The following is a 57671-nucleotide window of genomic DNA, read 5'->3' as shown; positions in this document are numbered from 1 at the left end:
ACTTTGGTATTCCTGAGGAGGATGTAATAATTGAAAATAAAGCAAGAAACACGTTTGAAAATGGCAAATACACTCGCGAGTTGATAGGCGATACGGCCATCACACTTGTTACAAGTTCTTTACACATGAAAAGAAGTTTGTGGGTGTTTAAAAAATTCTTTAGTAAAATCTATTATTCAAGTGCTGATGTGCCAATAGATTTTAGAAATTCCTACCTCGATTACTTGCCATCGTTTGAAGCGTTCTCCACTACTTGCTATTTTTTTCGCGAGGTTATTGGAATTTTACAGTATTGGTTAGTCTATGGTGGTTGACATTTTTTGTTCAGGAGGGGGCATAAATGTTTCCTTTATATGATACAATCCCAAGTTTAAAAAGACCTTTTGTTAACGTAGCGATAATAACTGCCAACATCTTAGTTTTTATCTACGAAATAATCATTTCTGGAATGGACTTCTCAGGTACCGCACTTGAGGAATTTTTCTATACATATGGTTTCGTTCCGGAGCAGATGTATTATGTCTTTCCTTTTGTGGCACTTTTTACTCACATGTTCGTCCATGGAGGATGGTCACATATAATAGGTAACATGTGGTTTCTGAAGATATTTGGTGATAACGTAGAAGACGCTTTTGGTCATTTCAAATACTTATTATTTTACGTAACTGGCGGAATATTTGCTCTCTTTTTTCATATTATATTCAACCCATTTTCTCCGTACCCTCTTGTTGGGGCTTCAGGTGCTATTTCGGCTGTGATGGGCGCTTACTTTGTATTATTTTATTATTCTCGTATAGTTTCGCTTGTTTTTCTTATACTACCGTTTATCGTTGAAATTCCCGCTTTCATATACCTTCCATATTGGTTTATAATTCAAGTTGCTAACGGTCTACTTGCTGACATCACCGGTACAGGAGTAGCCTACTGGGCACATGCTGGCGGTTTCATATACGGTGTACTCGTAGGTATGAGAGTAAGAAAGAAAAGATATTGGTACTGATACTTGTATTATCGATTTGAAAGGAGTCGGAGAAAATGGGGAAAAAGATAGTAATCGTTAGTACTGGCGGTACTATAGCGATGGTAAAAAAGGGCAGAACGGTTGTACCTTTTGATAAAGGTAACGCGCTTGTTACGGATATTCCAGAACTTTACGATATAGCTGATGTTGAGTTATACGAATTTTCCAACGTACCAAGTCCTTATATGACACCTTCAAGTATGTGGAATCTTGCTAAAACTATAGATGAATTACTCGAGGAAAAAAATTACGATGGTGTTGTTGTAACACACGGTACAGATACATTGGAAGAAACTGCATATTTTCTTGATCTTGTTCTGAAGACAGAAAAACCTGTTGTCTTAACTGCATCCATGAGAAATATTAGCGAACTGAGTACAGACGGACCAAGAAACGTACTATCATCAGTTATGGTAGCTACATGTGATGAATCATACGGTATGGGAGTAGTTGTATGTCTAAACGATGAAATACATGCTGCAAGGGAAGTTACAAAGACGTATACGAGTAACGTTGCGACCTTCGATTCACCAGGTTACGGTCCACTTGGTGTTGTGGATGAGAACAACGTTATTTATTTCAGAAAATCGCTAACAAGAGAGAAGATATATACAGATAAAATAGAAGAAAAAGTAGCCATCGTTAAAACATTCACAGGTGATGATGGTTCAATTCTCAAAGCGGTGTATCAACTTGGTTACAAAGGGATCGTACTCGAAGGTTTTGGTAGAGGGAATGTTCCGCCCCAGCTTTCCATTGTTGTGGAAGAGGTAATCAAAAATGGTATACCTGTTGTAATAACTTCAAGATGCTTTAAAGGTAGAGTTTTCCCTATCTATGGATACAACGGTGGTGGAGCGGACTTGCGAAGAAGAGGAGCAATATTAAGTGAACATCCATTAGCCCAAAAGGCACGGGTAAAGTTAATGATAGTGCTTGGAAAAACAAACAACATTGAAGAGATAAGAGAATATTTTGAAAGACATATAGGAGGAGCGATAAATGAAATTGAGCGTTAGGCAACAGGCTTTGTTGGTAGTCTTATCATACGCCGCTTTAATGCTTATAGCATTTGCTCTATTCAAAACACTTCTTTATGTTTTTGTATTTTCCTTAGTCTCTATTCTTATAGTCAACTTTATATTGAAAAATCTACTGCGCTTGAAAATTCCGTATCCACTCGCTGTGACGATATCGTTATTATTTTACTTTTTCGTGTTAATCTACGCCTTCATAAACATAATTCCCCCCGTTTTCAAGCAGGTGTCATCTTTTTACGATTTTATGAAAAAAATACTTGATTCGAAATATTGGGAAAATTATTTGGTAGATAATCCTGACCTTTCCGAAACAATTGGTAATATCGTTGCTTGGGCAAGTCCAAAGATAAGTGAATTATTCAGTACTTTGGCAATAACAATGGCAAAAAGCGTTCCTAATACTCTTACTGTAATGTTTTATAGTATATTGTTTACCGTTTACATAACCATTTATACAAGCTGGACAACAAAAGCTTTACCTGGACTGTTTCCTAAGAAAGTTAGACCACTGATAGAAGATTTTTTGAAAAAACTTGGTATAGCACTTTCCAGCTATGTTGACGTTATGCTTCTTGGGGCTTTCGTGGTGGCTATATCTTTTTATGTGCTGTTCAGTTTCTACTTACCAGAATACAAAGTCTTGTTGTCTTTCTGGGGATTTGTCACCAATTTCATCCCGATCGTCGGTGTTGTGATAGAATGGATACCGATCCTTATAGTAAGTCTTGGTTTGGGGTTGAAAAACTTTATAATAGTCAACACCATCGTCATGTTAATTCACCTGGGGGCATTCTTATTCTTTATTTTTATAATGAAAAAAAGGGCTGACATCAACCCTGTGCTCATGCTTATATTTATATTCCTCATAGGCTTGTTCTACGGACTTGTTGGAACATTTTTTGCAGTACCGGTAGCAATATTTTTTGTAACACTATGGAACGAGTTTATCAAAAGTGAACTTGACAAAGAGATGTGAAATTTTATTCAAAAACGTGTTCATGAGATGGGAACGTTCTATTTTTTACTTCATTTTTGTACTCTTTCACTGCGTTTAGCATTACATTGTACGCATCAGCGTATCTTTTAACAAATTTCAAGTTTAAATTAGTCAATCCTACGACATCATGAAAAACTAACACTTGTCCATCACAATACCTACCGGCACCTATTCCAATGGTAGGTATTTTTAAGCTCTCTGTTACCTCTTTTGCAACACCTTCAACCACAAGTTCTAACACAATGGCAAAACATCCAAGCTCTTCAAGTATTTTTGAATCTTTGAGAATTTTTGCTCTACTTTCAGGTGTTTTACCCTGCACGCGATGACCTCCGAGCAAATTCACTGATTGAGGAGTGAAACCAAGATGTCCCATCACAGGAATACCTGCGGCTATTATTCTTTGAATTGCTTCTGCGTGTTCCTCGCCACCTTCTAATTTTATTGCGTTTGCCCCCGCTTTCATCATTAAGCCCGCATTTTCTACAGCCTTCTCAACACTTACTTCGTAAGACAAAAACGGCATGTCACCTATTATGAAAGCATCTGGAACTGCTCTTCTAACAGCCTTTATATGAATCAACATATCTTCCATAGTAACTGGAATGGTACTGTCGTATCCGAGTAACACGTTTCCCAAGGAGTCTCCAACAAGTAGTAATTCTATACCGGCTTCGTATGCTATCTTAGCTGTAGGATAGTCGTATGCTGTAATCATAGTTATAGGTTCTTTTCCCTTCATATCTATTATTTTTTTTGTCGTTATCATGCTGAATACCTCCTATTTGAAATTCCAAATAGCTCAATTAAATTATAACACTTTGTGATATAATTTTGTATGCGAACTAATATTTGAATCTTTTATTGGAGGTGTCAGCTATGAGATGGGACTTAACAAACATTTACAGTTCATTTGACTCGGAAGAATTTCTCTCAGATCTGAAAAATCTAGAAAACGATCTAAAAGAATTTACATTGTGGTGCAATGAAAATCTACAAGTGAACCAGAACAAGCATCAAGTAGAAGATAAACTCGAGTATGTGATAAACAAGTTCAACGATCTTTCGTTAAAAGCAAGTAAATTGTACAATTTTGCAAGTCTAACATTAAGTGCTGATTCGAACAATGAAACTGCATCAAAATACCTTGATATTATCAGAAGCAAGCTTGTTGATCTATCGATGATTCGAACAAAGTTAAGAAAATTTTTGAAAGAGTCTGAGATAGATTTTGAAAAATTGAATTCACCTACATTACAGTCCCATTCATATGTTCTAAAAGAACAAAAGTTACTATCAAAATATATGCTCTCGGAAAACGAAGAAAAGATTATAAGTCTTATGAGATTAACAGGTGGCAACGCCTGGAATAATCTTTATGAAAAGACAACGTCAAATTTAATGTGTGAGTTGGAGATTAACGGTGAAGTTAAAAAGCTTCCATTAATGAAAGTAAGAAACATGGCTTATGAACGCTCAGAAGAATTGAGAAAAAAGGCATATGAATCAGAATTAAAAGCTTGTGAAAAAGTTTCTGACGTGATCGCACAATGTTTAAACAACATAAAAGGGGAATTTATCACAGAAGTCAAATTGAGAGGCTACACTTCCCCACTTGAACCTATGCTTTTTGAAAATAGAATAACAGAAGAAACGTTTAATGCGATGATGGAAGCTGTTAAAGAATCAATGCCCACGTTAAGAAAGTATTTAATAAAGAAAGCACAGTTATTAGGTTATGAGAATGGACTTCCATGGTACAATCTGTTTGCCCCAATCGGTGGATACGATAAGAAATGGACATTTGACGAAGCAAGAAAATTTATTGTAGAAAAACTTTCCACATTCTCTGAAGAGCTTGGTGCCTTTATAGATCAAGCCTTTGAGAAAAGATGGATAGATGCCGAAACACGTCCAGGAAAACGTGGAGGTGCTTTTTGCTCGTCTGTTAAAGCCTTAAAAGAGTCCAGAATACTTATGAGTTTCGATGGTACACTTGACAATGTTCTGACGCTCGCACACGAATTGGGACATGCATTTCATAACTATTGTCTCAAAGATGAAACACCTTTGAACAGTACAACTCCTGCGACACTTGCAGAAACAGCTTCAATATTTAACGAGACTCTTTTGCTCAGTACAATCAAACAAGAAGTAAAAACCGACGAGGAGAAATTGGCATTACTCGATAAAGAACTTTCGGATGCCGTGCAGATAATTATTGATATCTACAGCAGGTTCTTATTCGAAAGTGCAGTTTTTGAAAAAAGAAAGAATGGTCCATTAAGTGTTAACGAATTTAAACAGTTAATGTTGGATGCCCAAAAACAAGCTTATGCCGATGGATTGGACCATAACTTTTTGCATCCATACATGTGGATTGTGAAACCACACTATTATTCGCCAACATTTCACTTTTATAACTTCCCGTACACATTTGGAATGTTGTTTGGACTTGGCGTGTATTCAATGAAAAACGAAGACGGATTTTTTGAAAAATACAAAAAGCTTTTGTCATCAACTGGCAAAGGCACAGCCGAAGAAGTTGCAAAAAGTGTAGGAATAGATATAACTAAGAAAGACTTCTGGAAGGCTTCGCTGAACATTTTAGAGAGTGCAGTCGAAGAATTTCTGAAAATACAGGGGGCAGAGAGACATGAAATCAGAATGCAAAAGTAGATATTTTGGTAACACTAAGGAAGGGATAGCTGTAGATGAATATACCTTAATTAACGAAAAAAGAACGACTGCTAAAATACTCACCTACGGTGGTATTATTAGAGAGCTTTGGGTACCATCGAAACAAGGGAAATTTATCGATGTTGTACTTGGATACGATACACTTGAAGAATACGAGAAAAATCCTGGTTTCCTTGGTACGATCGTGGGAAGATTTGCCAACCGAATAGCTTATGGAAAATTTGAAATCGATGGTGTAAGTTATCAACTGGCCTTAAATGATAGAGGTAGACCAAATTCGTTACATGGTGGATACAAAGGTTTCCATACGAAGGTTTGGAAAGCATCTTCAAGTGTAACACCAGAAGGTGTAAAGCTTACATTAAGATACCTTAGTCACGACGGAGATGAAGGATATCCGGGTAACCTCGATGTAACAGTCATCTATACACTTACTAATGATAACGAACTGAAGATTGAATATTTCGCCACAACGGACAAACCTACAATAGTTAATTTGACTCAACACAGCTATTTTAATCTTGCTGGTGGTGGAAAGATTTATGATCATTACGTAATGATAAATGCAGATAAATATACACCGGTAAATGAGTACCTCATACCTACCGGTGAAATAGCCCAAGTTGAAAATACACCTTTTGATTTAAGAAAACTCACAAAAGTTGGTCAAGCTATACAAAAGTTAATGGACTCACCAGCAAGAGGCTTTGACTTTAACTTTGTACTGAACGGTAACTTAGCAGCAATAGTGCAAGAGCCTGTAACAGGGATAAGAATGGAGGTTTATACAACAAAGCCCGGACTGCAATTTTATACGGGGAATTATTTGGCTGGATTAAAAGGCAAATATGGTCAAATATACGATCAGCATACTGGTTTTTGCCTTGAGACGCAATATTTTCCTGACTCTCCAAATCATAAGAATTTTCCAAACACCGTACTAAGACCAGGTGAAGTTTACAAACATAACACAACTTTCAAATTCACAATCACAGAATAAAAAAAAGAAGGCATGGTTTTCCATGCCTTCTTTACTAATAATGCTAATTTATTGGTGAAACAGCTAACTTAACAGGTTTCAAGTCAAGCAAAACATTGAGCGCTCCGTATGTTTCAACCTCATTTATCTTTCCCCATAATCATTTTGGTTTGTTATCAATTCAAACCTAAAAGGTTATTGCTTTAAAACCTCAAATATTTTTTATTATCACTCTTGACAAATGAGTGCTAACAATGTAAAATATAATTGATGATTGCGAGAAAAATATTTTGGAGGTGGAGATATATGGCAAAAAAGGAGTATGTTGTAGGTATCGACCTTGGAACAACGAACTCTGTGATTGCGTGGATGAAACCAGATGGTTCCATAGAAGTTATTCCTAACGCCGAAGGTAACAGAACCACACCATCTATAGTTTCATTCACAAAATCTGGAGAGATACTTGTTGGTGAACCTGCTAAAAGGCAACTTATACTGAACTCAGATAGAACCATAAAATCTATAAAAAGAAAAATGGGTTCAGATTACAGGGTGAGGATCGATGACAAAGAATATACCCCACAAGAAATCAGTGCATACGTACTCAAAAAACTTAAGAAAGACGCAGAAGAGTATCTTGGTGGTGAAATTAAAAAGGCAGTTATTACTTGTCCAGCTTACTTCAACGACGCACAACGACAAGCTACAAAAGAAGCTGGTATCATAGCTGGTCTTGAGGTGCTTAGAATAATCAACGAACCAACCGCCGCTGCTCTCGCTTACGGTCTTGATAAAATGGAAGGTGAAAGAAAGGTCCTTGTATACGATCTTGGTGGTGGTACTTTCGATGTATCTATTCTCGAAATAGGTGGCGGAGTTATTCAGGTGATTGCCACAAGTGGAAATAATCATCTTGGAGGAGATGATTTTGACCAAAGGATTATTGATTATCTTGCAGACGAGTTTAAAAAACAATACGGTGTTGATTTGAGGAGTGATAAGCAAGCACTTCAGAGATTAAGAGATGCAGCCGAGAAGGCAAAGATTGAACTTTCATCAAAGCTTGAAACAGACATCAGCTTACCTTACATTACGGCAACGGCTGAGGGTCCACTGCACTTAGAGATGAAATTGACAAGGGCAATGTTTGAATCACTTACAAGAGATCTTGTTGAAAAGACAAGAGAACCTGTCGAGAGGGCTTTAAGTGATGCAAAACTTTCGCCAAGAGATATAAATGAAATAATACTCGTTGGCGGTATGACACGAGTACCTATGGTTCAAAAGTTCATAAAGGATATATTTGGTAAAGAGCCAAACAAAAGTGTTAATCCTGATGAGGCAGTTGCTATAGGTGCAGCTATTCAAGCAGCTATACTCGCTGGTACAGAAGGTGCAAAGGATAAAGATGTTGTACTTGTAGATGTAACACCTTTGACACTTGGTGTGGAAGTTAAAGGAGGATTGCTTGAACCAATCATCCCAAGGAATACGACGATACCAATTAAGAAAAGTAAAGTCTTTACAACTGCTGAAGATGGCCAGACAAGTGTTGAAGTTAGGGTGTATCAAGGTGAACGTGCAATGGCAAGGGACAACATATTCCTTGGTAGCTTCCAACTTGTTGGAATTCCACCTGCCCCAAGAGGTGTACCACAAATTGAAGTTACTTTCGACATAGACAGCGATGGTATAGTGCATGTATCTGCTAAGGATCTTGGAACTGGTAAAGAACAATCAATGGTTGTAACAGGAAGACACCAATTGAGCAGTGACGATATAGAAAGAATGATTAAAGAAGCCCAAATGTATGAAGAGCAAGACAAAAGAAAACGTGAGGAAGTTGAACTTAAAAACAAAGCAGACGATATGGCTTATCATATCGAAAAGATCCTAAAAGAAAACGAAGGTAAGGTACCTGTTGAAACGAAAAATAGACTCGAAGAGATAATAAAAGATCTTAGAGATGCTATCAACAAAGACGATATCGCTAAAGTCAAGATGCTTTACGATGACTTGCAAAGAGAAAGTATAAAGATTGGCGAGTATATTTACAAACAACAGGCACAAGGAGGTACTGGTTCTGCCTCAACCGGTAGCTATGAAAGTTAGTTGCAAGAGTCAATCTTCAAACCTGATATAAATTGATTGTAAACTGGACACCGCTTAGTAGGGTGTCCAGTTTTTGTTTTATTGGAAATGTCAAATGCTTATTATTCTCTGTACTTTATGATATAATAAGCATACCTAAACAAAAATATTACTATGGAGGAGGGGGGTTATTGATGGGAAACATCTTAAAAAACTTTCTTTTTTGGATTGCTGGAATATTTTTAATCGTTATTATTATACTTTTGATGTCTGTTTATAGATCTTCTTTTGATGTGACGGAGTTCAAGGATGTAAAGCTTTCAGTTGATGGCAAAGATTCAAGTTTCCCTGCGTTTCTGATATTTAAGGACAATGAGGAACACAAAATTACCATGGAGATAGATGGAGAAAAATATGAAGGGAAAACACTCGCTGCAGCATTCACGGCCAACAGGTACATTAAGATTTTTAAAAACAATGAGTTGATTTTTGAACTTTCTGATATAAATGGTAATTTAAATAGTTGGCATCGATACATACCTATATTGCTTGAAGGAAAGATTAGAATAGAGTTATGCTTTGTCAGTAACGGTGGTATAGAGAAAAAATTTTTCATAGGCGAAAACAAAGAAATTATGAGGTTTATAGAACGCGCGAATCTTATTGAATCGAGTATGTTCTACCTTGGTACAGGATTCATGTTGGCGTTTTTTGTGGTTGGTGTGCTCTTATTCTACGGTCTAAAAGAAAAAGCGTTCTTATTTGGTAGTTTGGCTATTACGTTCCCCGTTTTAACAGCTATCGATGAAATGAATTTGTTTTTGATCCCTGTTCTTCTTTGGAAAAAAATAGCTATTGTCGGTGCTGCAGCTGCTATGTTCATGGCCTTTTTGTTCGTTAAAGAGATTTTTAAATCAAAAATTAAATTATATGAAAAGGTTTATCTTTTTGTCTATTGGATATTGTTCCTTCCAGTTTTATTTTCACCAAGTTTGGCATCATTAAGAGCCAACTATTCAAATTTTTACCTCTTTTCTCTTATACTAATATTGTATCTTTCTTACTTGTCGATTGTTGAACCAAAAAAACTGAATGAAAGATTAGTTACTATGGGATTTGCCGCTGTACTTGGTGCTACAATATTGTCCATTTTAGCCGTCGTTAAAGTTATCACTCTTGACTTTATGTTTTTCAACATTGGTCAATTGGCATTTGGTATAACTGTGGCTATTTATATAACGTCGAAAGCTATAGACTCTTTCAACGAAACTAAACGAATGAACGAAGCAATAACTAACTTAATGGAAGAACAGACCAGAGTTATACACAAATTGGTTGATTCCAAAAACAAGATAAACGAACTATCAGAAGCAACTGTTAAAGAATTAGAGGTCTTCGGCAATTTGGAGTCAGATATCAAAGAAACATTCAAGATATCACGAAACAGCCTGACAAATTTGATGGAAAGTGTGGAAAATTTCATCGGATTTCTTGACAATTTGTTCGAAACCAGTGCAAGATTTGAAAAGATAATAAACACTTCCGAGTCTTTAAATAAAGAGATTCTTGAACTTTCAAATTCAAGCAAAACTGAAAACAGCGAAACTGAGAAATTACTTATAGAATTTGAAACTAAAAGTCAGTTCTTAAGAGAAAGTTTTATAAGATTGAGTAACGATTTTGAAAAGATAAAAGATGTCACAAAAATGATAAAGGACATCGCCGTTCAAACAAATTTACTTTCTTTGAACGCTTCTATAGAAGCGGCGAGGGCAGGGGAAGCTGGAAAAAGTTTTTCAGTAGTAGCAGGTGAAATAAGACAGTTGTCAATCGAGACGGCGAAATTCGCTCAAAACATAGAAGAAAACACAGGAAATATACTTGTTCAATTTCAAAGCTTTAGCAAAGAGCTTTTGAGCTTGATAGAAAATTTGGGAATCATTATTGAAAGAAATAGAAAATTTTCCAAGTCTCTCGACAAATTTATCGTAAACGTTGATTTTATGACAAATAATTTTGAAAACATGGTTATAACATATGAAAAGCAAAAAGAGGACATAAACAGGGTTAAGGAAAATATAAAGAATATAACCAACATAGTTGAAGAGCTTGAAAGATCTTTCAAACTTATGTTAGATGCTCAAAAAAAGACATTCGAGTCTATGTATGTCATAAGTACTAAGGTGGAAGAAATTCAAAAATTTCTGTAGTTTAAAAAATCAAGAATTACGTAACTCTGGATCTTTAGGAAAATAAACTAAAAAAGTAAGGTTACCATTTAAGGTAACCTTACTTTTTATTAATTATCACTTTTAATCTCTACTTCGTGTTATTAAAATCATCCTGAGAAGTTGCAAAATTGCCATAAGTGTGGCAGCAACATAAGTCATAGCAGCCGACGAGAGCACAGCTCTTACACCTTTTAATTCATCTTTTGGCATCATTAGATTTCTCTCAAGAATCTTCATAGCACGTCTACTTGCATCAAACTCAACGGGAAGTGTTATTACCGAGAATAAGACAACAGCCAAGAAGAGTAGTATTCCAAATCGTGCAAGTCCGATTGCACCAGTTACCAGACCAATTATGAAGAATATCCAGGCTAAGTTTGACGAAAAGCTTGCAACAGGTGCTATGGCGTTTCTTATAACTATAGGAACGTAATTACTCGCATGTTGGATAGCATGACCGATTTCATGGGCTACGACACCAAGAGCAGCTATAGAATCACTTCCATACGTAGCCTGTGATAATCTTACCACCTTTTCTCTTGGATCGTAATGATCAGTCAAAGAACCAGGTATAGCCTCGACTCTTACATGGTAGAGTCCTGCCGAATCAAGAATGAATCTTGCAAGTTCTGCTCCCGTCATACCAATACGAGATTTAGCTTGAGAATATCTTGAGAAATTAGACTGCACCATGAGCTGTGCCCACAACGCCAAGAGTAATGCTGGAATCAAGATAATAAAGGTTGGATCGTAAAAAAGCATGTTTCCACCTCCTCAACTCTCTGAACTTTATAATTCTGTTTTCAACCTCCAATATTCTTCGGCAAGTATACTCATATGAATCACATCCCAATAATGTCCTTTGTAGTATCTACCTTGTCTTTCTCTTCCTTCCTGTATGAAACCACATTTTTCATAGACCCTTATAGCACGGGGATTATTTTCAAATACCTTTAGCCATATACGATTCAAATTCAGATATTCAAATCCATATCTGAGCATTAATTTTGTAGTTTCAGTACCTATACCTTTGTTCCAATACGTATGATCATATATAGCTATCCCGTATTCGGTACTCCTTGTTATCCAATCTATGTTCTTAAACCCAGCTGTGCCTACAAGTTTACCATCAACTTCTATACCCAAGGTTAAATTGTTGTGAGATATTGCATTTCGTTTTATCCATTCTTCCTCAAGAAAATTGTTTACGGGAAAGAATAAACTTACGAATTCTTTTATTTCCTCATTGTTTAAATAATCAACAAGAGCTTTTGAATCTGAAATCTCCAACGGCCTCAGCTTAACCATATCACCTTTCATTATCAATGCGATCATCTCCTCTCATAGTTCTCAACAATGTTTATTATTTCTCTTAACCCGAGATTTCTAAGATGAACAATTTCAAGTTGATTTTTATTTTCGTTCAGCTCGTCCAAGCTCATGATCTTCATTTTCTTCTCCGTGTTTACTTTGTACGTTACTGTGTAAAATTTCTCGTACCTTTCCCAAAATTCTTCAACAGTGCCAAAAAAAGCAATTTTTCCAAACTTTAACACCAAAATCTTATCGCAAACTTCCTCAATTTCATCTTCATCGTGTGTAACATATAAGACAATCTTTCCGGCATTTCTGTACTGTTTAACCAAATTCTTAACCACTTGCTTAGTCTCCACATCAAGCCCTTCCGCTGGCTCGTCTAAAAGCACTATCTGAGGATCTTTCAAAAGACTTACAGCGATCGAAACTCTTTGCTTCTGCCCTTTTGAAAGATGTGATGGTTTTAGTTTTATAAAATCTTGAATGCCAACCCTCGATGAGATTTCACTTATGATAGCCGATGATTTAAATATTTTATGGAAATATCTTAAATTATCCTCAACGCTAAGCTCTGGTATAAGTGCAACCTTTTCCGAGATGTATGACACAATCTGTCTATATTCGCGAATATTTTTAAAAACGTCTTTTTCATTAAAATGAATCATCCCTTTGGTTGGACGAAGAAAAGTTGCAACAATATTCAAAAGCGTACTCTTACCGCTTCCATTTTCGCCTATTATTGCAGCCACTTGCCCTGGAAAAAATTCCGCAGATATACCTTCTAGAATTTTTTTATTGTTCTTAAATTTTTTTTCAACGTCTTTAACTTTTAACATATTAAAACTCCTCAAAATTGAAAATTTCACATCCTAGGAACTTTAAGGATCAGTTTATTATTACTATCCAACTCAACTGATTGGTTCAATGCTCTCACTTTTAAAGGATCAATATCTGAGTTTAAGTAAGTAATCACATATGCCTTCTCCGTTTGGTTATAGATAATTTGAAATCCTTGAGGGTGTGTTGATAAATAATTATTAGTCACAAGATAACCAATTATATCCCCACTTGTTGGTGGATTTTGTTCCAAGGTTAGCATCTGAATTAATGCCTGATTAAGAACTCTAAAGTTCGAAGCAACATTGGTAGCCTTAGCTTGCTGGAGTGCGTTTATACCAACTGGCGTTGCAACAGACATTAATGCAGCTATTATCGACATCACAATAAGTAATTCAATCAGAGTAAATCCTCTTCTCAAACTTTGCACCTTCTTTTGGGTTATATTATGAAATTATGCTCTCACTGGCAAGACTATGTACATATAACCACCCACGTTCCTTGGATTAATTTGCAACGGACTAAGACTATCTACAAAATTGAATTCTATCTCTTTCTCATCGATATGACGTACAGCTTCGTTAAGAAACTTAGGATTAAAATTAACTATAAGATCTTCTCCATCTTTTGTTACAGGTATACTCTCAACAACTTCTCCGAAGTCAGAACTTTGGCTTGCGAGTTCCATAACATCATCCGTGATCTTTAACTGTACCTTTTCATTTCCTCTTTTTGCTATTATCATAACACGCTTTAACGCTTCCGAAAAATCGTCAAGGTTTAAAACTACTCTCGTCTTAAAAACTTTGGGGAGTACCCGTTTGTAATCGGGGAAATTTTCTTCAACGGTTCTCACAATCGTTGTTACATCTCCAGCGCTAAATGAAACAAGCGAGTGATCATAAGTGATATTTATAATCGGTTCTGTTGTCGTCGATAACAACTTCTCAAGTTCTTTTACACTTTTCAGTGCAACTATAAAATCAAATTCGCTCTCTATATTAAGTTTTTGCTCAGCTAATGAAAGCCTATAACCATCACTTGCAACTAACCTTAAGAAACCGCCGTGAATCTCCCAGTAAACACCGTTCAACGCTCGCATAGCAGTTTCAGTCGAGGCACAAAAGCTTACTTTATCAATCATTTCTTCTAATATTGATGTGTCTATACTAAAATTCACGCCACTCTCATCTGCTTGTACGATAGGAAACCTTTCTGTATCAGTAACTGTTGCGATACTGTATTTGGCTTTTCCACTCCTAATAATAAGTTTACCTTTTGAATATTCAAATGTTACTTCGTCTTCGGGCAGATTTTTGACAATATCATCTATCAACTCTGCATCAACCGCAAATGGTTCATTTCCTTCGTATTCTCCAACCCGCACATCAGAAATAACCGACGTTTGTAAATCAGTTGCGTGTATTCTCAAATGACCGTTAACAGGTTTAAATAACAAACACTGTAAAATAGGATCTACAGTTCTTGAACCTATTGCAGAAGATGCAATTGAAATTTTTTTCTCGATCTCTGATTTATTCACTGTAAATCTTAACATTCACTTACTCCCTCCTTTACAGCTTTGTTCTCAAGAATTCTTTGTCTACTATTTCAATGAATCCTTTCACTATATTTGGATCAAATTGCATCCCAGAGTGTTCGATTAATTCTTTCTTTGCCTCCTCAACTGTTAATCCTTTTCTGTAAGGTCTGTCACTTATCATTGCATCCCACGCGTCCACAACTGCTATTATACGGGAAATAATTGGGATATCGTCCCCTTGCAAACCGGATGGATATCCTTTTCCATCCCAACGCTCATGATGATGAAGGACATACTTTGCCAATTCTCTCAGTTCACTTGAAGTTGAAAGAAAGTCATGTCCGTAAATGGCGTGCTTTTTGATAATCTCATACTCCTGTATAGTAAGTTTACCCTCTTTATTAAGTATAGCCGATGGTACAACAATTTTTCCGATGTCGTGCACTAGTGCAGCCCAATAAGTCTTCTTTATCATTTCGTCATTTAACCCAAGCTTTTCAGCAAGTAAAGAAGCTAAATTAGCAACGTTTTTCGAATGTCCCTTAGTGTATGGATCATGATATTCAAGGATGCGAATGATAGTTAATATCATATCTTTTTGAAATTTGCCCTGATTGGACAGATAGTTGTGTGTGGCTATGAACGATGTAAAAAATCCACTTAAACTCTTTAATGTCTCTATCTCTTCCGAAACAAATGGTGAATCACGTTCGATTATAAGCTTAGCCTTCAGTTCACCACCTATGTGTATGTCAGAAACAAGAAATTTTGAATCTTTTGTTGAAATATTCAAGGATGGATCGAGCAGCCAACCAATTTTTTCTTTTTCTACAACGTAAACCCTTTCAGCAAAGTAAGGTAAGTCTGTCTTTTTAATATTTTTGAGTTCAATCGCTGAAGACTTATGATCAACCCCTGTGTGTGAAACAACTTTTCCAAATTCACCATCAAACGTTATCAAGTAACTACTTTTCACTCCTTCAAAAAAACTAAGGGAAACTTCATGCATGTTTTTGTAAAAGAGTTCTTCCCTTTGAACAACTATATCTCTGAATCTGGTTGACAAGTCTCTGAGTTTTTGCACCTGTTTTGACAAATAGTTTATTTTTGTCTTCTTCTTGTAATTTCTATATATTAGAAAGAAATTGAGCAAAACTGAGATGACTAAGAGTATAACAAATACAGTAACGTTCACCTTGAAACCTCCTAATGAGCGTACTTTTTTTGGAATAATGAGAAAATTCCATTTCAATTTCAACCACTACTTGTAACTTTAACAATTTTGACATTCTGGTCCTTTTTAATAATTCTATCTTCTGTATATAGTTCACCATCAACAATAATCAAATGTTCTTCAGGATTCAAATTCAATCTTTTCATCAACTCATATCCTTTCAAAGATTCATTAAATTCATAGATTTTAAATTCATACTCTACCTTCAAAATAAGACACCCCTTGTAACATAGAACTAAAGTACTCGACCGATAAATTACCTTTATAGTTCTTCAACAATATAGACATAATCTCCTGTCTTAAGCATTGCAGCATTTGCTTCATCAGTATCCACGTGAAATTCAAGAGCAAATTTTTCACTTACTCTTATAAGTACATCGTCAAATATAAGTCTTCGGCCTTCTTTTTCAACAACAACTTTTACGATATCTTTGTCTTTTAGACCAAATTTTTCTGCATCATTCGTATGCATATGTATATGTCTTTTGGCAAGAATCACACCCTTAGACTTAACAACACTTCCTTTTGGACCAACTATTGTAATACCAGGTGTATTTTCTATATCTCCACTATCCCTCACAGGAGGCATTACTCCAAGCTTGAAAGCGTCTGTCAACGATATCTCCACTTGTGTTTCTTTTCTTTCTGGTCCGAGAACTCTTACACCTTCAATTGCCCCTTTCGGACCAACTATTATAACCGTTTCTTTGCAAGCAAATTGACCAGGTTGACCTAAATCTTTTATAGGTGTAAGTTGGTAATCCTTTCCAAAAAGTATTTCTACGTCTTCCCTCGAAAGATGAACGTGCCTGTTACTCACTCCTGTAACAATAGGATACTCCTTCTTCTTCATATATAATACTCCTCCTCTCTGAAATCTGATAGGTAATTCATATTAATGTTTTTTAACTTTCCTTTTCGGTTTAATTAACGAAGGACGTGATTGCACGGTAACATTTTGGGGAATTTCAATTTTAAACTTAACGGGTCCTCTTTTTACGTTGATCCAACACAAACCAGGTATGGAAAGTTCATGTTCTTCATCTATCTCAAAATCAACTATTTTAAACGATAACTTGCTCACATCAAATTTTCCACAAGGCGGGTAAAGTTCTTTACCAAAATACTTTGAAAAATTTGTAATAAATTCTGTACTCTTAGTTTTATGGAAAGTAACTTTCTCCGGAGCATATATTTGGAATATCGGTCTTAGATTATGATCACCTTTTAATTCTGCTCGCAGTTTACATAATCCACTTATAAATATAACTTCATTTGGATATGGTTTAAATGTTTTGCGAGAAATCTCTCCTTTTGAAAGCACAGTAGCTTGGCATTTTGGATCGAACAGATCAATTACTCTGTCATTGACCATAATTCCCGGCGTGTCGTAAATTCTTAAGTTCCCCAACCTATGTCTTATCACACCAATAGTAGTTCCAGGATAGGGAGAAACGATTGCTTTTGAATTTGTAATCATCCTTAAAAGCGACGATTTACCAACATTTGTAACACCTATTACAAGCATATCACCTTTTAATTTGGTGAGATATTCTTGGAGTTTGCTTATTCCAAAACCATTTTTCGTACTGGTCATGAATACATTCTCTTTAGTCGCGTTTGGAATTCTTTCTAGAAGCCATTTCTTCAATTGGACTCCGCTAATGCTTCTTGGTAAGATATCAAATTTGTTTATAACGTATATAACATTCTTTCTTCCAATAATTTCATCAATCTCTGCCCTATAAGTGCCTTCAAAATCAAGTATATCTATAACATATAGGATATTATCAAACCTATCGATAAAATTTTTGAGAAACTTAGATATCTCTTCTTCATCTATTTCGCCAGTGAGCATACCATAATGTTTCAGTTTAAAACATCTTTGACACAATATCTCTTTACCTTCTTTCAAACGCTTCTCATAGACATCCAATGGTATGAATCCTGGCTTTCCAGGTCTAACAAATTGAATTTCACTACCACAACCAGGGCATTTTTCAAAATTTTTCACCATTTCACCCCTAATGAAATATCAATTTAACTCTTTAACCATTCTTACAAACACAAACTTTGTGCCTTTTATATACACCCTCTTAACCTTTTTTCCCGTGTAGCCAAGTTTTCTGTATAGTTCTATGGCTAAAGTATTTGTATTCTCCACGTCAAGTGAAATCTTACGTAAATTATGCTCGCGTGCTAACTTTTCGGCGTAATTCATCAATTTACTTCCATATCCCATTCCACGATACTTTCTGTCTATGGCAATATTAGAAATATAAAATTCATCGTTTCTAATCTTGTTTCTCATCCAAACGAGTCTGAATATTCCAAGTCTTTTTATAAGTTCAAATCCCATTATTTGATAAAGAACAACTGCCGTTTTCAGAGCACGCTTTCTAATAACATTTCCAGGGAATGCTACAAGCACACCCACAACCTTCCCCTCTTCGATTTCCAAAACATGTATATTGTCTAAGTAAAAAACAGTACCGGGAGTTTTCACAAGCCTCCCAAGTATCAGCTTCACATGAGGACCGAAGACCAAGGGTAAGAATCTTAAACCGGTTTCAAGAATCAAGCTTGCTATCACGTCTGCATCTGATAACTGCGCTTTTCTAATCGACTCCATAATTTTTCACACCCCAATTTAATTATAACATAGAAATTCCAAAAACACGATAAGAAAATCTGTATCTTACTAATGCAACAAATCATACTACTTTTTACATTATCCTTAGAGTTTCTAAGAATGTCAATCTTTTCGTCTCCTAATTCACTTTTTTGAAGTTTCTTTTGCCTGTTTAATAACAAGTGAAAATGTAAATTTCAACCGCAAGCTATTTTGTTACTTGCTTTTGCCAATCTGCTAAACGTTCCCAAACCTTGATAATTGTTAATCAAAATCATTGATAATAAATTATCTACGAATAGATCATGAGAAAGCTGAAAGAAATTCAGTGGATTATTGTGAAATATGTGGTTGCTTAATATGCTAAGCTATGCTTTAAGTCTTACAAGTTTTCCAAACATATATGAAACGACATCATATCATCTTAAACCAAGAAGAGTTTCATGGTATAATTTTCATAAAGAGCATAACCTATCGGGGGTAATAATATGCCACATTATGGGAATTACGTCATAAAAGATTTAGGAGGCGTTGTAGTCGCTCAATCAAAACTATTCCTCAACTTTACAAACATAAAGCATTACTTTACAACAAGAAAAATAACATCTCAAGAAATTCGATCATGCCTTTCCGAACTGAACATGGCCGTGAGTGATGAAAACTTTCCAAAGAATTTTGAACTTTTTTCAAAGGTATCGGGAATAGACCCAAACAAATGTGTATTTTCACATCAAGTACATGGTAAAAACATAAAAGTTGTGACATCAGAAGACATAGGACAACCGTACTGGAACAGAAAGCTTAAAGATGTAGACGGATTGATAACCAACGAAAAAGGTCTATTCTTAGTCACTACATATGCTGACTGCATGCCCATTTTAGCTTATGACCCAGTTAACATAGTCATTGGTGTCGCTCATTCAGGATGGCGTGGTACCTTAATGGAAATTGCGAAAGAATTAATACTGAAAATGAATACAGAGTTTGGTTCACATCCGGAAGAAATACTTGTTACCGTTGGACCTTCGATAGGACCTGAGAGTTTTGAAGTAGGTAAAGAAATTGCAACTGAGTTTTTCTTGAAATTCGGGCAACAAGTAATCAGCGAACACCGCGATAAGATCTATGTTAACTTATGGAAAGCAGTAGAGATTACCCTTAAATCCATTGGAGTAAAGCACATGGAGTTTTCTATGATTGATACATACAAATGCACAGAGCTGTTTTATTCGTATCGCAAAGAAAGAACGAAGAAACGTTTTGCAAACATAGTAGGAATCGAGTGATGAACTAAAAGTCTTTTCAAACATCACAATTTGATCAACTTTACCCCATTTTTAGGTATTTCTAAATTGTTAATAACAACATTAGGTAGCTTCACAGTTACTGTTTTATCTATTGGTTCTATGTTCATTATAAGCAGATATTGGCTGTCATTTGACAAAAGAAATGGATAGACACCTACAACCGTTTCCGCATCTTTATATTCCCCAATAACTTCGCATTTAGGTTCTACACCCATGAGTGATAACAGGATTTTGAAGAACACTGGGTTGCAATTAAAGTGGGTTGTTAGTAACAATGTATTTCTATCCCTTAGATACAAGCCACAGGTACTATCACTTTGGGTAACAAAGGCCAACGGTAAAGCATTACCCTCATCTTGGATAATTTGTCTTGCCCAGTCTGTACGAAACTCAGCAAAAGGAAATGCATAACTCGGTGAAATTGAAAGAAAAAACTTATGTGAGGAAAAGTATTCCTTACCTGGTTTCACTTTTAAGTAATCTATTAGTATAGTACAATTACTACCATACTCATCGTAAACAGGCAGGTCACCATACAAAATCACCTTTCCGCCATTGTCAATGAATTCAAGGATCTTTTCTTGCCCATGCTTTGGTAAGTATTTTGTAGTCGGAACAATCAGCAGTTTATTTATCTCTGGTAACTCGTATTTCATGTCTAAAAATCGATACCTAAAACCAGCCATAAGTAAGCCTTTTAGGAAACTATCCCAAAAATTATACCCACGATGGAATTCTATATTTTCCTTTTTGGCAGTATCTTTATAATAATACTCTGTCTCATAGTATTCTGTAAAATAGGCAACATAGATATCATCATACTCCAAAAATGATTTTACGAAGTCCAAACCCAAGATTTCAAATTCACGAAGTATCGCGTTACCCTTTTTGAGATAATCAAACGAATAATTTGTTTTCCCATCTGGTTTCACTGGTGCTGCAAATCCATGAAGTTCTCCTGTAAAACCTATTCTTCCGTTTCCATCTTTGACATTACTTCTAAGTTTCGAATTAATCCCTCCAGCAAAAAGGTAGTAATTAATTAACTTGTTACCTTGAATTGCTGATAACAATAATTTATGTAATATACTTTCTGGTAATATTCTTTCTCCATAATCGTTTCCATAATTCCCATCTCCACATTCAAATTCCATACAACCGTACAACGTCTTTTTGTTTGTACTCTTTACTATTTCGTTGATATTCCACAAATCATGAAAATTCTTCACAGAAAACGTACCAAGATAAACATCTGTAGTAGGAATTACGTCATTTTCTTTGTAAGCAATCTCAAGTTGCGAAATACCTATGGGAAATGTGTGGGCCTTTCCACCCGCTGTTCCATGAACATTTAGCAAAAAATTTGTGTCAATGCCAAATTCGTGAAAAAATCCAAGCAAATTTGAGACATAAAGTGAAAATTCCTTTCTTATAAATTTCGAATAATCGCTTATAAATAAATCACGAAAATATTCTTCTGGACTTCTCAAACGCATGAAAGTTGTGGATGAAAAATCTAAAGGAAAACCATATCGATCTTCTCCATAATTCTTAACAAGCCATTCCACAAATCTCGAAAGTGTAAAATCTGAGAGATCTGGTGTATTATTAATCCACTGCAACATTCCTATCTCATTGTCAATTTGAATCCCACATACAACTCCATTATCAACAAAAGGTTTCAAAATGCTTGCTACTTTAAGATACCAGAGTTTAACTTCCTTCAAGAAATCTGGATGATTGTACACAATTGTTGAATTTTCAACTTTCTTTCCATCCCATGTTAATGGTACAAGATGTGGATATTTTTCATATACCCAGAAAGGTATTCCCTCATTTTTCAACTCTGCCATCACAAAAGGTCCAGGTCGAGCTATGAATTGCATGCCATTTCTTTCAACCAACTCTAAGAATTTCCTCAAATCATACCATCCATCAAAACAATATTCTTTTTCAATTTCCTCGTGGACAATCCATGGAATATACGAAGAAATTACACTACAACCAGCTTCTTTTGCTTTCATTATTCTATCTTCCCAGCATTCAGGAGATAATCTGAAATAATGAATTTCTGCCGAAATCAGAAGGTCTTTTGTGAAATTACACGCAAACATGAATATTCCTCCTTTCGAAAAATATATTCACCGACGCTCAAGATATTATACAACTTGTTGGGCACGATCTGATTGAAATTTTTGAAATTTTTGTGGTACAATTTAATGAAACGTTTAAGTTAAAGAATATGATTTGGGGAGGAGTAAAAATGGCAACAATAAAAGATGTGGCAAAGCGTGCTGGTGTTTCAATCTCAACGGTTTCGTATGTACTAAACAACACAGGCAAGATAAGTGAGGAAACAAAGGAAAAGGTGCTTAAAGCTGCTCAGGAGCTTAATTACATACCGAATAATTTTGCCAAGAGATTGAAAAGACAACAATACGATCTTGTTGCACTTGTCGTCCATGAAATAAAAGGACCATTTTATGACGCACTTGTCAGGGGGATTCAAGATGTGTTGCATTCTTTTGGATACAACTTACTAATATATTGTACCCTTGAAAATAGAAAAGAAGATGTAGATAAATTTCTAAGAACCGACATAGTTGGTGGGCTTATCATCATGACACCAGCAGTAAAGAATGAAAATATACTCAAATGGGCAAACCAATTCAAGATAGTAACACTCGATAGAGCTTTAAAAGATCAAAGAGTAAAAAGTGTAAGGGTTAACAACGAAAAAGGTGCATACGAAGTAGTCAAATACCTACACGAACTTGGTCATTCAAAGATTGGATTTATGAAAGGTTCAAAAGATTCTCTCGATGCCCGTGAAAGGTTCAGAGGATTTACACGTGCTATGGGTGAACTCAAACTTGAAGTAAATGATAATTGGATATTCGAGGGAAATTTTACTGAAGAATCCGGATATGAAATTATCAGAAGTTATCTTAAAAGAAACAAGAAAAGGAAACTTCCAACCGCTCTGTTTTGTTCTAACGACGAGATGGCAATTGGTGCTCTCAAGGCTTTTAAAGAATTTAACATCTCTGTGCCTGATGATATATCAATTGTTGGTTTCGATGATATCGAATTAGCTTCCTACGTTCATCCTACCTTAACAACTGTACGCAGACCAATGTACCAACTTGGCTCGATAGCTGCACATATACTTCTAAGCTTACTTACAGATAAGAACGAAGGACTATCTAACGTTGTGCTTGACGTAGAACTTGTAATAAGGGAATCAGCAAAGAAGTTAATATAAAAAAACAAAAAATTGGTTAATTAGATGAGAAAGATTGAAATTGTGAACAAAGAATGGTTTGCATTGACAAAAATAGAAAGAATTGCTATTTCGTTTTTTGTAAAGCCGTGTGATATTATGAGAAATATACTGAAATGAATTGAAACGTTTCACCGAAAATTTCAATAAACCCTAACTGTTACATCTGAAAGAATTTTAAGAAGGTGAAGAAATTGAAAAAGGTGACTTTTAACAATGGCGTATTCATTATCGATGGAAAGAAAGAATTTATATTTTCTGCTGAGATACATTATTTCAGATTACCACAAAAAGACTGGGAAGATAGGCTAGAAAAAATTAAAAATGCAGGGATTGATACAATTAGTTTTTATGTTCCCTGGTTCTGGCATGAAATAGAAGATGGAACTTTCGATTTTCATGGTAAAACTGATGAAAGAAGAAATTTATTAGGTTTTATGAAAATCGCTGAATTGTTAGGGTTTAATATCATATTTAAACCAGGTCCGTATATTATGTCTGAGCTCAAAAACGAGGGTTTGCCAGCGTGGATTTACGAAAAGATTCCACATGCCATTGCAAAAACTTTGGATGGCAAATTACACCCAACAAGAGTTTTTTCTTATCTACACCCAGATTTTCTTAGGTATGTTGAAAGATGGTACGACAACGTTTTTAGTATAGCTAAGGAGTTTAACGTTGTTCTGATTCAGATAGATAATGAAGTAGGAATGTTGCAATGGATAACTGGACATGGTGATTATAACGAAGATACGTTAAATCGATTCAGTGAATTTTTGAAAGATAACGATAAAGAACTGTGTGAGGAGTTAAAAACTTGGACCTATGGAAAAAAATTTTCGCAGAGAATGACAATTATGTATCATAAATTCTTGAGACTTTACTATGCTAAATATTTAGACACACTTTCAAGTTACATACGTAAGTTTGGAATAGATGTTCCAGTAATAGTCAATATCCATGGTTTTGACACGGTAGAGTATGCAAAAAGGGGTAAGAACTATGTAGTAGGTGTTTCACAACTTATGAAAGCAAAAAATATAGAAAATTCTATCCTTTCTGGTGATTACTACATAGGAAATATAGTCCATGAAAATTTTTCTGACCTCACAATTGCTAATTCATTGATGTATGCCATTCAGAATGTTGATCAACCACTTTTTTCAGCTGAGTTCCAAAGCGGGTTTCAAACCGACCGACCAAAACTTTTACCATCAACACTGGAACTTACATCGAGATTGTGTATTGGACAAGGCATGAACGGAATAAATTACTACATGTTCGCTGGTGGTGTCAATCCAGACGACTATGGTTTGATGGGAAGTTACCACGATTGGCAAGCACCGATTGGATCAAACGGAGAACTGAGAAGGAGTTACTTTGTTTTGAAGGAATTCATTGCTGAGATAAGGGATATTGAGGAAAAACTTTTACGCTCAAAACCTGTGTTCGACACTTTTTTTGGTTTTATACCGTCGTATTACTCAACAGAGCATTTTTTGGAACATGGTATGAACATTTCGGAAATTTCTTTCAAAAGAGACATATCAGTTTTTGATGGAATTCTTCGTGGCCTTAAATTGCTAAACTACAACTTCAAGTTTATTGATCTTGAAAACGGTGAAAATATCGATCCATGTAAGTACAATTCACTGTGGGTTTTTTCATTGAAGTTTATGCCAAGAGTCGTGCAGCAAAAACTGGTAAGATATGTTGAAAGTGGTGGAAAATTGATTCTTTTCCCTGAGGTTCCGTTCTTTGACGAATTTGGTAATGAATGTACAAATATCCTTAAAATGCTCGGGATATCGAATGTAAATAGCCAGGGTGGTGGCTTTGCAAAGATATTTGATACAGAAGTAAATGCGTATAATTTAGAAACTTACAAATTAGACAATGAATGTAAGGTGTATGGCATCAGCAGAGAAGGAGATGTATGTGCTTTCAAAAAAGATTATAGAAATGGGGCTGTATTAGTGCTCGGCTGTGGTATAGAACTCGAAAGAGAATACAAACTGAGGGTTATAGAGAGTATATGCAATATCATGAACATACAGAGATCTTTTGAATTAGTCTCCGAAGACGGATTTTTGGACGGATATATGAGAAGATCGGATATGGAAGATATTTTTTTTGTTAACAATTACGATGATTACGACAAAAAGGCTAAGATTATTATTGGTGGTTCTTATATTACAACAGCTGTTATTCACTCAAGAAGTGGTAAAATTTTTGTATTTGAACGAAGCAAAATTGAGAAAAGGGGAGTGACTATACATCATGGATAAGTTATTCGAAAGCAAGTATGGCTATTTTACTAAAGACGGAAAAGAGTATGTGATAACCAATCCATACACACCTCGTCCATGGGTTAATGTGATCAGTAATGGTGACTATTCAATAATAGCATCACACACAGGAAGCGGTTATTCATGGCGTGGCAACGCGGGCCAAAACAGGATTACCAGATTGTATCAAGATCTAATCAAAGATAATTGGGGAAAGTATTACTATATCAGAGATATTGAAAGTGGTAAATTTTGGTCAGCTTCATGGAAACCAGTTAAAGCAGATTACCAACTTTATGAAGTTGTACATGGTATAGGTTACACCATATATAAGCACAAAGTACATGATGTATACTCCGAGCTAAAGGTGTTTGTGTCCATAAATGCGCCAGTAGAATTTGCCTGGTTGACATTGAGGAACGAGGATAATAAGGTAAGAAAACTTGATGTCACGTCTTATTTTGAATGGGTACTTGGAAATTTTCCAGACGAACACAGAGAATTTCATAAACTGTTTATAGTTCCTTCCTTCGAAAATAATACGATATTCGTGAGAAAATATCTTGGTCAGTTTCCTGATGAAAAGGGAAGGTGGAATAATACAGATTGGGATCACGTAGCTTTTCACAGTGTTAATGTTCCAGTAAAATCCTATACATGTGATAAGGAGAGTTTCATTGGGATGTATGGCAGTGAGGAACGCCCAAGAGCGATGAAAAGTAAGATATTGGAAACAAAATGTGATAGATTCGGTGATGCTTGTGCCTCTTTGCAAGTTGAAATTGAACTCGCACCTGGTGAAAGCAAAGATATTGTTTTTACAATAGGAGCTGCAAAGATAGGTGAAGAAGATCCGTTTGAGCTTTCTAAAAAATATACAGATGTCAACACTGCAAGGGACGAATTGGAAAATGTCAAAGTATTTTGGATGGATATGCTTGAAAAAGAATTAGTTGAAACACCAGACGAAGGCTTGAACATCATGACGAACTATTGGTTGAAGTATCAAGCAATATCAGGAAGAATATGGGCAAAATCAGGCTACTACCAAGTCTCAGCTGGTTATGGATTCAGAGATCAACTCCAAGATGCCCAGATTTTTTTTGCACTTAAACCTGAGCTCGCGAAAAAACAAATACTTTTGCATGCTGCACATCAATTTCAAGAAGGTGATGTGTTACATTGGTGGTTTACCATTCGCGGTGGTGGTCCAAGGACTCATTGTTCAGATGATTTGTTGTGGTTACCCTTTATAACGCAAGAGTACATCAAAGAAACTTTGGACTATTCAATTCTTGATGAAGTTGTACCATTCTTAGATGGTACAGAGGCAACTTTGTATGAGCATTGTAAACGTGCAATCGAGAAGTCATTCAAGAGGTTTTCGCCAAGAGGTTTACCATTGATAGGTGAACATGATTGGAATGATGGTCTAAATGCTGTTGGTACGGATTGGAAAGGTGAAAGCATATGGCTTGCTCACTTTATATACAAATTGCTTAACGATTTCATCCCAATAATCGAACAAAAAGGTGATCTTAGATTCGCAAAGAAATGCAAAGATGTAATAGAAACCTTGAAAGAATCTGTTAACAAATACGCATGGGATGGAGATTGGTTTATAAGAGCTACGAAAGACAACGGAGAAGAACTTGGTTCAAAGAAGAATGAAGAAGGGCAAATATTCTTAAATGCTCAGGTTTGGGCTGTTATAAGTAACATTACAGATGAACAAAGAAAACATAAAGCAATGGAATCAGTCAAGAAATATTTACTTAAAGATTATGGTGCTTTGTTACTGTATCCAGCTTACACTAAACCACAAAAGGACATAGGTTACATAACTCGTTACGCTCCTGGTTTAAGAGAAAACGGAGGTGTTTACACTCATGCAGCAACGTGGGCTGTTTGGGCATTTGCTTTAATGAAGGATGTTGACGCAATGTATAAAGCCTATAAAGGTATATGTCCACCTTATAGAAGCTACGACATTGACAAATATTGGGCAGAGCCTTATGTAACATGCGGCAACTCCGACGGTCCAACTTCACCACATTACGGTCGTGGTGGTTGGACCTGGTACACAGGCTCCGCGCAGTGGCTTCAGAGAATTGCAACACACTGGATACTTGGGATAAGACCAAACTACGGATACATAGATATTGATCCCGTAATTCCAGCTCATTGGAATGGTTTTAAGTACAAAAGAGTATTTGATAACACAACATATTTATTTGAAGTGAAAAATCCTGAAAATGTAAGTTATGGTGTGAAAGCGCTTATATTTGATGGAAAGGAAGTTGATAGGATACCTATTTTGAAAGATGGTAATACACACAAAGTTGAAGTTATACTCGGTCGTACAAATAAGTAGAACTTAATTACAGTTTAGGTCAATCTTTTTTCGTTTGCCAAAAAATCACCCACACTATTACAAAGGGAGGGAAAAGGTATGAAAAGGTTATTTTTGTTAGTTTTGTTAGTGGTCTTCAGTATTTTTGGTCTTGCAAAGGTTACCATAACATATGTTAACTGGAACCTTGGGTTAGATATCGAAAAAGCTATGGTGGAGGAATTCATGAAGCTTTATCCAGATATTGAAGTTAAGATCATCACAGCCGAAGGTAACTATGAAGATTGGTTAATTGCTCAAGCAGCTGCTGGAAAGTTGCCGGATGTTATTATGATTCCTAACATTCCAATGGCATTAACAAACGACTGGGCTCTTGATCTTACAAGGATGGCAATGGCAGATCCCGAATGGAAAAATATCCCCGCTCCTATAAGAAACGCAACGGTTTACAATAACAAAATTTATGCAATCCCCGCTGGATTGTATTTCATGGGATACTTTGTAAACGACGATCTATTCGAAAAATACAACGTTAAACCTCTCAAATTTGCACCTTCCTGGCCTGAATTTCTTTCTGCGGTTAAAAAGCTTACAATACCTAAAGATGGAATAATCGGACTTGCAGAAGAAGTACAAATCCCAGAATGGTACCCGGCAATGAAAAATCTTAGACTTGGGTGGTATACATGGGATGGTAAGCAATATAACCTTGATGATCCATCGTTTACAGAAGCTGTGAATATAGCCAAACAGCTTTGGCAGGGTAAATACGTTTACGATGCCTTGCCAGAAGAACAGAAAAAACAATACAATGCTGGATGGTACGGAGATGTTTGGAATCAGGGAAAAATAGCAATAAGGTGGTCTGGTACATGGGATACACCTTTCTTTTCAACGCTCCCATTCAAGAGTAGATTCATTGGAGTACCAGGTGGTAGAACACCTGTTGTAGGTGACTTTTTCATTATTGCAAAGACTACAAAATATCCAAAGGAAGCATTTACATTCGCAAAATTTGTAACATTCGGAAAGGATGGCATACTGAAAAGATTGGAACTCGATAAGAAAAATCAATGGTCGTCTATGCCATTAACAACAGAAAAGGCTGTTCTCGATAGGTATTTTGCCGTTAAAAGACTATATCCAGGTATTGATGAAGCATACGCGAAAATTAGTTCCGGTATCATTGAAGGAGTAAAGATCGTGCCAGGTTATATTCAATCAAGGTGGACAGCTCCTACTGGTATAAAAGTTGGGGATAATCCAAATGCTAATATTGGAGATGTCATTTGGAATGCCATGAGAGGACCAGTAAATATTGCAGACTATGTCAAGCAACTCAACAAAATAGCAAATGATCAATATCAAAACGCCATAAAGAAAATCTCTATAATGACAAAATGAATTATTTACCCATTTATTTAGGGAGGATATGTTTTGCCAAGAAAGATACTATTATTGTTTACCTTTTTCATTATTAAATTTTTTGCATATTTGTATGCCACACAACCTTATGAGTATTCAACGTATTTGAAACACATCCAACCTCTTCCGTTAACTGGGGAGACTCTTTGGACCTCTCCCCAGTATTCTGTTGAACTTATTCCTGGAAGTTCTTTAGAATTTTCTGTTTTTTCACCAAAAAATGGATACTGGAACTTGAATCTTCAATACATTGTTTTGTCAAGTGAAGTGTTCCCTCCAGAAGTTTCTGTTGAAATAAACAACAAACTTCCATTCTTAGAAGCTGAGTCCATACCGCTAATTCAGTACTGGCAGTATGATACTTTTGAATATCCCAAAAACAGATACGGTGACGAAGTTGTACCAAGTCAAAATGTTCTGAGAAATGTCATATCATACACACTTGAAGACTCTACGAAAATATACAAATACCCACTGTGGTTCAAGTTGTCCAAAGGATTAAACAATGTAAAAATAACTTTGAAATCTGGAAGAATAAAACTGGTACGTATATCATTTACTAGACCTAAAAGAGCAACAACCTATTTAAAATCCACTAATACACAAGTTAACGAAGCGTTTATTGTCGTAAACGCAGAAAAACCTTATGCAAAAAGTGACACATCAGTAAATGCTGCAAGTGTAAGAGACATTTCTGTTAAACCTTACGATACCTATAAGTTGTTGTTAAATTGCTTTGGAGGAAGCAACTGGGCTTATCCAGGACAAAGTGTTGTGTATAAATTTAAAATAGAAAAAGATGGATTTTATAAAATCGCATTCAAATATAAACAAGACTTCAAGCCATATGTTGTTGTATTCAGGAAAATTAAGCTCGATGGCGTTGTACCATTTGAAGATTTAAATAACGTTAGATTTGAGTATACACCGTATTGGAAAATACAGAACTTAAAATCTGTTAAGGACAAATCTGATATGAATTTCTATTTTTCCAAAGGAGAGCATTACATAGAAATAGAAGTAAATACATCGATTTATCAAGATCTCTTAGTTGGTTTGAAAGAAATAATTGATTACATAAATGAAATAGCGTTAAAGATAAAATACATAACAGCAGGTAAGGCTAACAAGATTGTCGAGTGGGAAATACGAGATTACTTTACAGATATAGACAAAGAATTGCAAAAGCTCATAAATAAAATAAAAAACTACAAGAAATTTATCAAAGCCGTAAATGGTGTTATTACATCGGATTATACGTCTCTCCAAGTTGCTCAGATTATACTTGAACGTTTGGCAAAGAATCCAAATCTTATACCAAACAAGCTCGATACACTTATAGGAAGCACAGGTTCTGTTATTTCTGAGATAAGTAACGTTTACAACAGTCTAAGACAGATGCCACTAATATTAGACGAAATATACATTTACCAAGGAAAAAGTTTGGAAAAGATCGTTAGACCTTCTTTTGTTAGCACGTTCATAGAGGGGACAAAGCGATTTTTCAACTCATTCAGAGCAATGGATTTGCAAAATAAAATGAAAAATGAATCAAATTTGCGACTACTGAATATCTGGGTAAACAGGCCAAGACCATATGTGGATATACTCCAGCAATTGATAGACAAAGACTTTACTCCAAGAACGAAAATTTACGTAAAACTATCGATAATGCGTGATGAACAAAAGCTAATACTCGCAAACGCGGCTAAAAAATCACCTGACATTGCACTTGGTATAAGTAATTGGATACCATTCGAAATGGGAATTCGTGGTGCAGCTCTTGATTTAACGCGCTTCCCAGATTTTGGGAAATTTATAAACAATTTCTATCCTGGCTCATTGATACCATATTTTTACGAAGAACACTGTTATGGTTTACCTGAAACACTGGACTTTTATGTACTTTTCTACAGGAAAGATATAATGCAATATCTTAATATACCAATTCCAAAAACCTGGGAAGATGTTAAATTAATTCTTCCAGAACTTCAAAGAAACGGTATGAATTTTTACATACCACTTGGTGGTTCTACTTCTTTCAAAGCCTGGATGACAACTGCACCATTTATCATGCAATACCATGGTAAACTATTTACAAAAGATGGACTCAAAACCGCAATTGATTCTCCTGAAACATTGAAAGCTTTGAAGGAAATGACAGAACTCTTTACTATGTATGGAATGCCTGTACAAGTAGCAAATTTCTTCGAAAGCTTCAGAAAAGGCGAAATTCCTATTGGTATTGGAAATTTGACAAACTATATTCAGCTGGTAATTGCGGCTCCCGAACTTTCAGGCAGATGGGGTATTAGACCATCCCCCGGTGTAAAGTATGGAAATGTCATCGAAAGATGGCAGACAGGTTCTGCACAGGCTGTTGTTATTTTCAATGACACAAAGTATCCAGTTGAAGCTTGGGAATTTGTTAAGTGGTGGCTCTCAAAAGAAACACAAGAAAATTTTGTAAATCAAGTAGTTAGTACATATGGTATAGAGTATCTTTTTCTACCATCAAATCGTTATGCTATAGATAATGTTCCTCTCAAACGTGAGGATCTTCTAATACTGAAAGAACAGTTTCAATGGCTTCAAGAAATACCAAAAATGCCCGCAAGCTATGTTCTTGAGAGAGAAATTAGCAACGTATGGAACAAGGTTGTTCTTGAAGGTAAAGTGTTAAGAGTCGCTGTCGATGACGCTGTTAATATAGTGAACAAAGAATTTGCACGAAAATTGGAAGAGTTTGGATATTACAAAGATGGTAAGCCATTCAAGCCGTTTAAAATATACACTGTTGACGACATTTTAGAATTTTACAAAAAGAAATAAGCGGAAGGTGTTTACATGTGAAAAAATATGACAGAAAATGGATAATAACATTTCTTTCACCTTACGTTGTTTTGTTTTCTACATTCATAGTAGTTCCAATTGTGTTAGCAATACTCTTGTCATTCACTAATTTTAACACTATCCAATTTCCAAAATTCATAGGTTTGAAAAATTATATAACACTATTCACAACCGATAACGTATTCATGCAGCATGTGTTACCAAACACAATAAAGTTTGCAATCATAGTTGGACCCATCGGTTATTTTTTAGCATTTATACTTGCCTGGATGCTTGCGCAAATTCCGAGAATTCCAAGAACCATTTTAGCCCTTATAATCTATTCACCGTCTATGACCGTAGGTGTCGCTATGCAAGTTATATGGCTCACAATTTTTAGTGGCGACAAGTCTGGATATTTAAACAGTTTACTCCTGAATTTGGGAATCATAGATCAACCAATTCAATGGTTGCAATCTCCAAAATTTCTCTTTCCAACGATGGTTATAGTCACAATATGGAGCAGCATGGGAGTTGGATTTCTTGCAATGCTTGCGGGGGTGTTGAACACTGATCCAGAGATCTATGAGGCTGGCTACATAGACGGGATTTCGAAGAGGTGGCAAGAAATATTCTATATTACGATTCCTTTGATGAAACCACAAATGCTATTCGGAGCTGTTATGTCTGTAGTTTCAACATTCCAAGCTGGTTACATAGGTGTTATGCTTTCTGGTTCAAATCCAACTCCACAGTATGCTGGACAACTGATAGTAAACCACATTGAAGATTTTGGATTCATGAGGTACGAAATGGGCTATGCAGCCGCGATCTCAGTTGTTTTGTTAGTTATGATCTGGATTTCTTCCAAGTTCGTTTGGGCACTTTTCTTAGAACGCGATTGATGAAAAAATAGTTGCGAGGTGTTATAGTATGGCATTCCAAGGTACAAAGATAAATCCTCAACGTTTTCATAAAAGCCAGTTAAAATTTTACTTTTTCCTTGTTCCACTGGCTCTTTTTATGGCATTGCCATTAGTATTTATCTTTTCAAATGCTTTTAAACCATATAATGAACTTTTTGCATTTCCACCGAGAATATTTGTCAGAAGTCCGACACTTCAAAACTTCAAAATGCTCTTCAACGCTATGACACTCTCTGGAATACCAGTCAGTAGGTACTTATTTAACAGTTTTCTAATATCCTTGGCCGTAGTTTTATTGTCTATATTCATAAGCACAGCTGCTGGTTACGTACTTTCAAAAAAGAATTTTAAACTGAAGAAAGTTATATTTGAAATAAACACTCTTGCGTTGATGTTTGTACCGGTGTCGGTTACTATACCGAGGTATATAATAATTGCCAAACTTGGATTCATTGACAATTTTCTCGCTCACATTCTTCCAACACTTGCAATGCCTGTTGGATTATTTCTGGTGAAGCAATTCATCGATCAAATTCCAGATTCATTAATTGAAGCAGCTAAAATAGATGGTGCGAGTGACTGGTTCATATACTGGAAGATTATATTACCTCTTACAAGACCAGCCGTAGCAACAGTGGCGATTCTTGCATTTCAGACAGCTTGGAACAGTACAGAATCATCAATGATATATATGAACGAAGAAAGTTTGAAAAACTTTGCTTATTATATGTCAACACTTAGTGGGGCATCCGGAACAATAGCTGGTGTAGGCATTGCAGCAGCTGCTGCTTCTATTATGTTTTTACCTAATTTAGTCATATTCATATTCACACAAAGCAAGGTAATGAACACGATGGCACATTCTGGGATAAAGTAATAGTCTTAATTTGTCAAGGAGTGCTTTTATGAACAAGGTGTGGATTTTCTTATTTCTGATTTTCTTATCAACCTTATCAATATCATATTCGCCTTATTACACTTACACAGTAGGTGTTGGAAAACAACTTGTAAGAATACAAGACGCATATGAACCTGTTAAGAAACTCCATTTCAATGTAGGAACATTAGCTGACTTATTCTGGAAAAATGGAAAACTCTATCTCGCTGATGGAGATAATGCAATTGTTTATGTTACTCAAGAAAATATTTCAACAATGGAATATCAAATCACTAACAAAATTGGCGAAGGGCAGCTGATCGGCATATCAGGAATATTTGTCGATTCCGAGGAGAATGTGTATGTAGCCGACTCGTGGTCTCAACAGGTTTTGAAGTTCTCAAATGATGGAAAATTGCTGCTGAGCATTTCAAAACCGACTTCGCCCATTTATGGTCAAACAAATGACTTTGTACCACTTAAATTAGCAGCGGATAGAAGAGGAAACGTATACGTTGTATGCCAAGGAGTCACCAACGGACTTGCAGTATTTAATAGATACGGTCAATTCCTAAGCTTCTACGGAGCAAACGAGCCAAAAGTTACGTTTCGAATGATTTTACAAAGAATTTTATTCACAGAAAGTCAAAAAGCGCAATTACTTAAGATACGTCCACCATCTCCAACAAGTTTGGCAATAGATGATTTTGGTTCAGTCTGGACTGTAACTCAAGGACTCAAAGAAGACGCTATAAAAAGATTCAATGTTGCTGGAGTAAACATATACCCAACACTTGATTTTTCTTCTGACAATTTTGTAGATCTGGATGTTGATAAATATGGCAACGTTTATGCATTAACATCTAATGGATTGATATACATTTACGATAACCTTGGAAATCTTATCTTCATTTTTGGCGGGCAAAGTTTTTACGAAAATAGACTTGGTCTGTTCAGAACCCCGGTTGCAATCTCTGTCTCCGACGAAGGTGAGATATTTATACTCGACAAAGAAGATTCTTCAATAACCGTACTAAGAAAAACAAATTTTGGCAAGCTTGTTCTAAAAGGTGTACAGTTTTACAATCAGGGACTCTACCTTGAAGGAGAAAATGTATGGAATGAGATACTCAAGTTTAATTCCGCTTTTATTTTAACATATAAAGTGCTTGGTAACATAGAATTTAAGAAAGGAAATTACGCAAAAGCCTTTAATTATTTCAAAATTGCACAGGATGAAAAGGGTTACTCAGAAGCTTTCTGGTACCTCAGAAACGTGTGGTTGCAAAAATTTGTCGGACTTATTTTTCTTATTGTAGTACTTTTAGCAATATTTGATATAGTAAGAACATTGCTTAAGCGCCAAGGAATTATTTTGAATAAACCAAGTGCAAAAAAGAAGAAGCAACATGAATGGCAACTACAGATAAAATATTCACTTTTATTTTTAAAAAACCCATTTGATGCAGTCTACGAGATGAAAAGAAAAAATAGGATCTCTCCATTAACGGCAATGATATTTTATGCTTTACTTTACATCGAAAATATAATCATTAAACTTGTTGGTTCTCCTTTATTTGTTGGTTTCGAAGCAAGGAAAATAAATTTCATTAGCTTATTTTTTGACACGTACAAATTTCTTTTCTTGTTCGTTTTGTCCAATTATCTTGTCAGTGAAATTTCTGAAGGAGAAGGACGATTCAAGGATATATTTATTGGGACAATAGAGGCTTTTTTGCCATATATATTGTTTTCTGTACCACTTGCGCTAATAACAAATTTTCTAACATTGAATGAGTCGTTCATATATAATTTTGGAATGCAGATTATATGGGCTTGGTCAATAATCTGGCTTGTCATTATAATTGCCCAAATACATAATTTCTCGTTTTCTGAAACTGTTAAAAACCTCATCTTAACGTTCTTTACGATGATACTTATTTCTATACTTATAGTTATAATCTTCATCCTTGTTAGAGAAGAAGTTTCATTTCTCACCTCTTTGTTTGAGGAGTTGATATTCCGTGCAAGGACAAAATAGATATTTGACAAGACTGTATTTTTTAATAATAAAGTTCCTATTTATCCTTTCCATAATAATTACATTCACTATCTGGATAAAAAATGTACCAGAACAGAGCACATCAATGGTTTATAAGAAACTTGACGACTCACCATATCAGTTTGTAACTCCTAAGTACGGTAAAACATTTGAAACCCAAGCAATAAGAACAAATGTTGACACCAAGACGATGAATTTCACAGTTGAAGATAAGAAGAGTGGATTCGTATGGAAATCAGCGTTAGAAAATGAAGACAGTGAAATAAACACTACGTGGAGAATGTTTTTTAACTCCGCTTTAGTTGTTGAATTTTACGACGAAGTCGGCGGCGTTAAACGTCTTTATTCATCAAAAGATGCGGATATCAAATTGGAAAAAGAAGAGAAAAATTCTCTCACATTTGCTGTTAAGTTTAGAAACGTGGACATCTTTCTTAGACTTATTTTGTCTTTTAATAATGATTCAGCTGATGTGGTGGTAAAAGATATAAAAGAAAGTACATACAAAGTTATGGGATTATTCATATATCCATACTTAGGTGGTTCAAAAGGTTTGGCAGATGGGCGTTTTATACTTGCAGACGGAGTAGGTGCAATTGTCGAACTCTCAAAGGTAAGCACGGCAACTGCACCATTCAAAATGAGGATCTATGGTGAAGACATTGGGTTTAGAGAAGTTATACCCCAAACATATTTTAGAAATATCAAAGAACCTTCATCCTATGTCTTACCGATGTATGGAATTTTATATAATCAAAATGGTCTTTTAGCTATATTCAAGAACTCTGAGGAATACGTAGAGATAAATGCATACAAAAGTGGTATAATAACGCCTTATAACTGGCTATCGGGGCGGTTTGTATTTCGAGATATACATAAAAAGCTATTAAACAAGCAGGGACAAGGAATAACCATACCACAAGAGAATATGAATCCAGTCAAACCACACATCAGATATTACTTCTTATCTGATTCAAATGAATATACATTGGCAAACAAATTTATTTCTGAGTACGCTGAGCAAATATCGAGCAAAAATTCTACCGAACCGATATTTAAAATTGACGTCCTCATGTCAGAAGCAAAAAAGACAGCGTTTGGTTATACTCTGGTTAAGATGACCACACAAGAACAACTTGAGAAAATAAAAAACGAACTCTCACACACATTGGACAATGTTGTTTATGTACTCAGAGGTTACAGCAAAGATGGATATTCGAGAAATTCACCATACCATTTACCATTTGAACAAAAAATAATAAACAGTCTTGAGAAAATTGCAGATGACTATATATATGTTGATTACGTAAAATTCCCAAAAATCTCAAAATTTGCAAGGAGACTAATAGTAGCACAAAACAAACTCGAGCAGCTTATCGAAAGAGAAGAAAATTTCTTAACTGACCCTATCTTGGTAAGTAAGATAGCTACAGAGGAAAAACAAAAATTCAAAAGATTTGGTATCAGTAATCTTGCATTGGGAACAATTGGAGAAATGCTCTACTCAACAAAGAACCTGGAAAGGTCCAAGACCAAAAATCTATTTGAAAAGCTTATCGGTCTGTTTGAAAAACCAATTATTTACGGTTCGAATTGGTATCTCTTAAAGAATTCATACATGATAGCAGACCTGACACTTGAAAATTCAGGTTATGAAATAGAAAACGATGTTTTTCCCATAGTACCTTTTGTGTTAAGCAACTTTCGAACTGTGTTTTCAAAGCCTATAAATCTTTCTGCTGATTATCGATTGCAACTACTGAAGTGCATAGAATACGGTGTTATGCCAAGTTTCTACTTAACATGGGAAAGTTCCAAAGAACTTGTCGACACAAACTCTCAACATCTTATATCAACTAAATTCAACGACTGGCGAGAAGAAATCAAAAAGTCCTACCTTGAGTATAAAAACATTAAAAATATCTTGGGAAAAAATAGACCAATAAAGCGCACTAAATTATACGAAAATGTTTACATTGTGGACTACGAAAACAATGTATCAATTATATTTAACTATAATTCGTCTACAATAACGTATAAGAATCATGAAATTTCTGGTGTCTCTTGGAAAATCATCAGAGGTGAGCAGTAATGAAAATAAAACTTCGTACGAGAGAAGCTATAAATGGCCTTATTTTTATTTCACCATGGATTATTGGATTTCTTCTTTTTACACTCATACCGTTAATTAAAACTTTCACTTTTAGTCTAAACGAAGTAAAGGTTACAGCAGAAGGAGTTAGAATGTTTTTCGTAGGTACGAAAAACTATAAAGATGCCTTTTTGACAGATGTTACGTATCCACAGCTCTTGGTTGATTACTTCATCCAAATAATAGTTTATGTTCCTATAATAATTTCATTTTCGATGATAATGGCTTTGCTGTTGAATATAAACATCAAAGGTAGAGCATTGTTTAGAACAATTTACTTTCTTCCAGTTGTGATTGCAAGTGGACCTGTTTTCAACAAGTTGCTAAGCAAAGGTGCAATGACATTTGAAGGACTTTACAATTTTCAACTAATAAAAGACATCCAAGCAAATCTACCCGCATTACTTTCGAAAGCAATCGATATGTTTGTATCCGGTTTCATAATGATACTTTGGTTCTCTGGTGTGCAAATCCTTATTTACCTTGCAGGTTTGCAGAAAATTGACAAAAGCATGTATGAAGCAGCAAAAATAGATGGAGCTTCAAAATGGCAGATATTATGGAAAATAACTTTACCTGTACTAACACCACTCACATTTGTAAACGTTGTGTACACAATCGTTACTGTGTCTACCTTTGCAACCAATCCGATTATCCAAAAGATACTTGTAGACATGTACAGACCAGAAAGAGGCCTTGGATATGCTTCTGCTCTATCTTGGATATATTTCTTGGCTATGTTACTTGTAATAGGTGTATTTGCGATTATAGGCGTTATTTACGGAAAGAGAGTGATTAAAAAGTAGGTAGGTGACTATGCCATGTTTAAAAAGTTTGACATTTATAAAATCCGTAAGAAAACCAAAGATTCAATTGAAGTAGCCAGTGTATATTTTTTACTTTTGCTTGTAGGATTTGTATTCATTTATCCGATAATCTTCATGATTTCATACAGCTTTATGGACACTTCTGATCTTGTGAACCCACTTGTAAAATGGGTTCCAACGAAATTGTACGCGGGAAACTATAAAGATGCTGTTAAAGTTTTAGATTATGCAAAGACATTAACTCAAACAATTGTTATTACAACTATTCCTGCACTGTTCCAAACTTTGTCAGCTTCCGTAGTAGGTTATGGGTTTTCAAGATTTAGGTTTCCAGGGAAGAAATTTCTATTTTCCATTGCAATAGCAACGTTCATAATACCATCGCAAGTGACCATGATTCCTCAATTTTTAACATTTAAAGATATGGGATTACTCGGGAGTTTGTGGTCGCTTGTATTACCAGCAACTTTCGTACAGGGAATTAGAAGTGCTATCTTTATCATAATATTTTATCAATTTTTCAACATGTTTCCAAAGTCTCTTGAAGAAGCTGCAAAAATAGACGGTGCATCAACGTTTAAAGTATTTTACAAAATCGCTGCTCCTTCAGCTGGACCTGCTTACTTAATATCTTTCTTATTTTCACTCGTATGGTACTGGAATGACACAGTTATTACAGCGCTTTATCTTGGTGAAAAATGGACTACTCTCCCACTACAACTGCAACGTTTTGAAGATACATTCCAAAGGATCTATCAATCGTTGCCTGGAATGCAATCAGGTAGAAGTCTCAACGAAGCTATTGTAATGGCAGGTACTTTGCTGTCGATACTTCCTTTGCTAATAATATATTTCTTTGCTCAAGACTGGTTTATTGAAAGTATAGACAGAACAGGAATAACTGGAGAATAGAAAGGAGAAAAATCATGAAAAGGACGCTAAGCTTATTAATGTTAGTTATTGTAATACTCTCGTTTGGCATCAACAAACTTAACGAAGTCCTTCAAAAAGAATACACAAGATCATTCATGTACTTTTGGGATCAAACCAACACTGACGAAAAAAGCCCTGGTTACGGGTTAGTGAGAGATAGGTACCCTGGGAATCCCACAATTGCAAGTATAGCGGCAACAGGTTTTGGATTGACTGCTATCGTAATCGGAGTAGAGGAAGGATGGATCACGAAAGAGCAAGGTGAGAAACGAGTGATAAACACACTAAAAACATTGTTGAATATTGATCATTTCCATGGTTTTTTCTACCATTTTTTGGATATAAACACCGGCAAGAGAATATGGAATAGTGAAGTATCAACAATAGATACAACAATCCTCATGTGTGGTGTACTCACCGCCGGAAAATACTTCGGAGGACAAGCCTGGGAATTGGCGAAAAAACTGTATGAACGAGTAGATTGGAACAAAATGATCAACCAAGCAAGGAACCAATTTTACATGGCTTACTATCCTGAAAAGGGCTTCCAAGGATACTGGGATTTTTATGCCGAACAACTTATGTTGTATATTCTAGCAGCTGGTACACCAAACAAAAAATACAGAATTGACTCGACAGTGTATTACTCTTTCACAAGAAACTATGGAAGCTATAAAACCGAAAAGTTCATACACTCCTGGTTTGGTTCCCTTTTTACTTACCAATATTCTCACGCCTGGATAGATTTCAGGCATTGGTACGATAAACTTGGAACAAACTGGTATCAAAACTCTGTACTTGCAAGTTTAGCAAATTACTATTATTGTCAAGATAATAAGGGAAAATATAAAAGTTTTACAATTGGCTGGGGAGTTACAGCTTGTGACACACCAAAAGGCTACAATGGGCTACTTGGTACACCTCCATCTGGAAACAACAATTCCGCTCACCAAATAGACGGTACACTTGCGCCATCAGGTGCCATAGGTTCCATCGTGTTTACCCCCAAAGAATCAACATGGGCTATTGAGAACTACTACAAGTTGCCTGCGTTAGTTGATAAGTACGGATTAAAGGACTCATTTAATCTTGACATAAGTTGGTTTGCAAGTGACTACATAGGAATAGACAAAGGTATAAGTCTGCTGATGTTAGCGAATTACAAAAACGAAATAGTATGGAGAATATTCATGAGTATTGATTACATACAGAATGGTTTGAAGCATTTGGGATTCGTATATAAAAAATAGTATGAAAGGATGATTAAATTGAAAGCCTCGGAGATAATAGAGTTGGAAGAAAAGTTATCATTTGAATTCTTCTGGAACGAAACTTCTCAAACAGAAAAGGGCTATGGATTAATAATAGATAACACAAAACACAAAGATATAGCAAGTATAGCATCTGTAGGTTTTGGTTTAAGTAGTATACCCGTTGGAATTGAAAACGGATGGATAACCAAAAATGAAGGAAGAGAACGAGCGCTGAAAACTCTTGAGACATTTCTCAATAATGTTGAGCAAAAGGAAGGTTTTTTTGTACATTTTGTATATATGGGTAACGGAAAACGTGCTTGGCACTCTGAAATATCGGTCATAGATACAGCACTTTTCCTGATGGGCGCCCTAACAGTTGGCGAGTACTTTGGTGGAGAAGTGTATCAACTCTTTGAAGAAATATATTCAAAAGTCAATTTTCAATGGTACCTTGACAATTCTAAAAACCAATTTTACATGGGCTATGATTACGAAAGAGGGTTTTGGGGCAACTGGGACAGATATGCAGAACAATTGATTATGTATTTTCTCTCAGTTGCTTCTCCAACGTACCCTGTGAATCCATCGGTCTATGATTCCTTTCAACGTGACGTAGGAAGATACAAAGATTACGAACTTATCTATACTTACACTGGCTCACTTTTTACTTACCAGTTTTCACATGCATGGATAGATTTCAGAAACATTGTAGACAAAAACAATATAAATTGGTTCGAAAACTCAACTAAGGCTTCGCTTTCAAACTGGGAGTATTGCAAAGATATGCACAGCCAATTTGAAACTCTCCATGAATGTTCTTGGGGCCTTACAGCATGCGATTCTCCGGATGGTTACAGGGGTGACTTTGGTGCACCACCGTCTTGGAACAACAACACACAGCATTATGTTGATGGAACTATACCACCTTGTGGTGCGATTGGTTCTATCGTATTTGTACCTGAAGTCGTTGAAGAAACTGTAAAATACTACTACGAGAAAGTACCAGAACTTTGGGGTAAGTATGGATTTAAAGATGCATATAACTTAGACAAAAATTGGTTTTCTGAGATATATATTGGAATAGATAAAGGCATAACATTACTTATGATAGAAAATTACAAAACAGGTTTGATCTGGGACATTGTCATGAAAAACAAATATATGAAAAGAGCACTTCAAGCTCTGGGATTCAAAGAAAAAGAATAAGAGAACATTTTTTTAAATTTTTTCGACGTATAGACTTGTTCAACGGTACCTTTCATCTGTCACAATGGATGATCAATTGTCGCCTTTCTATATTCGCGTACCAATAATTTTACTTACTTATCACACTTTCCATCTTTGCAAACGTCAAATATCCCGCTTGGACAAGGAAACACTTCGTCACACTTTCTTCTATCTCTTTGCTTGTCAATTCATTGTATGAAATAAGCAGATCTTTTTTGAGTATGTCTTCAAGATTAACCTTGCTGTTGAGCAAATAGTCGTACAAAAACTTCGGTTGTGCAGTATCATGCCAATACGCAAGAAATTTTCTGTTGTAGAAAAACAATAATGTAGCAAATGGATTAAATACAAAATGTTTTCCATCAAAAGAAAAACCACCATAATATTTTTCGAGTTGTTCAAGAAGATATTCTTTGTTCATTTCAAGTTTTTGACATGCCATATCAATATATTCAACAAAATGACGTTCAATTTCTTGTTTCGTGTATCCAAACATCTCACTGAGGTCTTCGTGAAGAAAAAGTCAACAGATCGTTCAAAACAGAAAAGACACCTGCTTTTGTGTATTTGGTTATACCTTTCAAAAAACAAAACGAAGATATTTGTCAAGACTTTTTATTTTTGTGTACACTTGCCTCAGAACATCCCGCATTTGCTGCGCTGTTTGTTTATCTGATATTTGATCAAGTATCGGCTTTTCGTACTCATCTATCAACTCTCCTTCTTTATTATTTCATAACATATCTTGTCTTATCTACATATACAAACTCGCCTTTTATTAACCTTTTAAAATCACTTATCCCTATTGGTAAATATTTCGTCCTTTCCTCTCTTTTGCATCTTTTCAATCGTATTATACCGTAATAAAATAATCTGCTTACCTTCGTTCCTAAAGGAGGTAAAACCTCACCAAGTCTTTCTTAAGTTATGTGCTATGCGAAAGTTTAGAACATTTTCGCGTTCACTTCCACATTTACTCTCACACTCGAAAGTGCGAAGATAAACGTAAGCATTGATAAACATCGATCAAAATGTGCTGTTTTAATAAAGAATTTTCGGTTACACTTCACATTTGCTACCGATTTACACACCAAATTTGAGAGGAATTATTAGTAATAAAAATCCCCCTATTTGGGGGATTCTTTAACAGTGGGAGGGGAGGATGGGGGTACTGGTGGTTATGAACATCTTCAAATTTTCCTCTTTCGAAAAAAATTTTACTCTTCCAACCTTAACAAATCCTTAGAATTTACTTTGGGTTTTCTGAAAAATCTTAATAAATAAAGGTACAGGAGTAATAATTTTGTTGTATAATAACTTGTGGAATATTTAAAATAACTGGAACGCAAAGCATATAGGAGGTGTTTATTATGAAACATGTGAGAAAACTTATCATGATGGTTGTATCTCTCTTCGTAGTTATTGCATTACTTAGTTGTACACAACTTTTTGAACCTAAAAACCCAAAAGTTTCAGTTGTACTCTCATCTGGTCAGGAAAATGGAGAAAAGGGTGTTGCAAGTTTTGTTTACCAACCAGTGGACCTTTTTGGAATCGATTTTGACTTGTTAAAAAAATCCGACGCTCCCTGGGTCAAAAACATAGAGAAGTTAGAGGTAAAAATAACAAAATTTTCATACAGGTACTCAACGGGTCCAAATGAGACAAAATGGGCAACACCCACTAACGTTGATAAAACAGTGGATTTACTTGCGTTAAGTTCTTCAGAAGAAAGCTGGCTTACATTCGACATACCAAAAGGTGCGGTGATTTTAGCCATTGCATTTGAAATTACTCAGGCTACGGTCACGATCAATGGAACAAATTATCCCGTAACAATACCATCAGCAAGCGCAAAAATTGTATTTAAAAATCTGAACTGGTCAATAAATGAAGATGGACAAGTGATACTAAGCATAGATTGGTCAAAGAGTATAATAAAGGTGAGCACAAATTACTTGCTTGTACCACGTGTTGCATACCGCTGGAGAGGCTCATTAAAAAATTTATGGGCAATACAAGGAAAAATCAGCAGGTCAGACGGTACTCCTCCTAACGAACCACTCTTAATAGAGCTTTATGAAGGTGAAACCACTTCATCGACGCCAATGACATTGAAAATCCTTCCAGTGAAAAAAGCAGGAGAGTTTTATCTTGGAAAATATAAACCAGGAAAATACACAATTGTGGTGTGGAAAAACTTGACATTCACATATGAAGGTACTGAAATTTCAATCTCCGGCACAGAAGCAACAAAAACAACCTTTGATCATGGAAAAACGTCAGCTACAACAATATTGAACTTAAAGTACTAAAGACTAATAAAAATTTGAACAAACCCCCGTCATGGGGGTTTTATCTTTCCACACGAATATTACAACAATGTGATATAATATGTTAGATTTTAGGATACATTTTGCCGGGGGTGTTTATATGGATTTTGGTAATTACAAAACCATGAAAATATCTCAACCTATATTTCTAAAAGGGGGAGAAATAGGAATTTTACTTGTCCATGGTTACACAGGCTCACCACACGACTTTGCTTACATGGCAAACGAACTTAATAAAGCAGGATTTACTGTCTCAGTACCCCGACTTCCAGGTCACGGCACGTGTGGTGAAGACTTTTTGAAAACAAATGCAAAAGATTGGTTAAGAAGGGCATATGATGCCTATTATGATTTAAATGGCACTTGCAAAGAAGTTTATATATGTGGATTATCAATGGGAGGAATAATTGCACTCGTAATGGCTGCCCAATTAAAACCAAAAAAGCTTGCCACACTTGCTGCCGCTACGCATGTTTACGACAATAGAATAAAACTAACTCCTTTACTTGCCTTATTCAGAAGAAGGATACCAAGAGAAAACAACGATAAATACGATGATCCAGAACTTGAACATCTAAAGAAAGAGTATTGGATCTATAATTGGCCAAAACAAGCAGCTGAACTTTATAAACTTATGAAACTTGCACGAAAAACTGTATCTCAAATAACCTCGGATACACTTATTATTGCTGCAAGAAACGATAACACAGTACCGCTGAAAGCTGCTGAGTTCATATACCACAACATCGCCTCGGAAAAAAGAAAAATGTTAATATTTGAACGATCCGGACACGTACTAAGCAACGACATAGAAAAAGAAGCCGTCACAGAAGCTGTTAAAAAATGGTTCTTAGGTCAAGAAATTTAAACAAGGAAGAAAAGTAGATAAAATTTGTCTAATTTTAACATTTAGGTAACCCTAATTCTTCGGACTTAGGGTATAATAAAAATGAAAACAAAGTTGGAGGTGTCTTATATGGGATTATTGTCAGAAAAGGATAAAAGTTACTTATCAGATTTGTTCAAAAGGGAACTTGAAAATACCGTAAAACTTATATTTTTCCACAGCGAAAATTGTGAGTATTGTGATTTGGAGAGTCAATTGCTCGATGAATTAAAAGAGCTCTCAAACAAGATCATCGTCGAAAAATATCACAAAAACAGTTTAGAAGGTGAGAAGTACAAAGTTGAATACACGCCTGCCTTGATACTCACACTCGAAGATGGAGTGGATAGAGGTGTAAGATTTTACGGCATACCTTCAGGACATGAATTCACAACACTTATTCAAGACATAGTAACATTTGGTAAAGGGGCAAAACCTGAGCTTTCACCGGAAACAATCGAACAACTTAAGAAACTCGATAAACCCGTCAAAATAAGTGTTTTTGTAACTCCAACTTGTCCATACTGTCCGAGAGCGGCTTTAACGGCACACAACATGGCACTTGCAAGTGATATGGTTACAGCCGAAGTTGTTGAAGCAAATGAATTCTTTGACTTAAGTGAACAATTTGGAGTTTCTTCGGTACCACACATTGCAATAAATAGAAACCCAGACAGATTTTTTATAGGGGCTTATCCAGAACCACAGTTCTTGAAACAAGTGCTTGAACTTGCAGAATAATATATTCCCGTCAAAAAACTGAGAAAGTTTCGGAAAAAGATCGGCAAACCACCCCAAAATACTTCAGGGCACATCTTTTGTGCCCTGAGTTTTTAGAAGGCTTAGCGCGCGAAAATTGTGTTGAGAAATGCAGTACTGACTACAATCAAACGTTGACCCACTTTTTTAAAAGTTTTCTATCTAATAGTCTAAGATTTCTCCGGTGGAAATTGGTCTTTAGTATAACTTATCTTGGAGGTGAAAAAATGGAGTTGTTTGAAATAGGTTCATTAAGTAGCGAACTGAAAGAATATTATGATGTAGTTATTGTTGGTGCTGGACCGGCAGGTTTAACGGCGGCTATTTATGCAAGAAGGGCAGGACTAACAGCTTTAGTAGTTGAAAAAGCAATAGAAGGTGGAGCTGTTGCACAGACGCATGTGGTAGAAAATTGGCCAGGGGAAATTAGTATTGAGGGACAAGCATTAGCTCAAAAATTTGCAGACCATGCAAAACATTTTGGTGCGCAAATACATTATGCTTTCGCTCAAAAAGTTTATGTGGAAGGTGATTATAAAATAGTAGAACTCGATGATGGAAATAAAGTAAAGAGTAGAGTTCTTATTATAGCAACAGGAACAGAACCGAGGAAATTGGGAGTACCAGGTGAAGCTGAGTTTAGAGGTAAAGGTGTTACATACTGCGCTGCTTGTGATGGATACTTGTTCAAAGACAAAGATGTGGTTGTAGTTGGTGGAGGAGATAGTGCGTGTGATGAGTCTCATTTTCTGTCAAAGATTGTTAACAGCATAACAATAGTTCAAAATCTTCCATATTTAACAGCTGCAAAGGTGCTCCAGGAAAGAGTTTTGAACAACCCAAAAATAAAAGTTATCACAAATCATTTGGTGAAAGAAATAAGAGGCGCAAATAAAGTACAAGAAGTAGTCATCGTAAGCAATGAGACAAAAGAAGAAAAAATTATCAAAGCGGATGGTGTATTCATATATGTTGGACTCCTACCAAAAACAGAAATTTTCAAAGGATTATTGGAAATGAATGAGTATGGCTACATAATTACAGACGAAAATATGGAGACAAATGTTCCTGGCATCTACGCTGTTGGGGATATAAGAATAAAGGGACTTAGACAGATCGTAACCGCTGCGGCTGATGGTGCAATAGCTGTTGAACATGCTGCAAAGAAATATTTTTAATGAATAAACTTATTAAACGTGAAAGGAGGGTTCATTATGTCAAACTACAAAGTAAAAATTTACACAACACCAACATGTCCATGGTGCAAAAGAGCTAAGGAATATTTCAAACAACTTGGCATTTCATTTACCGAGGTAGACGTTTCCAAAGACAGAAAAGGTGCGGAAGAAATGGTTAGAAAGTCTGGACAAATGGGAGTCCCTGTTATAGAAATTGGGAATCAAATAATCGTTGGATTTGACAAAGCAAGAATCGATAGAATACTTGGGTTAAGCTAGAACAATCATTGCGGTTAACGGTTATATTAATGACGACACCGTTAACCGCTTGTTTTTTTCAAAATAAAGGAGGGATATATATCAGATTCAGTTGTCCGATACTCAGATTCTTTTCAAAACTTTTCATGAAAAAATTTAAGATATCAGCTATTAGAAATAAAAAATAAAGAGAGGTGAATGCTATGTTTAAAAAACTTATTTATGTTTTTATATTCATGGTTGTGCATGTTATCTTCGGTTTCGAGTTTTTGTACACTGACTTGGGAACTGCTCACAACGTTTCCAAAATAGAAGACAAGCTATTAATAATTGTATTCTCCTCTCCGAATTGTTATTACTGCAAGCTTTTTGAAAAAGAGGTATTAACAAACAAATCGGTACAAGAATTCCTTAGAGGAAACTACGTCATAGTGAAAATCGAGCCATCGAATTACAAAACAACGTTTCTTGGTAAACCATACACAAATAACGAACTATTTGGAGCTTTCGGAATAAGAGGAACACCAACATTTGTCTTTTTAAAAGGTTCAGGAGTAGTGACCCAAGTGCCTGGGTATATGCCTCCGGAGGATTTCCTGAAAGCATTAAAATATTTGATAAGAGTTACTGAAGATAATTATAAAGAATCTTTTGAAGTCTATTCAAAGAAAAATGATGATTTAAAAGGTAAACCGAAAATAGTAAATGTTACAAAAGAGGATGCGAACTATATTTTAAAAAACGACAAGAACGCTGAAAAAGTGGATTCTTTACCAAAAACTATCGACATATACAAAGTATACATTACATTTAACCTAGAAATTGCTCAAACACTTAACCAAACAGGAGTGATACGTACTTTGTTGGTTAAATAAAACTAATCTGGGGTGATTCCATGGTTTCATTAGGTCCAACAGATGTATCAATTTGGATTGCACTGGCATCTGGAATCCTTTCCTTTTTCAGTCCCTGTGTTTTGCCTTTGATTCCAGGTTTTCTTGGAATAATTCTTGGCGGTAATAGAAAATTGCAAAAACTCGTTGGTTTTTTCGCAGGTTTCACAGTAATGTTTACAATACTTGGTGCTTTTTCTGGTTTGCTTGGTGGTTTTCTGGCTAAATTTGGTAGCATAATAGAAAAGATGATTGGAATTGCAATTATTGTATTTGGAATTCTTTATGGAATGGAAATACAATTATTCAAAGGTAAGGCTATTAACGTATGGAAGTTCAGAAGTTCAGGTTTTGTTGGAGGATTAATCTTAGGAATAGCTATAGGCTTTGTTTGGATACCATGTAGCAGTCCTGTACTTGCATCGGTTTTGCTTATAGCAGCACAAAAAAATATGATCAAGGGAATGATTCTCTTATTTGTATACTCCTTAGGAATATCAATACCACTTCTAACAATCGGTACGATTGTTTCAAAAACACTAAGTAAAGGTTTTGGCAGACCAAGCTGGGAAAAATGGATGAAAATTGCTGGTAGCGGATTTATAATACTTTTGGGAATACTTGTGATTCTTGGAAAAATGAAAGTTTAAACATTTTAATAAAACTTTTTTCGGAGGTGCAACGATATGCCAACAGCACGCATGGATTATTATTCAGGTATGTTATTTTACAGTAAAACACTCTCTGGACATGACTTAATAATCGATGCCGAGCCATCGTTTGGAGGAAAGGATGCTGGATTACGCCCAAAGGAGTTACTACTTTATTCACTTATGGGATGCACTGGGATGGATGTGGTTTCTTTACTAAAGAAAATGAAGGTAATCGATAACTTGGAAAGCTTTAGAATGGAGGTTGATTACGAACAATCACAAGAACATCCGAAAGTTTATACAAAGCTCCATCTAAAATACATATTCAAATTTAAAGGAGAACCACCAAAAGAGCAGGTTGAAAAAGCAGTTGGGCTTTCCCAAGATAAATATTGTGGAGTCTCTGCTATGCTGAAAAAAGCAGTTCCAGAATTTACTTGGGAGATATTTTACGAATAATTTGATAACCTCAAAGTTTACAAAAAGCCAGCATACGCTGGCTTTTTTGCTATATTTCAGACTTGATTGGTTGACGAATATTATAGAAAAAATTCAGGAAAGAAAGAAAAAATAATATATATACCTGTATATACATGTATATTCTTTATACGAGCAATTTTTAAACTTTGATACTAAAAAGAATAAGTATAAAATTACTCATGGTTTTGTCAATAAACTGACATCAAAAAGTGGGAGGTGGATTTATGAAAAAAAAGGTTGGCTTCTTTTTGTTTGTATTTGTTATCTTTACACGTATTTTCGCAACTGTAGAAATAACATTTTGGCACGGTCTTGCAAGAGATCCAGATAAAAGCAGTATAGAAAAGATTGTTGAAGCTTTTCAAAAGGAAAATCCAGATATTAAAGTGAAAGTAGTAATAATACCAGCAGCAGAAACAGACTCCACAAAACTCCTAACAGCTGTTTCGGCTGGCACGGGACCCGATCTAGTGTATATCGACAGATTTACTGTCATTCAAAGAGCCGCACACAACGTTCTCGAACCAATTGATGAGTATCTAAAAAAGTTAGGTATTAATATTGATAACCTAATGAACGATTTTTTTGATTTTGCGGTTAAGGAATGCCTGTTTAAAGGAAGATATTACGCACTTCCTTTTGACACAGACGTCAGAGTCCTTTTCTATAACATTTCTCTTTTAAATTCTATTGGGCTGAAAGAACCTCCAAAAACGATTTATGAACTTATTAAAATTTCTGAAAAATTGACAAAGGAGGGAAAGAAGGGTAAATATGATATCGTTGGCTTTATACCTTGGTACGCTCAAGGTTGGCCTTATACCTGGATTTTTGCTTTTGAAGGGAATGTTTTTGATGAAAAAACAGGAAAATTCGTTTTTGCTACAGATCCCGGGGTAATTGAAGCCTATAAATGGATGAAAAGCTGGGCTGATAGATTTGGTTACGAAGCTTTAAATGCGTTTGGATCCATGCAAATAGGCGATTTAAATCCATTTACAGCAGGCAAATTAGCCATGATTGTAGATGGTAATTGGACACTTTCTGGTTTAAAGCTTTTTGCGCCAAAAGATTTTAAATACGCTATAACTGGTATTCCAACAAAATCAGGTAAGTCTGTAACATGGGCCGGAGGTTGGAGTTTAGCTATTCCAAAAGGTGCAAAAAGACCTTTAGAAGCTGCAAAACTAGCATTATATATTGCTACAAAAGGGCAGATTCAATATGCAATTGATACATTGCATTTGCCTACTTATAAAAAAGCTGTGGATGAATTACTAAAAAAGGATCCATCTCAGAAACCATTTGTTGAATTATTAGAAAATGCGAAATCAAGACCGCCATTACCAGTTGGTGCTTTACTATGGGACAAGCTAGTTGAAGCAAGAGATCTTATCCTTACTGGTAAAAAAACTGTGGAAAAGGCACTTTTTGATGTCCAACAAGAAGTGCAAAAAGAATACGACAAGATAATGTCTTCAACAAAATAGTCTAGGGGAGATGAAATCAATGAAAAAATTTTCTATTTTCATGATTTTATTTACGATTCTTGCATTTAGTCAAGACAACTTCAAAATACCAGAGAGTTCTTACTGGTACCCAAATGATTTGTTAGAATGGAGTCCAGAAACTGATCCTGAGGCCATCTATAATGTTTCATCCATTCCATTAAATAATAGAATTAAAGGGGGCAAAATATCAAAAAATGCCTCAGAAAAAGTAAAAATAGTAGCTTTGTCTGTTATGAATCCCTCAACAAGTGGTATGCCATCACAGGGAAGAAATGATTCGATGAGAATTTACACTTTTACTTACTGGCAATATATAGACTTCTTAGTTGCGTGGGCAGGTTCAGCTGGCGAAGGAATAATCGTTCCTCCAAGCGCGGACGTGATAGACGCTGCACATAAAAACGGGGTTCCTGTTTTAGGAACAATTTTCTTCCCACCAAATGTATATGGAGGTAGAAGAAATTGGGTTGATCAACTACTTCAAGAAACTAATGGTCAATTTCCAATAGCCGATAAATTAATAAGTGTTGCAAGATATTATGGATTTGATGGTTGGTTCATAAATCAAGAAACAGAAGGTTGTGACCAAGAACATGTAAAACAATTAACAAGATTTATAGGATACTTTAAATCAAAAGCTCCTGATTTAACTTTGTTTTGGTATGATGCCATGAATAACTATGGCGAAATTATGTGGCAAGGCGAATTGAACGAAACAAATGTTGTTTTTCTTACGGATTTAGAAGAACAAAGAAGACTTTCAGATTACTTGTTTATAGATTTTCGGTGGATCTCTTCAAAACGTCCAAATTCTGTTGAAAATTCATTAAAAAATGCGCAAAAATATAAAATTTCACAATATGATTTGTTTGCTGGGGTATTGCTGCAAGGTGAAGGGTATAACACCCCATATTTTAATTTATCAAAAATCCAAGATCAGCAAGGTACTCTTAAATTATCACTTGGGTTGTTTGGTCCATGCTGGAGTTATTATTCATCAAAGAAGATTGACGAATTTTGGAAAAAAGAGGATATATTGTGGGTTGGAAATCATGATCTGCTCGATTACAAATATAAAAGCGAAGCATCAAGATGGCCAGGCTTTGCACAGTTTGTTGTTGAAAAATCACCTATTACAAGCTTACCATTTGTTACTCACTTTAATGTTGGACACGGAAAGTACTTTTTTGTGAATGGTAAAAAGCTTGGAAATAGTGAGTGGTATAACAGAAGCCTGCAAGATATTTTGCCAACTTACAGGTGGCTTGTGAAGGGAAAGAAGCTTGATGTCGAAATCGATTATGAAAATGCATATTACGGAGGAACTTCTCTTAAGTTTTGCGGAAGTATGTTAAAAGGAGAGTTCTCAGAGTATATTCTTTATTTAACTGACATAGAGATTTTACCAAATACTGTCTTTTCATTTGCATCTAAAAATAATGAAGGAAAAGTTCTTGGAACAATTAACCTATATTTTTCCGATGGTGAAATTTTAAAGTTACCTTTTTCGTCTTTAAATGACTGGAAAGAATACTCATATTACTTGACAAGTTTCATTGGCCGCAAGATTAAAAATATTGGAATTACTCTAAGAAGTAATTTGAATCAAAATGTTTCGTTTAATTTAGGAAAGATAGCTATATATCAAATTTCCTCCAAGACCCAGCAGCAGACATCGAAAATAGTAGTAGACGAGATTAAATTTGAAGAAGGAATTTTTGCTCAAATTAAGATTCATTGGAATAGGGTTGAGGGAGCAAAACATTATGAGGTCTATAGAATCTTACCAAATAACTTGGAAGAATTTGTTTGGGCAAGTACTAATAATTATACATATATTTGCAAATTGAAAAGGATAGGGAAAGAAAAGGATACTAAACTAAAAATAGTTGCGATTTTTCAAGATATGTCAAGAAGTAAACCATTATATACAAAAATTTATTGGCCACCTTATCCAAAGCCAAGAGCAGAGTTTACTGTAAGTAACACAATAATAAGCCCTGGTGAATCCGTTGTTTTTGAGTCTTTATCATCAGAAACAACTGAAGAGCTAGAATGGTTGTTTGTTGGAGGAGAACCATTAAATAGTAATCTGGGTAAGGTTATAGTTAAGTACGAAAAAGAAGGTTTGTATCCTGTAAAATTGGTTGCAAGGAATACTTCTGGTGAAGACATCAGGTACTACGAAAGCATGATAGCAGTTACACAAAACGCAAAAAACTTAAAAAACTTGGCATTGGGCAAAATGACATACGCGAGTAGCTTTGTTCCTCATGAAAAGCCATCATTAGCTGTGGATGGTGCTGTTGAAGGTAACAGTAAATGGTGTGCAGTTGGTGATTTACCTCATTGGCTTGTTGTAGATTTAGAAAAAGAGTGCCTTATAAACAAGGTTGTTATAAGGCATGCTCAAGAAGGCAAAGAATCTGAGGATTGGAATACTAAAGCATATAGAATTCAGATAAGTAGCGATGGTGAAAATTGGAATGATATTATCGTGGTGAAATCGAATTCAAAAGGATTAACTGAACATTCTTTTCCTCCTGTGAAAACACGATATGTAAGACTCTTGATAGAAATTCCAACTCAAACAGGTGATAAAGCTGCAAGAATTTATGAATTCGAAATATTTGGTTTGTCTGATTTTTAAATATATTCAAAAAATTTCCTTCTTTTGTAAGTATTATATTTTAAATATTGAGGTGCAAAAAATATGAAAAATGCAAGAAATTTTATTTTAGGTTTGTTGTTCATTTCACCGTGGTTAATAGGATTTTTTATATTCACTATGTATCCAATTATAGCTTCAGCGTACTATTCACTTACTGATTTTTCTATCACAACGTATCCAAACTTCGTGGGTTTTAGAAATTATATGAGAATGTTCGAAGACGGTTTGTTCTGGAAAAGTCTAAAAAATACGACTTTTCTCGTGTTAGGTTTAGTACCTTTAGGTCTGTTGATTGCTTTGACAACAGCATTATTATTAAATGTGAAAAAATTGAGAGGAATTCCTTTTTTTAGAGCAGCAATTTATTTACCGTCAATAGTACCGGCTTTTGCGTTTTCAGCAGTAGTAACTTTATTCTTTCACCCTTACTTGGGATTTATTAACACTGTTTTATCGTGGATAGGTATAGAAGGACCGCTTTGGTTAAGCAGTGAAAAATGGGTCAAACCAACGATTATAATTGCAGCTCAATGGGGAGTAGGCGGAGCAATGCTTGTATTTTCCGCAGCACTTAAAGACATACCTTATGAACTGTACGAAGCAGCTGTAATAGATGGAGCAAGTAAGCTAACAATGTTTAGAAAAATAACTTTGCCGCTTATAACTCCAACAATATTCTATTATTTGGTTACATCCACAATAGGAAATATACAAATATTCGATTTACCAATGTTATTGACTGGAGGTGGACCAGCCAATGCAAGTTTAACTTTGGGTATGTATATATATAAACAAGCATTTACATATACAAACATGGGTTATGCTTCTGCTCTTGCGTGGTTTATGTTTGTACTCATACTAATTATAACAATTGTATATTTTTACTTTTCGGATAAATGGGTATTTTACATTGGTAATTGAGGTTCATCTTAGGAGGTTTGAATATGTATAAAAATAGTAAAATAGGCTTGAAAATTACATCTTATATTTTACTAAGTTTGTTAGCTTTTATTTACCTTTTTCCTTTTTTTTGGATGATTGGAACATCTCTTAAAGCCGACACAGAGCTTTTGGACTTTCCACCAAAGATATTTCCAAGTAAGCCTAAATTTGATAACTATGGAAAAGCAATTGATAGGTTTCCATTTTGGAGATATTTTTCCAATTCGTTCATCATCACACTTGGAAACATTATTGGGGTTTTATTTTCAGCACCTCTGGTAGCTTTCGGATTTTCAAAGTTAAAGTGGATAGGTAGGAATATTCTCTTTTTCGTTATGTTGAGCACTGCCATGATTCCAGGGGCTGTAACAATGATACCTACATTTCTAATATTTAAGAAACTTGGATGGATCAATACTTATCTTCCTCTTATTATTCCGGCCTTTCTTGGTGGAGGACCTATGAATGTATTTTTAATTAAACAATTTTTTTCTACAATACCAAATGAAATGTTAGAAGCTGCTAAAATAGATGGAGCAAACGAATGGGTTATATATAGAAAAATAATGTTACCGCTATCCAAACCCGTTTTGGCACTTGTCTCATTGTTTACATTCATGGGGGCGTGGAATAATTATTCTGGTCCTCTTATTTATATAACAAGTGAGGAAAAATTTCCCTTATCGTTGGGAATGCCTATGTTTATGAATAGATATGGTACGTACTGGAATCAAGCTATGGCAGCAGCAACATTAACTTTCATACCAACTTTTATATTTTTCTTTTTTACACAAAAGTATCTAATAGAAGGTATTAAACTTTCCGGAATAAAAGAGTAAAAAGGAGGAATTATATGTTACCAACCTATGGAAAAATACTTAAGCATATAGAAGACTTGATAATTACCGGGAAACTTGCCGCAGGTGATAAGATACCTTCAGAAAATGAACTAGCAAAAATGTTTAACACAACAAGAATGACAGTAAGAAAGGCGCTTGATGAACTTGAGAAAATTGGTATAGTTTCCAGAGTCCCTGGTGTTGGGACGTTTGTAACGGAAACAAATGTAATTTCACACAAAAGGGTGGGACTTTTAGTTAGCAATAAGCAAATTATGTATGGTATTATAAAATTTCTTTCCTCGGTTGGAATCAAAATCTTTGCTTTTGAGCAAGGAAAAACATTGAATGAAGAGGAATCTTTGTTGAAAGAACTTGTCTCAAAAAATATAGACGGATTAATAATTGAGCCAACCCAAAATTCTGTCATCAATTCATTCATGAGAGAATTAGCTCAGAACAACTTTCCTATAGTATTTGTAGACAGAAATATTCCTATACCAATGAAAATTCCAACAGTTTTAACTAACAATTTTCAAGGCGGAAAACTGTTAGGAGAACATATGAGAAAAGAACACAATATTAGCAAAGCTGTATTTGTTACAAGTGAGGATTTAACTATTTCAAGTGTTTATGAAAGATATAATGGTATTTCTAAAGGATTAAAAAAGAAACCAGATATAATAAAGTTTGAAAGTATCGAGGGAGATTTCTCTACTCTTCCAAAGATCATAAAGGATAAGAATATTGACTGTGTATTTTTTTGCAATGATATGTTGGCAGTTAGGGGTATATGCTATATTTTGAAATATGGTATTAAAATACCTGAAGAAGTAAAAGTTGTTGGATTCGATGATGAATTCGTAGCTAAAATGACTCACCCGAAACTAACAACTATTAAACAAGATTTAGCTAAAGTCGGAGAAACTGCAGCTTCTTTGATTGTAAGCAAATTAAAAGGAGAAATGATTAACGATAATGTTATCATAGGAGTAGACATGGTTATTAGAAACTCTTGTGGATGCAAGAATAAATATTAAATGGGGGAGATAAATTGAAAATATTAGCAAAAAGTTTACCGAATATACCTTGGGAAGATAGACCAAAAGGTAGTAGTGAAGTCGTTTGGAGATATTCTCAAAATCCTATAATAAAGAGGAACCAAGCAAAAGACTCTAACAGCATCTTTAACAGTGCTGTTGTCAAATTTAAAGACTATTTTGCTGGCGTATTCAGAGTAGATAACACTGCTCGCGAGATGAATATAAGAAAAGGGTTTAGTAAAGATGGATTCAACTGGGTGATAGATGATGAACCTATAAAGTTTATCCAGCAATCATCTGAACTGATTGAGAGTGAATACAAATACGATCCTAGGGTTGTATTCATAGAGGATAGATATTGGATTACTTGGTGTAATGGTTACCACGGACCAACGATAGGTATAGGTTACACTTACGATTTTGAAACATTTTACCAAATAGAGAACGCTTTTCTACCATTTAATAGAAATGGTGTTTTGTTTCCCAGAAAGATAAACGGAAAATATGCAATGTTAAGTAGACCTTCTGACAATGGTCACACACCATTCGGGGACATTTTTTACAGCGAAAGCCCGGACATGATTCATTGGGGAGTACACAGATTTGTCATGGGAAGGGGATATAGTCCGTGGCAATCTCTAAAAATAGGAGCTGGACCAGTACCAATAGAAACAGATGAAGGTTGGTTGTTATTTTACCATGGAGTATTACTTTCTTGCAACGGATATGTTTATAGTTTTGGTGCAGCACTGTTGGATTTAGAAAAGCCTTGGAAGGTAATAAAGCGCTCTAAGAAGTATTTGCTTTCACCACAAATGCTTTATGAATGTGTTGGAGATGTACCAAACGTTGTAT

The 57671-nt window shown here is 35.3% G+C and carries 49 protein-coding genes and 1 pseudogene (1 of these 50 running past the window's edge); 36 read left to right on the top strand and 14 right to left on the bottom strand.

All coding sequences use genetic code 11. The annotated features are described in order from the left end of the window. The 4 genes in view from N2Z58_00250 to N2Z58_00235 are tightly spaced (at most 35 nt apart) and all read left to right on the top strand, a layout consistent with a single transcriptional unit that may run on beyond the window. On the top strand, positions 1-314 hold the 3' portion of the coding sequence (locus N2Z58_00250; protein ID MCX7653099.1) for a YdcF family protein. 439 nt of this gene lie to the left of the window's left edge; only the last 314 of its 753 coding nucleotides appear in the window; the start codon falls outside the window, past its left edge; it ends in the stop codon at positions 312-314. A 26-nt stretch (positions 315-340) separates the two neighbouring features. After that, a complete protein-coding gene (locus N2Z58_00245; GenBank protein ID MCX7653098.1) occupies positions 341-1000 on the top strand; it encodes a rhomboid family intramembrane serine protease in 660 nt (219 codons plus the stop codon). Positions 1001-1035: 35 nt separating this feature from the next. Then, complete coding sequence (locus N2Z58_00240; GenBank protein MCX7653097.1) at positions 1036-2040, top strand: asparaginase; 1005 nt, start codon at positions 1036-1038, stop codon at positions 2038-2040. Beyond that, positions 2024-3037 (top strand): AI-2E family transporter, encoded by a 1014-nt coding sequence (locus tag N2Z58_00235; GenBank protein MCX7653096.1) that lies wholly within the window; start codon positions 2024-2026, stop codon positions 3035-3037. The genes N2Z58_00240 and N2Z58_00235 overlap by 17 nt, the downstream gene beginning before the upstream one ends. 4 nt (positions 3038-3041) lie before the next feature. On the opposite strand, the gene panB is transcribed toward N2Z58_00235, so the two are convergent. Next, complete coding sequence (panB, locus tag N2Z58_00230; protein MCX7653095.1) at positions 3042-3824, bottom strand: 3-methyl-2-oxobutanoate hydroxymethyltransferase; 783 nt, start codon at positions 3822-3824, stop codon at positions 3042-3044. Positions 3825-3937: 113 nt separating this feature from the next. Here panB and N2Z58_00225 point away from each other — a divergent pair, with 113 nt between their 5' ends. The 4 genes from N2Z58_00225 to N2Z58_00210 all read left to right on the top strand — a co-directional run bounded on the left by N2Z58_00225 (position 3938) and on the right by N2Z58_00210 (position 11038). After that, the gene (locus N2Z58_00225) at positions 3938-5737 is read left to right on the top strand and encodes a M3 family oligoendopeptidase (protein ID MCX7653094.1); all 1800 of its coding nucleotides are present in this window, start codon (positions 3938-3940) and stop codon (positions 5735-5737) included. Further along, on the top strand, positions 5715-6758 hold the full coding sequence (locus tag N2Z58_00220) for a galactose mutarotase (protein ID MCX7653093.1): 1044 nt from the start codon (positions 5715-5717) through the stop codon (positions 6756-6758). The genes N2Z58_00225 and N2Z58_00220 overlap by 23 nt, the downstream gene beginning before the upstream one ends. Before the next feature lie 285 nt (positions 6759-7043). Then, complete coding sequence (gene dnaK / locus N2Z58_00215; GenBank protein MCX7653092.1) at positions 7044-8849, top strand: molecular chaperone DnaK; 1806 nt, start codon at positions 7044-7046, stop codon at positions 8847-8849. Between the two features lie 173 nt (positions 8850-9022). Next, positions 9023-11038: a methyl-accepting chemotaxis protein gene (locus N2Z58_00210; protein ID MCX7653091.1), complete on the top strand. Its 2016-nt coding sequence runs from the start codon at positions 9023-9025 to the stop codon at positions 11036-11038. 102 nt (positions 11039-11140) lie between these two features. On the opposite strand, the gene N2Z58_00205 is transcribed toward N2Z58_00210, so the two are convergent. Genes N2Z58_00205 through N2Z58_00160 form a run of 10 tightly spaced genes read right to left on the bottom strand, consistent with a single transcriptional unit; the run spans position 11141 to position 18622 of the window. Beyond that, positions 11141-11821: a zinc metallopeptidase gene (locus tag N2Z58_00205; GenBank protein ID MCX7653090.1), complete on the bottom strand. Its 681-nt coding sequence runs from the start codon at positions 11819-11821 to the stop codon at positions 11141-11143. A 27-nt stretch (positions 11822-11848) separates the two neighbouring features. Beyond that, entirely contained in the window at positions 11849-12379 is a 531-nt protein-coding gene (locus N2Z58_00200) for a GNAT family N-acetyltransferase (GenBank protein MCX7653089.1), read from the bottom strand. An 11-nt stretch (positions 12380-12390) separates the two neighbouring features. Further along, positions 12391-13212: an ABC transporter ATP-binding protein gene (locus tag N2Z58_00195; protein ID MCX7653088.1), complete on the bottom strand. Its 822-nt coding sequence runs from the start codon at positions 13210-13212 to the stop codon at positions 12391-12393. 26 nt (positions 13213-13238) lie between these two features. Continuing rightward, positions 13239-13634, bottom strand: coding sequence for a type II secretion system GspH family protein (locus N2Z58_00190; GenBank protein ID MCX7653087.1), 396 nt, complete (start codon positions 13632-13634; stop codon positions 13239-13241). 33 nt (positions 13635-13667) lie between these two features. Beyond that, the gene (gene dnaN, locus N2Z58_00185) at positions 13668-14771 is read right to left on the bottom strand and encodes a DNA polymerase III subunit beta (GenBank protein ID MCX7653086.1); all 1104 of its coding nucleotides are present in this window, start codon (positions 14769-14771) and stop codon (positions 13668-13670) included. Positions 14772-14787: 16 nt separating this feature from the next. Further along, entirely contained in the window at positions 14788-15951 is a 1164-nt protein-coding gene (locus tag N2Z58_00180) for an HD-GYP domain-containing protein (GenBank protein ID MCX7653085.1), read from the bottom strand. A gap of 59 nt (positions 15952-16010) precedes the next feature. After that, positions 16011-16199, bottom strand: a complete 189-nt coding sequence (locus tag N2Z58_00175) for a hypothetical protein (protein MCX7653084.1) — start codon at positions 16197-16199, stop codon at positions 16011-16013. 53 nt (positions 16200-16252) lie between these two features. After that, entirely contained in the window at positions 16253-16843 is a 591-nt protein-coding gene (locus N2Z58_00170) for a phosphate propanoyltransferase (protein MCX7653083.1), read from the bottom strand. Between the two features lie 42 nt (positions 16844-16885). After that, complete coding sequence (locus N2Z58_00165; protein MCX7653082.1) at positions 16886-18004, bottom strand: 50S ribosome-binding GTPase; 1119 nt, start codon at positions 18002-18004, stop codon at positions 16886-16888. Between the two features lie 21 nt (positions 18005-18025). Continuing rightward, the gene (locus tag N2Z58_00160) at positions 18026-18622 is read right to left on the bottom strand and encodes a GNAT family N-acetyltransferase (GenBank protein ID MCX7653081.1); all 597 of its coding nucleotides are present in this window, start codon (positions 18620-18622) and stop codon (positions 18026-18028) included. A gap of 488 nt (positions 18623-19110) precedes the next feature. Between N2Z58_00160 and pgeF the strand changes: the two genes are divergently transcribed. Continuing rightward, on the top strand, positions 19111-19908 hold the full coding sequence (gene pgeF / locus N2Z58_00155) for a peptidoglycan editing factor PgeF (GenBank protein MCX7653080.1): 798 nt from the start codon (positions 19111-19113) through the stop codon (positions 19906-19908). 23 nt (positions 19909-19931) lie between these two features. Here pgeF and N2Z58_00150 read toward each other — a convergent pair whose 3' ends face one another. Further along, positions 19932-22043 (bottom strand): beta-galactosidase, encoded by a 2112-nt coding sequence (locus N2Z58_00150; GenBank protein MCX7653079.1) that lies wholly within the window; start codon positions 22041-22043, stop codon positions 19932-19934. Between the two features lie 149 nt (positions 22044-22192). Between N2Z58_00150 and N2Z58_00145 the strand changes: the two genes are divergently transcribed. The 13 genes from N2Z58_00145 to N2Z58_00085 all read left to right on the top strand — a co-directional run bounded on the left by N2Z58_00145 (position 22193) and on the right by N2Z58_00085 (position 42349). Beyond that, entirely contained in the window at positions 22193-23194 is a 1002-nt protein-coding gene (locus N2Z58_00145; protein ID MCX7653078.1) for a LacI family transcriptional regulator, read from the top strand. A 221-nt stretch (positions 23195-23415) separates the two neighbouring features. Then, positions 23416-25500 (top strand): beta-galactosidase, encoded by a 2085-nt coding sequence (locus N2Z58_00140; protein MCX7653077.1) that lies wholly within the window; start codon positions 23416-23418, stop codon positions 25498-25500. Next, entirely contained in the window at positions 25493-27874 is a 2382-nt protein-coding gene (locus tag N2Z58_00135; protein MCX7653076.1) for a glycosyl transferase family 36, read from the top strand. The genes N2Z58_00140 and N2Z58_00135 overlap by 8 nt, the downstream gene beginning before the upstream one ends. 78 nt (positions 27875-27952) lie before the next feature. Beyond that, the gene (locus N2Z58_00130) at positions 27953-29257 is read left to right on the top strand and encodes an extracellular solute-binding protein (protein MCX7653075.1); all 1305 of its coding nucleotides are present in this window, start codon (positions 27953-27955) and stop codon (positions 29255-29257) included. Positions 29258-29290: 33 nt separating this feature from the next. After that, positions 29291-32110 carry an extracellular solute-binding protein gene (locus N2Z58_00125; GenBank protein MCX7653074.1) on the top strand — a complete coding sequence of 940 codons (2820 nt, stop codon included), beginning with the start codon at positions 29291-29293 and terminating at the stop codon, positions 32108-32110. Positions 32111-32127: 17 nt separating this feature from the next. Continuing rightward, positions 32128-33015: a sugar ABC transporter permease gene (locus tag N2Z58_00120; protein ID MCX7653073.1), complete on the top strand. Its 888-nt coding sequence runs from the start codon at positions 32128-32130 to the stop codon at positions 33013-33015. 28 nt (positions 33016-33043) lie between these two features. Then, a complete protein-coding gene (locus N2Z58_00115; GenBank protein ID MCX7653072.1) occupies positions 33044-33913 on the top strand; it encodes a carbohydrate ABC transporter permease in 870 nt (289 codons plus the stop codon). Between the two features lie 28 nt (positions 33914-33941). After that, positions 33942-35954 carry an NHL repeat-containing protein gene (locus tag N2Z58_00110; GenBank protein ID MCX7653071.1) on the top strand — a complete coding sequence of 671 codons (2013 nt, stop codon included), beginning with the start codon at positions 33942-33944 and terminating at the stop codon, positions 35952-35954. After that, positions 35938-38067: a DUF5696 domain-containing protein gene (locus tag N2Z58_00105; protein MCX7653070.1), complete on the top strand. Its 2130-nt coding sequence runs from the start codon at positions 35938-35940 to the stop codon at positions 38065-38067. The genes N2Z58_00110 and N2Z58_00105 overlap by 17 nt, the downstream gene beginning before the upstream one ends. Next, a complete protein-coding gene (locus N2Z58_00100; GenBank protein MCX7653069.1) occupies positions 38067-38933 on the top strand; it encodes a sugar ABC transporter permease in 867 nt (288 codons plus the stop codon). The genes N2Z58_00105 and N2Z58_00100 overlap by 1 nt, the downstream gene beginning before the upstream one ends. Before the next feature lie 15 nt (positions 38934-38948). Then, positions 38949-39866, top strand: a complete 918-nt coding sequence (locus N2Z58_00095; protein ID MCX7653068.1) for a carbohydrate ABC transporter permease — start codon at positions 38949-38951, stop codon at positions 39864-39866. 14 nt (positions 39867-39880) lie between these two features. Beyond that, complete coding sequence (locus tag N2Z58_00090; protein MCX7653067.1) at positions 39881-41137, top strand: hypothetical protein; 1257 nt, start codon at positions 39881-39883, stop codon at positions 41135-41137. 42 nt (positions 41138-41179) lie between these two features. After that, on the top strand, positions 41180-42349 hold the full coding sequence (locus N2Z58_00085) for a hypothetical protein (protein ID MCX7653066.1): 1170 nt from the start codon (positions 41180-41182) through the stop codon (positions 42347-42349). Positions 42350-42458: 109 nt separating this feature from the next. Here the strand turns inward: N2Z58_00085 and N2Z58_00080 are convergent. Both N2Z58_00080 and N2Z58_00075 read right to left on the bottom strand, forming a co-directional pair. Then, positions 42459-43085, bottom strand: a pseudogene (locus N2Z58_00080) (AAA family ATPase). A 13-nt stretch (positions 43086-43098) separates the two neighbouring features. Further along, a complete protein-coding gene (locus N2Z58_00075) occupies positions 43099-43218 on the bottom strand; it encodes an AAA family ATPase (GenBank protein ID MCX7653065.1) in 120 nt (39 codons plus the stop codon). A 522-nt stretch (positions 43219-43740) separates the two neighbouring features. Between N2Z58_00075 and N2Z58_00070 the strand changes: the two genes are divergently transcribed. From N2Z58_00070 to N2Z58_00005, 14 genes are all read left to right on the top strand, one after another. Further along, the gene (locus tag N2Z58_00070) at positions 43741-44685 is read left to right on the top strand and encodes a DUF4382 domain-containing protein (GenBank protein ID MCX7653064.1); all 945 of its coding nucleotides are present in this window, start codon (positions 43741-43743) and stop codon (positions 44683-44685) included. A 118-nt stretch (positions 44686-44803) separates the two neighbouring features. Next, complete coding sequence (locus N2Z58_00065; protein MCX7653063.1) at positions 44804-45571, top strand: alpha/beta fold hydrolase; 768 nt, start codon at positions 44804-44806, stop codon at positions 45569-45571. Between the two features lie 108 nt (positions 45572-45679). After that, the gene (locus tag N2Z58_00060) at positions 45680-46330 is read left to right on the top strand and encodes a thioredoxin family protein (GenBank protein MCX7653062.1); all 651 of its coding nucleotides are present in this window, start codon (positions 45680-45682) and stop codon (positions 46328-46330) included. 245 nt (positions 46331-46575) lie between these two features. Further along, positions 46576-47526: a thioredoxin-disulfide reductase gene (trxB, locus tag N2Z58_00055; protein ID MCX7653061.1), complete on the top strand. Its 951-nt coding sequence runs from the start codon at positions 46576-46578 to the stop codon at positions 47524-47526. A gap of 36 nt (positions 47527-47562) precedes the next feature. After that, positions 47563-47805 carry a glutaredoxin family protein gene (locus N2Z58_00050; GenBank protein MCX7653060.1) on the top strand — a complete coding sequence of 81 codons (243 nt, stop codon included), beginning with the start codon at positions 47563-47565 and terminating at the stop codon, positions 47803-47805. Between the two features lie 182 nt (positions 47806-47987). After that, positions 47988-48659, top strand: coding sequence for a thioredoxin fold domain-containing protein (locus tag N2Z58_00045; GenBank protein ID MCX7653059.1), 672 nt, complete (start codon positions 47988-47990; stop codon positions 48657-48659). A gap of 20 nt (positions 48660-48679) precedes the next feature. Continuing rightward, on the top strand, positions 48680-49327 hold the full coding sequence (locus tag N2Z58_00040; protein MCX7653058.1) for a cytochrome c biogenesis CcdA family protein: 648 nt from the start codon (positions 48680-48682) through the stop codon (positions 49325-49327). Between the two features lie 36 nt (positions 49328-49363). Further along, positions 49364-49789 (top strand): OsmC family protein, encoded by a 426-nt coding sequence (locus N2Z58_00035; GenBank protein ID MCX7653057.1) that lies wholly within the window; start codon positions 49364-49366, stop codon positions 49787-49789. A gap of 245 nt (positions 49790-50034) precedes the next feature. After that, positions 50035-51300, top strand: coding sequence for an ABC transporter substrate-binding protein (locus tag N2Z58_00030; GenBank protein MCX7653056.1), 1266 nt, complete (start codon positions 50035-50037; stop codon positions 51298-51300). Positions 51301-51319: 19 nt separating this feature from the next. Continuing rightward, complete coding sequence (locus tag N2Z58_00025) at positions 51320-53971, top strand: discoidin domain-containing protein (GenBank protein ID MCX7653055.1); 2652 nt, start codon at positions 51320-51322, stop codon at positions 53969-53971. Between the two features lie 63 nt (positions 53972-54034). Next, complete coding sequence (locus tag N2Z58_00020; GenBank protein MCX7653054.1) at positions 54035-54913, top strand: sugar ABC transporter permease; 879 nt, start codon at positions 54035-54037, stop codon at positions 54911-54913. Between the two features lie 23 nt (positions 54914-54936). Next, positions 54937-55773, top strand: a complete 837-nt coding sequence (locus N2Z58_00015; GenBank protein MCX7653053.1) for a carbohydrate ABC transporter permease — start codon at positions 54937-54939, stop codon at positions 55771-55773. A gap of 14 nt (positions 55774-55787) precedes the next feature. Then, entirely contained in the window at positions 55788-56813 is a 1026-nt protein-coding gene (locus N2Z58_00010) for a GntR family transcriptional regulator (protein MCX7653052.1), read from the top strand. A gap of 14 nt (positions 56814-56827) precedes the next feature. Continuing rightward, the coding region (locus N2Z58_00005; protein MCX7653051.1) for a glycoside hydrolase family 130 protein at positions 56828-57671 on the top strand (844 nt) is incomplete at its 3' end.

Origin of the sequence: Fervidobacterium sp., from assembly GCA_026419195.1 — a bacterium.
GTDB lineage: Bacteria > Thermotogota > Thermotogae > Thermotogales > Fervidobacteriaceae > Fervidobacterium.
The sequence above is the reverse complement of the archived record's forward strand: the minus strand, read 5'-3'. Positions and strand labels throughout refer to the sequence as shown.

Coding starts and splice junctions, on each gene's coding strand:
- N2Z58_00240 (MCX7653097.1), top strand. CDS start 1,036: ATGGGGAAAAAGATAGTAATCGTTAGTACTGGCGGTACTATAGCGATG.
- N2Z58_00035 (MCX7653057.1), top strand. CDS start 49,364: ATGCCAACAGCACGCATGGATTATTATTCAGGTATGTTATTTTACAGT.
- N2Z58_00015 (MCX7653053.1), top strand. CDS start 54,937: ATGTATAAAAATAGTAAAATAGGCTTGAAAATTACATCTTATATTTTA.
- N2Z58_00135 (MCX7653076.1), top strand. CDS start 25,493: ATGGATAAGTTATTCGAAAGCAAGTATGGCTATTTTACTAAAGACGGA.
- N2Z58_00090 (MCX7653067.1), top strand. CDS start 39,881: ATGAAAAGGACGCTAAGCTTATTAATGTTAGTTATTGTAATACTCTCG.
- N2Z58_00010 (MCX7653052.1), top strand. CDS start 55,788: ATGTTACCAACCTATGGAAAAATACTTAAGCATATAGAAGACTTGATA.
- N2Z58_00030 (MCX7653056.1), top strand. CDS start 50,035: ATGAAAAAAAAGGTTGGCTTCTTTTTGTTTGTATTTGTTATCTTTACA.
- N2Z58_00225 (MCX7653094.1), top strand. CDS start 3,938: ATGAGATGGGACTTAACAAACATTTACAGTTCATTTGACTCGGAAGAA.
- N2Z58_00170 (MCX7653083.1), bottom strand. CDS start 16,843: ATGAAGAAGAAGGAGTATCCTATTGTTACAGGAGTGAGTAACAGGCAC.
- N2Z58_00020 (MCX7653054.1), top strand. CDS start 54,035: ATGAAAAATGCAAGAAATTTTATTTTAGGTTTGTTGTTCATTTCACCG.
- N2Z58_00045 (MCX7653059.1), top strand. CDS start 47,988: ATGTTTAAAAAACTTATTTATGTTTTTATATTCATGGTTGTGCATGTT.
- N2Z58_00150 (MCX7653079.1), bottom strand. CDS start 22,043: ATGTTTGCGTGTAATTTCACAAAAGACCTTCTGATTTCGGCAGAAATT.
- N2Z58_00070 (MCX7653064.1), top strand. CDS start 43,741: ATGAAACATGTGAGAAAACTTATCATGATGGTTGTATCTCTCTTCGTA.
- N2Z58_00200 (MCX7653089.1), bottom strand. CDS start 12,379: ATGAAAGGTGATATGGTTAAGCTGAGGCCGTTGGAGATTTCAGATTCA.
- N2Z58_00025 (MCX7653055.1), top strand. CDS start 51,320: ATGAAAAAATTTTCTATTTTCATGATTTTATTTACGATTCTTGCATTT.
- dnaK (MCX7653092.1), top strand. CDS start 7,044: ATGGCAAAAAAGGAGTATGTTGTAGGTATCGACCTTGGAACAACGAAC.
- N2Z58_00130 (MCX7653075.1), top strand. CDS start 27,953: ATGAAAAGGTTATTTTTGTTAGTTTTGTTAGTGGTCTTCAGTATTTTT.
- dnaN (MCX7653086.1), bottom strand. CDS start 14,771: ATGTTAAGATTTACAGTGAATAAATCAGAGATCGAGAAAAAAATTTCA.
- pgeF (MCX7653080.1), top strand. CDS start 19,111: ATGCCACATTATGGGAATTACGTCATAAAAGATTTAGGAGGCGTTGTA.
- N2Z58_00220 (MCX7653093.1), top strand. CDS start 5,715: ATGAAATCAGAATGCAAAAGTAGATATTTTGGTAACACTAAGGAAGGG.
- N2Z58_00245 (MCX7653098.1), top strand. CDS start 341: ATGTTTCCTTTATATGATACAATCCCAAGTTTAAAAAGACCTTTTGTT.
- N2Z58_00145 (MCX7653078.1), top strand. CDS start 22,193: ATGGCAACAATAAAAGATGTGGCAAAGCGTGCTGGTGTTTCAATCTCA.
- N2Z58_00065 (MCX7653063.1), top strand. CDS start 44,804: ATGGATTTTGGTAATTACAAAACCATGAAAATATCTCAACCTATATTT.
- N2Z58_00110 (MCX7653071.1), top strand. CDS start 33,942: ATGAACAAGGTGTGGATTTTCTTATTTCTGATTTTCTTATCAACCTTA.
- N2Z58_00100 (MCX7653069.1), top strand. CDS start 38,067: ATGAAAATAAAACTTCGTACGAGAGAAGCTATAAATGGCCTTATTTTT.
- trxB (MCX7653061.1), top strand. CDS start 46,576: ATGGAGTTGTTTGAAATAGGTTCATTAAGTAGCGAACTGAAAGAATAT.
- N2Z58_00205 (MCX7653090.1), bottom strand. CDS start 11,821: ATGCTTTTTTACGATCCAACCTTTATTATCTTGATTCCAGCATTACTC.
- N2Z58_00060 (MCX7653062.1), top strand. CDS start 45,680: ATGGGATTATTGTCAGAAAAGGATAAAAGTTACTTATCAGATTTGTTC.
- N2Z58_00210 (MCX7653091.1), top strand. CDS start 9,023: ATGGGAAACATCTTAAAAAACTTTCTTTTTTGGATTGCTGGAATATTT.
- N2Z58_00115 (MCX7653072.1), top strand. CDS start 33,044: ATGGCATTCCAAGGTACAAAGATAAATCCTCAACGTTTTCATAAAAGC.
- N2Z58_00050 (MCX7653060.1), top strand. CDS start 47,563: ATGTCAAACTACAAAGTAAAAATTTACACAACACCAACATGTCCATGG.
- N2Z58_00095 (MCX7653068.1), top strand. CDS start 38,949: ATGTTTAAAAAGTTTGACATTTATAAAATCCGTAAGAAAACCAAAGAT.
- N2Z58_00160 (MCX7653081.1), bottom strand. CDS start 18,622: ATGGAGTCGATTAGAAAAGCGCAGTTATCAGATGCAGACGTGATAGCA.
- N2Z58_00235 (MCX7653096.1), top strand. CDS start 2,024: ATGAAATTGAGCGTTAGGCAACAGGCTTTGTTGGTAGTCTTATCATAC.
- N2Z58_00040 (MCX7653058.1), top strand. CDS start 48,680: ATGGTTTCATTAGGTCCAACAGATGTATCAATTTGGATTGCACTGGCA.
- N2Z58_00195 (MCX7653088.1), bottom strand. CDS start 13,212: ATGTTAAAAGTTAAAGACGTTGAAAAAAAATTTAAGAACAATAAAAAA.